This is a genomic window from Variovorax sp. VRV01 (assembly GCF_014852545.1).
Lineage (GTDB): Bacteria > Pseudomonadota > Gammaproteobacteria > Burkholderiales > Burkholderiaceae_C > Variovorax > Variovorax beijingensis_A.
Genome location: NZ_JACVBS010000008.1, coordinates 113,323 through 170,390, shown reverse-complemented (window position 1 = coordinate 170,390; position 57,068 = coordinate 113,323). Strand labels below are relative to the sequence as shown.

54 protein-coding genes (2 of these 54 only partly in view) are annotated in these 57,068 nt (G+C 66.6%); 32 read left to right on the top strand and 22 right to left on the bottom strand.

The window, feature by feature from the left end; all coding sequences use genetic code 11:
• The 7 genes from IB278_RS16230 to IB278_RS16200 all read left to right on the top strand — a co-directional run.
• On the top strand, positions 1-392 hold the 3' portion of the coding sequence (locus IB278_RS16230; RefSeq protein WP_192324158.1) for an aldehyde dehydrogenase. The gene continues 1,060 nt to the left of window position 1, outside the view; only the last 392 of its 1,452 coding nucleotides appear in the window; its start codon lies beyond the left edge, outside the window; the stop codon is at positions 390-392.
• A gap of 20 nt (positions 393-412) precedes the next feature.
• Positions 413-1,378, top strand: coding sequence for a Bug family tripartite tricarboxylate transporter substrate binding protein (locus IB278_RS16225; RefSeq protein ID WP_192324156.1), 966 nt, complete (start codon positions 413-415; stop codon positions 1,376-1,378).
• A gap of 23 nt (positions 1,379-1,401) precedes the next feature.
• Positions 1,402-3,087: an FAD-dependent oxidoreductase gene (locus tag IB278_RS16220; protein WP_192324154.1), complete on the top strand. Its 1,686-nt coding sequence runs from the start codon at positions 1,402-1,404 to the stop codon at positions 3,085-3,087.
• Positions 3,088-3,157: 70 nt separating this feature from the next.
• Complete coding sequence (locus IB278_RS16215; RefSeq protein WP_192324152.1) at positions 3,158-4,123, top strand: Bug family tripartite tricarboxylate transporter substrate binding protein; 966 nt, start codon at positions 3,158-3,160, stop codon at positions 4,121-4,123.
• A gap of 10 nt (positions 4,124-4,133) precedes the next feature.
• Entirely contained in the window at positions 4,134-5,000 is an 867-nt protein-coding gene (locus IB278_RS16210; RefSeq protein WP_192324150.1) for an intradiol ring-cleavage dioxygenase, read from the top strand.
• 20 nt (positions 5,001-5,020) lie between these two features.
• Positions 5,021-5,329 (top strand): Dabb family protein, encoded by a 309-nt coding sequence (locus IB278_RS16205; RefSeq protein ID WP_192324148.1) that lies wholly within the window; start codon positions 5,021-5,023, stop codon positions 5,327-5,329.
• A gap of 21 nt (positions 5,330-5,350) precedes the next feature.
• Positions 5,351-6,427 carry a maleylacetate reductase gene (locus tag IB278_RS16200; protein ID WP_192324146.1) on the top strand — a complete coding sequence of 359 codons (1,077 nt, stop codon included), beginning with the start codon at positions 5,351-5,353 and terminating at the stop codon, positions 6,425-6,427.
• A gap of 173 nt (positions 6,428-6,600) precedes the next feature.
• Here IB278_RS16200 and IB278_RS16195 read toward each other — a convergent pair whose 3' ends face one another.
• From IB278_RS16195 to IB278_RS16175, 5 genes are all read right to left on the bottom strand, one after another.
• A complete protein-coding gene (locus tag IB278_RS16195; protein ID WP_192324144.1) occupies positions 6,601-7,272 on the bottom strand; it encodes a glutathione S-transferase family protein in 672 nt (223 codons plus the stop codon).
• Between the two features lie 4 nt (positions 7,273-7,276).
• On the bottom strand, positions 7,277-8,395 hold the full coding sequence (gene leuB / locus IB278_RS16190; protein WP_192324142.1) for a 3-isopropylmalate dehydrogenase: 1,119 nt from the start codon (positions 8,393-8,395) through the stop codon (positions 7,277-7,279).
• Positions 8,396-8,399: 4 nt separating this feature from the next.
• The gene (locus IB278_RS16185) at positions 8,400-9,383 is read right to left on the bottom strand and encodes a Bug family tripartite tricarboxylate transporter substrate binding protein (protein WP_225612944.1); all 984 of its coding nucleotides are present in this window, start codon (positions 9,381-9,383) and stop codon (positions 8,400-8,402) included.
• Positions 9,384-9,411: 28 nt separating this feature from the next.
• Positions 9,412-11,406 (bottom strand): aconitase family protein, encoded by a 1,995-nt coding sequence (locus IB278_RS16180; RefSeq protein ID WP_412556328.1) that lies wholly within the window; start codon positions 11,404-11,406, stop codon positions 9,412-9,414.
• Between the two features lie 80 nt (positions 11,407-11,486).
• Positions 11,487-12,383, bottom strand: a complete 897-nt coding sequence (locus IB278_RS16175; protein ID WP_192324140.1) for a LysR substrate-binding domain-containing protein — start codon at positions 12,381-12,383, stop codon at positions 11,487-11,489.
• Positions 12,384-12,735: 352 nt separating this feature from the next.
• On the opposite strand from IB278_RS16175, the gene IB278_RS16170 reads away from it, so the two are divergent.
• Positions 12,736-13,020, top strand: coding sequence for a hypothetical protein (locus IB278_RS16170; protein WP_192324138.1), 285 nt, complete (start codon positions 12,736-12,738; stop codon positions 13,018-13,020).
• Between the two features lie 101 nt (positions 13,021-13,121).
• Here IB278_RS16170 and IB278_RS16165 read toward each other — a convergent pair whose 3' ends face one another.
• Positions 13,122-14,507, bottom strand: coding sequence for an ATP-binding protein (locus IB278_RS16165; protein ID WP_192324136.1), 1,386 nt, complete (start codon positions 14,505-14,507; stop codon positions 13,122-13,124).
• Between the two features lie 51 nt (positions 14,508-14,558).
• Complete coding sequence (locus tag IB278_RS16160) at positions 14,559-15,182, bottom strand: TetR/AcrR family transcriptional regulator (protein ID WP_192324135.1); 624 nt, start codon at positions 15,180-15,182, stop codon at positions 14,559-14,561.
• Positions 15,183-15,325: 143 nt separating this feature from the next.
• Between IB278_RS16160 and IB278_RS16155 the strand changes: the two genes are divergently transcribed.
• The 10 genes from IB278_RS16155 to IB278_RS16110 all read left to right on the top strand — a co-directional run bounded on the left by IB278_RS16155 (position 15,326) and on the right by IB278_RS16110 (position 28,703).
• The gene (locus IB278_RS16155) at positions 15,326-16,537 is read left to right on the top strand and encodes an efflux RND transporter periplasmic adaptor subunit (protein WP_192324133.1); all 1,212 of its coding nucleotides are present in this window, start codon (positions 15,326-15,328) and stop codon (positions 16,535-16,537) included.
• Between the two features lie 15 nt (positions 16,538-16,552).
• The gene (locus IB278_RS16150) at positions 16,553-19,714 is read left to right on the top strand and encodes an efflux RND transporter permease subunit (protein ID WP_192324131.1); all 3,162 of its coding nucleotides are present in this window, start codon (positions 16,553-16,555) and stop codon (positions 19,712-19,714) included.
• Between the two features lie 10 nt (positions 19,715-19,724).
• Positions 19,725-21,191: an AdeC/AdeK/OprM family multidrug efflux complex outer membrane factor gene (gene adeC, locus IB278_RS16145; RefSeq protein WP_192324129.1), complete on the top strand. Its 1,467-nt coding sequence runs from the start codon at positions 19,725-19,727 to the stop codon at positions 21,189-21,191.
• Entirely contained in the window at positions 21,188-21,817 is a 630-nt protein-coding gene (locus tag IB278_RS16140; protein ID WP_192324127.1) for a TetR family transcriptional regulator, read from the top strand. The genes adeC and IB278_RS16140 overlap by 4 nt, the downstream gene beginning before the upstream one ends.
• Positions 21,818-21,903: 86 nt before the next feature.
• On the top strand, positions 21,904-22,527 hold the full coding sequence (locus IB278_RS16135) for a TetR/AcrR family transcriptional regulator (protein WP_192324125.1): 624 nt from the start codon (positions 21,904-21,906) through the stop codon (positions 22,525-22,527).
• Positions 22,524-23,825, top strand: a complete 1,302-nt coding sequence (locus IB278_RS16130; RefSeq protein WP_192324123.1) for an NAD(P)/FAD-dependent oxidoreductase — start codon at positions 22,524-22,526, stop codon at positions 23,823-23,825. The genes IB278_RS16135 and IB278_RS16130 overlap by 4 nt, the downstream gene beginning before the upstream one ends.
• 389 nt (positions 23,826-24,214) lie before the next feature.
• A complete protein-coding gene (locus tag IB278_RS16125) occupies positions 24,215-25,039 on the top strand; it encodes an IclR family transcriptional regulator (protein WP_192324121.1) in 825 nt (274 codons plus the stop codon).
• A 257-nt stretch (positions 25,040-25,296) separates the two neighbouring features.
• Positions 25,297-26,838 carry an AMP-binding protein gene (locus IB278_RS16120; RefSeq protein ID WP_192324119.1) on the top strand — a complete coding sequence of 514 codons (1,542 nt, stop codon included), beginning with the start codon at positions 25,297-25,299 and terminating at the stop codon, positions 26,836-26,838.
• 59 nt (positions 26,839-26,897) lie between these two features.
• Positions 26,898-27,881, top strand: a complete 984-nt coding sequence (locus IB278_RS16115; protein ID WP_192324117.1) for a Bug family tripartite tricarboxylate transporter substrate binding protein — start codon at positions 26,898-26,900, stop codon at positions 27,879-27,881.
• Positions 27,882-27,908: 27 nt separating this feature from the next.
• On the top strand, positions 27,909-28,703 hold the full coding sequence (locus IB278_RS16110) for an enoyl-CoA hydratase/isomerase family protein (protein ID WP_192324115.1): 795 nt from the start codon (positions 27,909-27,911) through the stop codon (positions 28,701-28,703).
• A gap of 276 nt (positions 28,704-28,979) precedes the next feature.
• On the opposite strand, the gene IB278_RS16105 is transcribed toward IB278_RS16110, so the two are convergent.
• From IB278_RS16105 to IB278_RS16065, 9 genes are all read right to left on the bottom strand, one after another.
• Positions 28,980-29,921 (bottom strand): NAD-dependent epimerase/dehydratase family protein, encoded by a 942-nt coding sequence (locus IB278_RS16105; RefSeq protein WP_192324113.1) that lies wholly within the window; start codon positions 29,919-29,921, stop codon positions 28,980-28,982.
• 8 nt (positions 29,922-29,929) lie between these two features.
• Complete coding sequence (locus IB278_RS16100; protein ID WP_192324111.1) at positions 29,930-30,919, bottom strand: fumarylacetoacetate hydrolase family protein; 990 nt, start codon at positions 30,917-30,919, stop codon at positions 29,930-29,932.
• Between the two features lie 34 nt (positions 30,920-30,953).
• Positions 30,954-31,535 carry a cupin domain-containing protein gene (locus IB278_RS16095; RefSeq protein ID WP_192324109.1) on the bottom strand — a complete coding sequence of 194 codons (582 nt, stop codon included), beginning with the start codon at positions 31,533-31,535 and terminating at the stop codon, positions 30,954-30,956.
• 11 nt (positions 31,536-31,546) lie between these two features.
• Complete coding sequence (locus IB278_RS16090; RefSeq protein ID WP_192324107.1) at positions 31,547-32,461, bottom strand: Bug family tripartite tricarboxylate transporter substrate binding protein; 915 nt, start codon at positions 32,459-32,461, stop codon at positions 31,547-31,549.
• Positions 32,462-32,543: 82 nt separating this feature from the next.
• Positions 32,544-34,019, bottom strand: a complete 1,476-nt coding sequence (locus IB278_RS16085) for an NAD-dependent succinate-semialdehyde dehydrogenase (protein WP_192324105.1) — start codon at positions 34,017-34,019, stop codon at positions 32,544-32,546.
• An 11-nt stretch (positions 34,020-34,030) separates the two neighbouring features.
• Entirely contained in the window at positions 34,031-35,050 is a 1,020-nt protein-coding gene (locus tag IB278_RS16080; RefSeq protein WP_192324103.1) for a dihydrodipicolinate synthase family protein, read from the bottom strand.
• Between the two features lie 20 nt (positions 35,051-35,070).
• Positions 35,071-36,087, bottom strand: coding sequence for an ornithine cyclodeaminase family protein (locus IB278_RS16075; RefSeq protein WP_192324101.1), 1,017 nt, complete (start codon positions 36,085-36,087; stop codon positions 35,071-35,073).
• A 98-nt stretch (positions 36,088-36,185) separates the two neighbouring features.
• On the bottom strand, positions 36,186-37,115 hold the full coding sequence (locus tag IB278_RS16070) for a LysR family transcriptional regulator (protein ID WP_192324099.1): 930 nt from the start codon (positions 37,113-37,115) through the stop codon (positions 36,186-36,188).
• 183 nt (positions 37,116-37,298) lie between these two features.
• A complete protein-coding gene (locus IB278_RS16065; RefSeq protein WP_192324097.1) occupies positions 37,299-38,894 on the bottom strand; it encodes an IclR family transcriptional regulator C-terminal domain-containing protein in 1,596 nt (531 codons plus the stop codon).
• A gap of 174 nt (positions 38,895-39,068) precedes the next feature.
• Here IB278_RS16065 and IB278_RS16060 point away from each other — a divergent pair, with 174 nt between their 5' ends.
• From IB278_RS16060 to IB278_RS16040, 5 genes are read left to right on the top strand one after another with little or no spacing between them, the layout of a single operon-like run.
• Positions 39,069-39,878, top strand: coding sequence for a ribonuclease activity regulator RraA (locus IB278_RS16060; protein WP_192324095.1), 810 nt, complete (start codon positions 39,069-39,071; stop codon positions 39,876-39,878).
• Between the two features lie 13 nt (positions 39,879-39,891).
• Positions 39,892-40,347, top strand: a complete 456-nt coding sequence (locus IB278_RS16055) for a nuclear transport factor 2 family protein (protein ID WP_192324093.1) — start codon at positions 39,892-39,894, stop codon at positions 40,345-40,347.
• The gene (locus IB278_RS16050; RefSeq protein WP_192324092.1) at positions 40,344-40,637 is read left to right on the top strand and encodes a Dabb family protein; all 294 of its coding nucleotides are present in this window, start codon (positions 40,344-40,346) and stop codon (positions 40,635-40,637) included. Before IB278_RS16055 ends, IB278_RS16050 begins: the two co-directional genes overlap by 4 nt.
• Before the next feature lies 1 nt (position 40,638).
• The gene (locus IB278_RS16045; RefSeq protein ID WP_225612943.1) at positions 40,639-42,234 is read left to right on the top strand and encodes an aldehyde dehydrogenase (NADP(+)); all 1,596 of its coding nucleotides are present in this window, start codon (positions 40,639-40,641) and stop codon (positions 42,232-42,234) included.
• 13 nt (positions 42,235-42,247) lie between these two features.
• A complete protein-coding gene (locus IB278_RS16040) occupies positions 42,248-43,141 on the top strand; it encodes a hypothetical protein (protein ID WP_192324091.1) in 894 nt (297 codons plus the stop codon).
• A gap of 19 nt (positions 43,142-43,160) precedes the next feature.
• Here IB278_RS16040 and IB278_RS16035 read toward each other — a convergent pair whose 3' ends face one another.
• The gene (locus IB278_RS16035) at positions 43,161-44,132 is read right to left on the bottom strand and encodes a LysR substrate-binding domain-containing protein (protein ID WP_192324090.1); all 972 of its coding nucleotides are present in this window, start codon (positions 44,130-44,132) and stop codon (positions 43,161-43,163) included.
• A 93-nt stretch (positions 44,133-44,225) separates the two neighbouring features.
• Here IB278_RS16035 and IB278_RS16030 point away from each other — a divergent pair, with 93 nt between their 5' ends.
• The 8 genes from IB278_RS16030 (at position 44,226) to IB278_RS15995 (ending at position 51,169) form a co-directional block, all read left to right on the top strand.
• Positions 44,226-45,254: an NAD-dependent epimerase/dehydratase family protein gene (locus tag IB278_RS16030; protein ID WP_192324089.1), complete on the top strand. Its 1,029-nt coding sequence runs from the start codon at positions 44,226-44,228 to the stop codon at positions 45,252-45,254.
• Positions 45,251-46,330: an Ldh family oxidoreductase gene (locus tag IB278_RS16025; protein WP_192324088.1), complete on the top strand. Its 1,080-nt coding sequence runs from the start codon at positions 45,251-45,253 to the stop codon at positions 46,328-46,330. Before IB278_RS16030 ends, IB278_RS16025 begins: the two co-directional genes overlap by 4 nt.
• Positions 46,331-46,372: 42 nt before the next feature.
• Positions 46,373-47,197 (top strand): transporter substrate-binding domain-containing protein, encoded by an 825-nt coding sequence (locus tag IB278_RS16020; RefSeq protein ID WP_192324087.1) that lies wholly within the window; start codon positions 46,373-46,375, stop codon positions 47,195-47,197.
• A 33-nt stretch (positions 47,198-47,230) separates the two neighbouring features.
• Entirely contained in the window at positions 47,231-48,043 is an 813-nt protein-coding gene (locus tag IB278_RS16015; protein ID WP_225612942.1) for a transporter substrate-binding domain-containing protein, read from the top strand.
• A 236-nt stretch (positions 48,044-48,279) separates the two neighbouring features.
• Entirely contained in the window at positions 48,280-48,963 is a 684-nt protein-coding gene (locus tag IB278_RS16010) for an amino acid ABC transporter permease (protein WP_192324086.1), read from the top strand.
• A gap of 13 nt (positions 48,964-48,976) precedes the next feature.
• Positions 48,977-49,624 (top strand): amino acid ABC transporter permease, encoded by a 648-nt coding sequence (locus IB278_RS16005; protein WP_192324085.1) that lies wholly within the window; start codon positions 48,977-48,979, stop codon positions 49,622-49,624.
• Complete coding sequence (locus tag IB278_RS16000) at positions 49,608-50,336, top strand: amino acid ABC transporter ATP-binding protein (protein ID WP_192324084.1); 729 nt, start codon at positions 49,608-49,610, stop codon at positions 50,334-50,336. Before IB278_RS16005 ends, IB278_RS16000 begins: the two co-directional genes overlap by 17 nt.
• Before the next feature lie 20 nt (positions 50,337-50,356).
• A complete protein-coding gene (locus IB278_RS15995; RefSeq protein WP_192324083.1) occupies positions 50,357-51,169 on the top strand; it encodes a transporter substrate-binding domain-containing protein in 813 nt (270 codons plus the stop codon).
• 47 nt (positions 51,170-51,216) lie between these two features.
• Here the strand turns inward: IB278_RS15995 and IB278_RS15990 are convergent, their stop codons facing one another.
• From IB278_RS15990 to IB278_RS15970, 5 genes are all read right to left on the bottom strand, one after another.
• Positions 51,217-52,308: a mandelate racemase/muconate lactonizing enzyme family protein gene (locus tag IB278_RS15990; protein WP_192324082.1), complete on the bottom strand. Its 1,092-nt coding sequence runs from the start codon at positions 52,306-52,308 to the stop codon at positions 51,217-51,219.
• Positions 52,305-53,159 (bottom strand): NAD-dependent epimerase/dehydratase family protein, encoded by an 855-nt coding sequence (locus tag IB278_RS15985; RefSeq protein ID WP_192324081.1) that lies wholly within the window; start codon positions 53,157-53,159, stop codon positions 52,305-52,307. Before IB278_RS15985 ends, IB278_RS15990 begins: the two co-directional genes overlap by 4 nt.
• Positions 53,160-53,293: 134 nt before the next feature.
• The gene (locus tag IB278_RS15980) at positions 53,294-54,106 is read right to left on the bottom strand and encodes a transporter substrate-binding domain-containing protein (RefSeq protein WP_192324080.1); all 813 of its coding nucleotides are present in this window, start codon (positions 54,104-54,106) and stop codon (positions 53,294-53,296) included.
• Between the two features lie 150 nt (positions 54,107-54,256).
• Positions 54,257-55,453: an L-talarate/galactarate dehydratase gene (locus IB278_RS15975; protein WP_192324079.1), complete on the bottom strand. Its 1,197-nt coding sequence runs from the start codon at positions 55,451-55,453 to the stop codon at positions 54,257-54,259.
• 51 nt (positions 55,454-55,504) lie between these two features.
• Positions 55,505-56,473, bottom strand: a complete 969-nt coding sequence (locus IB278_RS15970; RefSeq protein WP_192324078.1) for a Bug family tripartite tricarboxylate transporter substrate binding protein — start codon at positions 56,471-56,473, stop codon at positions 55,505-55,507.
• A gap of 213 nt (positions 56,474-56,686) precedes the next feature.
• Here IB278_RS15970 and IB278_RS15965 point away from each other — a divergent pair, with 213 nt between their 5' ends.
• Positions 56,687-57,068, top strand: partial view of a LacI family DNA-binding transcriptional regulator gene (locus IB278_RS15965; protein ID WP_192324077.1) — the 5' portion only. Its footprint extends 662 nt past the window's final position; only the first 382 of its 1,044 coding nucleotides appear in the window; the start codon lies at positions 56,687-56,689; its stop codon lies off the right edge, out of view.

Here is a 57,068-nt window from a genome sequence, read left to right as displayed (position 1 = left end):
GCAAGGCCGAGAACACGCTGTTCCCGGCGACGCTGCTCGACCACGTGACGCCGCAGATGCGCATCTACCACGAGGAGAGCTTCGGTCCCGTGAAACCGGTGGTGCGCGTCGACGGCGTCGACGAAGCGGTGCGCGTGGCCAACGACAACCCCTACGGCCTGTCCGCCGCCGTGTTCGGGCGCGACATCGCCCGTGCGTGGGAGGTCGCCAACCGCATCGACTCCGGCATCTGCCACGTGAACGGCCCGACCGTGCACGACGAGGCGCAAATGCCCTTCGGCGGCGTGAAGGATTCGGGCTACGGCCGCTTCGGCGGAAAGGCCGGCATCGATGCCTTCACCGAACTGCGGTGGCTCACGATACAGACCACCGAGCGCCACTACCCGTTCTGACAACAAGAAGGAGACAGTTCATGAAATTCCTGCTGGCAACAGCCGTGCTTGCGCTCGGCCTCGGACCGTGCGGCATCGCCCAGGCCCAGGACTGGCCGAAGCAGCCCATCAAGATCGTCGCCAATTTCGCGCCCGGCGGCGCGGCCGACCAACTAGCCCGCGTGATCGGCGCGCCGCTGCAGGAAGCGCTCGGGCAGCCGGTGCTCGTCGAGAACAAGGGCGGCGCCGGGGGCAACCTCGGCGGCGATTTCGTCGCCAAGTCGCCACCCGATGGCTATACGTTCTTGATGAGTTCCGGTGGCATGGTGTCGATCAACCCGCACATCTACGCGAAGATGCCCTTCGATCCGGCGAAGGACCTCGTCCCGGTGGCATCCGTTGCACGGGTTCCGTTCTACCTGGTGGTCCGCGCCGACAGCACGGTCAAGGACTTCAAGGGCCTCCTCGCCGACCTGAAGGCGAACCCCGGCAAGCGATCCTTCGGTTCGCCCGGCAATGGGAGCTCGCCCCACCTCGCGGCGGAAATGATGACGGGCCGGACAGGGACCACGGCCATCCACGTGCCCTACCGTGGCGCGGCTCCCGCGCTGACGGACCTGCTGGGCGGCCAGATCGATTTCCTGTTCGACCCGGGAATCAGCATCCAGCACGTCAAGACCGGGAAGCTGCGCATGCTGGCCGTGGCCAGCCTCAAGCGGGCACCCCAGATGCCGGAGGTACCCACGCTCGACGAACTCGGGCTGAAGGGCTTTGACGCCGATGCGGTGTTCGGCCTCTACGCCCCGGCTGGCACGCGGCCCGCCGTGATCCAGCGGATCAATGCCGAAGTCAACCGCGCGCTGGCACTGCCGGCCGTCCGGGCAACCATCGAAACCCTCGGCAACGTCCCGGAGCCGCTGACCCCCGCAGCCTTTGGCGACAAGGGCGCGGCCGACTTCAAGCGGCTGGGCGCCGTGATCCGGGAGCGCGGGATCCGCGCCGACTGATGCCGAAAGAAGAAAGACAACCGATGATCGCCGCCTCCCCGCCTGCCGACCGCAAGCTCCCCGTCATCGAAACGGACGTCCTGATCGCCGGCGGCGGTCCCTGCGGCCTGATGCTCGCCAACGAGCTCGGCCGCCGTGGCATCCGCTGCCTGGTGGTCGACGCCAAGCCGAGCACGGCCTTCAACCCGCAGGCCAACGCGACGCAGGCCCGCACGATGGAGCATTTCCGCCGGTTGGGCTTCGCGCACGAGATCCGTGCGTTGGGACTGCCCGCCGACCACCCGACGGACATCGCCTACTTCACGCGGTTTGCCGGGCACGAGCTGGCACGCATCAGCCTGCCGACCGCTGCCGAGGCCACCGTGAAGATCAAGACGATGACGGGCTCCTGGAGCGCCGCCGAGCTGCCGCATCGCGTGTCGCAGAAGTTCGTGGAGGAAGCCCTGCGCCGCCATGCGCAAGCCTGGCCGTCCATCGATGTGCGCTATGGCTGGCGGCTGGAGCGATTCAGCGATGAGGCTTCTTCGATAAGCGCCACGGTGCGGCCAAGCGAAGGCGGTCCGGCGCAGGAGGTGGTCGCGAAATTCCTCGTCGGCGCCGACGGCGCGCGCAGCTTCGTCAGGCAACAATTGGGCATCGAGTGGGGTGGTGTCACCGGCATCCAGCGGGAGTTCATGGGCGGCAAGATGTTCGCCATCTACCTGCGCGCGCCCCGGTTCCTCTCCGTGCTGCGTCATTCCAAGGCCTGGATGTACGTGGCGGTCAACCATGAGAGGCGCGCCTTCATGGCCTCGGTGGACGGCATGGCCGAGTACGCCTTCCACGCGGCGTTGCGGCCCGGCGAAGACGCCGACGGCTGGACCGAGGCCGATGCGCGCCGCGTCTTTGCCGAGGCGGTGGGCGCCGACGTGCCGATGGAGATCCTGTCGATGGGCACCTGGCTCGCGGGGCACGCGCTGGTGGCCCGGCGCTTCCAGCAGGGCCGCGTCTTCATCGCAGGCGACGCCGCCCACCTGTTCACGCCCACCGGCGGCCTGGGCTACAACACGGCGGTCGAGGATGCGGTCAATCTGGGCTGGAAGCTGGCGAGCGTGATTCGCGGCCAGGCGCCGCTGGCGCTGCTCGACAGCTATGAGGCCGAGCGCCGGCCGCTGGCCGAGCGCAACACGGGCTATGCGCGCAAGTTCGCCGACTCGGTCGGACTCTTCGCGGCGAAGCCCGAGCTGGAGGAGGCCTCGGAACAGGGCGACGCAGAACGCCAGCTCGCGGCCCGTCACTTCAACGAGCACGCCCGTCTCGAATTCAATATTCCGGGCGTGACCTTTGGCGGCCGCTACGACGGTTCACCGGTCATCGCTGGTGATGGCGCCGCGCTGCCGCCTGATGAGCCGAATGTCTACACACCCACGGCCAGTCCTGGCGGTCGTCCGCCGCACGCCTGGCTGGACGACGGGCGTTCGCTGTTCGATCTGTTCCACACCGAATGGACCCTGCTCGCGCTGGGGCCCAACCCGCCTTCCACCGAGGCCTTCGAGGCCGCGGCCCGGGCACTGGCGATCGACCTGCGTGTCGTGCGGCTGCCGCAGCCGTCGCTGCATGAGCTCTACGAGGCGCCGCTGGCACTCATTCGCCCCGACCAGATCGTCGCATGGCGCGGCGCGGCTGCGAACGATGCGGTGAGCGTGCTGTCCCGCGTGACGGCCAGGTAGAGGCCATCGGCTCCGTACCCCGCTTCGACAACATCAACTACTTACGGCGATCCACCTGAGGACACCCTGCATGAAAGTCATCACTGCCCTGCTTCTTCGCCTCCCGGCCATCGCGATGGCCTTGGCCATCGTTCCGCCGGCCTACGCACAGGCCTGGCCGACCAAGCCGGTCCGCCTGGTCGCGGCCTTTCCGCCAGGCACACCCGGCGACGTGATCGCCAGGTTGATCCAGCCGGCATTGCAGGCCTCGTGGGGCCAGCCTGTCGTGGTCGAGAACAAGCCGGGTGCGGGCGGCAATCTGGCCGCTGGAGAGGTCGCACAGGCTAGGGACGGCCACACCCTGCTCGTCGGGCCCGACACGATCCTCACCATCAATCCCCACCTGTACAAGAAGCTGAGCTTCGATCTGCGGGCCTCGCTCAAGCCCGTCACCTACTTCGCCAGCTTCAACCAGATGCTGGTGTGCAATCCGGCCACCGGCATCACGTCATTCAAGGCCTTCAGCCGGCTGCCCCCTTCGAGGCCGTATGCCTCCGGCGGGACGGGAACCCCGAGCCACATGACCATGGAGATGCTGCTTGCGACCACCGGCAGCAAGCTCACCCATGTGCCGTACAAGGGCCCGGGCCCCGCTGCACAGGACGTGCTGGCGGGCCATGTCGACTGCGGTTTCATCGTCTCTTCCGTGGTCCTGCCCCATGTCCAGGGCGGGCGTTTGCAGGCCATCGCCGTCTCCGGAAAGGAGCGATCGGTTCTGCTGCCCAGGATTCCGACCGTGGCCGAGAGCGGACACCCCGGCTTCGATGCGACCTTCTTCGAAACGCTGCTGGCACCCTCGAGCCTGCCAACCGCTACGGTCGAGAAGATCCAGCACGACGTACGCGCCGCGCTGGACGCGCCGGCCATCAAGGCTCGGCTGGCAGAGATGGATCTGCGGTTGGAAGGCAACACCGCGCAGGAAGCCCAGCGGCGCAGCCAGGAGGATTTCGCCAAGTGGGGCGCTGTTGCGCAGCGAGCCAAGCTGCAACTGGATTGAGGAGAACGACATGCGCAATCTGAATCAGCACACCATCACCAAAGCCGTGCTCGCGCGGCAGGCGCAGACGGCGGATCCGCGGCTCAAGCGCATCATGGACAGTCTGGTCAAGCATCTGCACGCCTTTGCACGAGAGGTGGAACTGACCGAGGAGGAATGGTTCAGGGGCATCGAATTCCTGACGCGCTGCGGCCATATCACCGACGACAAGCGTCAGGAGTTCATCCTGCTGTCGGATGTGCTCGGCCTGTCGATGTTGACGGTGGCACAGAACAACGACAAGCCAGCCGGATGCACCGAGGCGACCGTCTTCGGCCCCTTCCATGTGGAAGGGGCTCCACACTACGAACCGGGTGCGGACATCTCCAACGGCGCGCGCGGCATTCCGTGCCTCGTCCGCGGCGCAGTGCGCGGCATCGGCGGCGAACCGATCGCCAATGCGCACATGGACGTGTGGCAATCGGACGAGGACGGCCTGTACGACGTGCAGCACCCGGAGATCGGCCATGCACAGGCGCGCGGCATCGTGCACTCCGACAGCAAGGGGCGCTACCAATTCCGCTCGATCCTGGCGGTTCCCTACGCCATTCCGCATGATGGCCCGGTGGGCGACCTGCTCGAGGCCACCGGGCGCCATCCCTGGCGCCCCGCGCACCTGCACTTCCTGATCAAGGCGGACGGCTACGAGACGCTGATCACGCATGTGTTCCGCAGCGATGATCGGTACCTGGATTCGGACGCCGTGTTCGGTGTGCGCCAGTCGCTGATCGCCGACTGGAGGCCGCAATCCGATGGCAGCTATCTGGTCGAGTACGACTTCGTGCTCAACCCCGTCACGCAGGGCGTGGCGGTTGCGCGGCATCCTGCACCTCGCTGATAAACCGCAGAGGATGCACCATGATCCGACACATCGTGATGTGGAACCTGAACGGCGCCACGGCCGAGGAGAAGCAGGAGAACATCGAGCGGTTGAGAAGATGCTTCCATGGCCTGCGTGGTCGTATTCCCGGGCTGCTTCACCTGGAGGTCGGCGTGGATGGAAGCCGAATCGACTATGCCTGCGACGTTGTGTTGTACAGCGAGTTCGAATCCTGGAAGGCGCTGGATGCCTATGCAAAGCATCCGGAGCACCTGCAGGTGCGAGATGAGCTTGCCGGCATCCGTATCGCCAGGCACCAGGTGGACTACGAAGTCCACGCCGATTGAGCTCGCTACAGTGGAAATCGCATGAAGGAATTCATCTACCACGGCCAGCCTTCCAGGGTGGTGTTCGGCCCCGGTGCCCTGGCGCATCTGGAGCGCGAGATCGATCTGCTCGGTGCGCATCGTGCGCTGGTCCTGTCGACGCCCGAGCAGCAGCAGCAGGCGCACATGGTGGCCGAGCGCCTTGGAGTCCGTGCGACAGGCGTCTTTGCGCGTGCCGCCATGCACGTGCCCATCGAGACGGCGCGCGAAGCCCGCGACGAGGCACGCCGGCTGGGTGCGGATTGCGCCATTGCCATCGGAGGCGGCTCGACCACCGGCCTGGGCAAGGCGATCGCGCTCGACTCCGGCTTGCCGATTCTGGCGATCCCCACGACTTATGCGGGAAGCGAGATGACGCCGATCTACGGCATCACCGAGGGCGGACTGAAGAAGACCGGCAAGGACTTTCGTGTGCTGCCGCGCACCGTGATCTACGACCCCGAGCTGACGCTGACGCTGCCGGTTCCCCTGAGCGTGACGAGCGCGATGAACGCGATCGCGCATGCGGCCGAAGGCCTGTACGCGCGCGACGGCAACCCGGTGATGGACCTGATGGCCGAGGAAGGCATCCGGGCGTTGGCCAGTGCGCTGCCGGCCATCCGCCGACGCAGCGACGACATCGACGCGCGCGGAGATGCGCTGTACGGTGCCTGGCTGTGCGGCGCGGTGCTTGGCAACGTGGGCATGGCGTTGCACCACAAGCTGTGCCACACCCTGGGCGGCAGCTTCAACCTGCCTCATGCTGAGGTGCACACGGTCGTACTGCCCCAGGCCATCGCCTTCAACGCGCCTGCGGTGCCGCAAGCCATGTCCCGTATCCAGCGCGCACTCGGTATGGCAGCGCAAGGCAGCGCCGCGGCGGGCCTGTTCGACCTGGCACAAGACAACGGGGCGCCGGTGGCGCTGCGCGACATCGGCATGAAGGAGGACGATCTCGACCGTGCGGCAGATATCGTCGTGAGCAATCCGTACTGGAACCCGCGAGAGGCAGGCCCGGCACAGCGCGGCGAAGTCAGGCGGCTGCTGCAGAACGCCTTCGATGGCATCCGGCCTGAGTAGGATTTCCGACGCGGTGGAACCAACCATCGCAATCTTCCGTGGAGGTCGACGTCGTCGCCGGAAAAGACCGGCTTGTTGATCGGGAAAGCCTGAACTTCTGCCAATCCTCCCATGCCGGCTTCAGCATCATCTTGGCGCCGTTCACGCCCGGCTGAAACCGACATTCAACCCTGCTATTCAGCCCTGATATCGGGTGACGGAATTGTGGGCACCCCTTGCGAGATGGCTGCGCAGTTCTGGGCCGCCATGGCGCTCTGGTAAGCAGTTCGCGCCTGCAGGCGCTCCCAGTAGGCGCGAATCGACGGCGTGAACTGCTGTTCAAGTCCGAGATGCTGCGCCAGCAGCAGCGCGTAGCCGATCGAAACATCGGCGGCGGTGAAGCGGTTCGCACAAAGGAACGCCTGCTCCGACAAGAGCGGCTCCAGCGTCCGCAACCTCGCGAGGAACCACTTGCCGTAGTCTTGGGCCACCTGGGGCTGGCGCCGTTCGCCCGTTTCGAAGTGCAGGTACCGCAACACCAGTGTCTGCGGGAACGTCAGGGTCGCTTCCCCGAAATGCAGGTAGTTCAGGTAGGCGCCGAAGGCCGGCTCATCGATGCCCACATCGAGATTTCCCGGGGAAAAGCGTGCCGCCAAATACTGGCAGATGGCAGACGACTCCGTCATGCGAACCGTGCCGTCGAACATGGCCGGCACGGTTCCCAGGGGATTGATCTCCAGGTACGACCGAGCCAGTGCGCGAGGCGGGAACGGCATCATCTTCAGGTCGTACGGAATCCCGAGTTCCTCCAGCATCCACAAGGGACGAAACGAACGTGCGCTCACGCAATGGTGCAGGGTGATCATGGCTTCAGTGTTCGGTGATGGTGGACCTTGACCCGCTTCCTACAGCGTCGGCGATGAGGTCGCCCATGCGCTCCGTTCCAACCAGCCGGGTGCTGCTGCATCGGATATCCGCGGTACGGTAGCCCTGGCGGAGCACCGAGCGTATCGCAGCCTCGACCACCGCACATAGGTCTGGCCGGCGCGCGGCGTGGCGCAGCATAAGCCCTAAGGCGCGGATGCAGGCGATCGGATTCGCGACATCCTGCCCGGCGATGTCGAGCGCAGTACCATGCCCTGCCTCGAACATGCCCTTGGCGCCTTCTCCCAGCATCGCCGATGCCGGCAGCCCGATCGACCCGGTCAGCGCCGACGCCGCGTCACTCAGGAGATCGCCGAAGAGGTTGCCCGCCAGGACGACGTCGAAGGATGCGGGACGCCCGATGAGCTGCATCAGCGCGTTGTCGGCGTACAGATGCGTGAGTTCCACGTCGGGGTACTGCGCTGCCAGCTCGCTCACCACCGAACGCCAGAGGCCGGACGTTTCCAGCACATTGGCCTTGTCCACGCTCGCGAGTTTTCCGCGTCTTGAGCGCGCCATGTCGAAGGCGATGCGCGCGATGCGGCGCACCTCTTCTTCCGCATACCGCATCGTGTCGAACCCTTCCCGCTGCCCCTCGAAAGCCCCGTCCGGCGCGCATCGCTGGCCGCGCGGCAACCCGGTGTAGACGTCTCCGTTCAGCTCGCGCACCACCAGCAGGTCGGTGCCCGCGACGCACTCGCTGCGCAAGGGTGAGAGCCGCGCCAGATCCGGCGGAACGACGACCTCCTTGAGGCAGGCAAAGAGCCCGAGTTCGCGCCGCAGGCCAAGCAATGCGCGTTCCGGCCGCAACGCACGCTCCAGGTGATCGAACCGTGGATCGCCCACAGTACCGAACAGGACTGCGTCGGCGCGTTGCACCAAGGAAAGCGTCTCGTCCGGCAAAGGACTGCCATGCGATTCGAACGCGACACCGCCCACGGCGCCTTCTTCCACGTCCGCGTGAAACCCGAGAGGCTTCAGGACCTCCAGCACCTTTCGCGCCTGCGCAATGATTTCCGGTCCAACGCCCTCGCCTGGCAGCATCGCGATCCTGAACGCGGGCATGGCCTCAATCCAGGGTGGCGCCGGACTGCTTCACCAGCTTCTGGTGCTTCGCCAACTCGGACTGGAAGAAGGCTGGCGCCAGGTCTGGCCCCGTGTTCAGGACCGTGAGCCCCTGGCCGGCGATGACGGTTCTTGCTTCCGGCGATACCAAGGCCTCTTGCACCGCCGCGGCATAGCTGTCGACCACGGGTTTGGGCAAACCGGCCGGACCGATCAAGGCGATCCAGGCGTCGAAGCTGTACTTGGGCACGCCCGACTCGATCATCGTCGGCACCTCGGGCAAGGCCGCGGAGCGCGCCGGCGTCGATACCGCCAATGCGCGCAGCGCCCCGGCCTTGATCTGCGGCGCCACCTGCGAGATTGAAATGAAAGCAAGTTGCACCTGCCCGCCCATCAGATCGGTGATGAGCGGCGCGGTGCCGCGATAGGGCACGTGCTTCATGTCGATGCCGGTCTCGCTCACCATCAGTTCCCCCGCCAGGTGGAGCACGCTCCCGTTGCCGGCGGATCCGTAATTGAGCTTGCCGGGATTGGCCTTCGCATAGGCCAGCAGTTCCTTCACGCTCTTGACCGGAAGCTCGTTGTTCACGACCAGCACGACGGGCACCGTGGCCAGTACCGCGATGGGCGTGATGTCCTTCATGCTGTCGTAGGGAATCGTCTTGTAGATGCCCGGATTGATGACATGGTTGGACGACACCATGCCGAGCGTGAGCCCATCCTTGGGCGCCTTCACGATCTGGGCGGTGCCCGGAATTCCCCCGGCGCCGACGACGTTCTCCACCACGATCGGGTGGCCGGTCGCGCGTCCGAAGGCCGGCGCGACTGCGCGGGCGACCGCATCGACCGTTGAACCGGCGGCCAGTGGCACGACGATCCGGATCGGCCGGTCGGCGTTCGGGGATTGCGCCGCGGCGAACCATGGCGTTGCAAGCAACGCAGCCGCCAAAGAAACGGAAATGGCTTTCCGGAGGGAATGTGCACGCATGGGTTTGTCTCTCTCGCGTTGTTGAAATTCATGGATGGCGCGCCTGCAGCTCGGCAAACGAAACGAGTTCGCCCGCAATCGCGCTGGCCGCCACCGTGGGCGGGCTGGCGAGCCAGACTTTCCCGGGTCCGCCCCGGCCGGGGAAGTTGCGGTTGATGGCGCTCACGGTGACCTGGTCGGCCCGCTCCGAACCACCGGGTCCGCAGTTGCCGCAAGCGCCGCAGGAGGGCTGAAGAATGCGGGCGCCCACGCGTTCGAACGCGTCCATGTACCCGGCCGCAATGCAGTGATCGCGCACCGCGGCGGTCCCGAACTGGAGATACAGGTCCACACCTGGCGCAACCTTGAGCCCGCGGTCCGCCGCCCACCTCAGCACCGCGTGGTAGTGATCGAAATCTTCGCGCTTGCCTGCGGTGCACGAGCCGCCGTAGGCGATGTCGATGCGCACCCGTCCATCGATTGCCGCAAGCGGCCGCCCGTTGCCCGGATCGCCCGGTGCCGCGACCATGGGAGGAATCCGCGTGCAGTCGACGTGCAGCGTCTTGGCGTAGACCGCCCCGTCGTCGCTGCGCATCCACGGCTCGACTTCGAAATCGACGCCGCGGCGCTCGCGCAGGAAGCGCACGGTCTCGGCATCGGGAGCGACCAGGCCGGTGAAGCCGCCGAGTTCCGCCGTCATGTTGGTGAGCGTGGCGCGCTCGTCGGTGGTCATGCGCAGCACCACCTCGCCCGTGAACTCGAACACCTTGCCCACCCCGCCGCCGTCGCGCACAAAGGGCAGCGCGAGCAGATGCAGCACGACGTCCTTGGCGGTCACGCCAGGGGCCAGCAAGCCGTCGAGCGCGATCTTCAGGGACTGCGGCACCGTCAGCCGCACCGCGCCCGTCACGAAGGCATTCGCCATGTCCGTGGTTCCGACGCCGAAGGCCACGCAACCCAGCGCGCCGCTGTGCGGCGTGTGTGAATCCGTGCCCACCACCAGTTGGCCCGGCAGCGCGTAGTGTTCCGCCACCATGGCGTGCGAGATGCCGGCCACATTGGTGCCGTCGTCCTTCGCGGCCTGTTCCTCCGTCAGCGTGCGGTGCGAGCGCAAGCCGTAGGCGGCCGCGAATTCGCGCTGCGCCTCGACCATGCGATGCACATTCGGCACCAGGCCGCCACGTACGTGCGCGGGACTCTCCTCGACATAGGACGTGTGGTCTTCGAAGACGACGATGGAATCGGCGTCGTGCAGCACCAGCGGCCGGCCGAAGGTGGGGTGCAGCATGTGCGCGGCCATGCCTGTGTAGTACTCGTGGATGAAGCGAAGGTCGGCGCGCACGAAGGCGCCGTCGCCCGGTGCGGGATGTGCCTGCGTCAGCTCGGTGGCGAGCGCGTGGCGGGCCACGATCTTCTCGAACAGCGTGCGCGGGCGCGCGTCCTGCACGTCGGGCGGCACCGTGATGTCGCGCATGAATCGCTGGCCGAACCGCAGCAGCCCGCCGCTCCTGAGGATCGCCGCGGCCAGCCCGTCGCGGCCGGCCACCAGGTCTTCGACCGGAATCGCCTCGCCCGCGCGGATGCGCGCGACCAGGCCGAAGTCGGTCGAGGTGAACAGGCCGATGTTGTCGGCGTTCTGCCGGTACAGGCGCTCGAAGCTTTCGGCGATGACCAGCCGCACGCCGGCCGCCTTCTCGGCGGTCGGGCTGTGCTCGCGCGACGAGCCCTTGCCATAGCGCCTGCCCGCGACCACGACCTCGACGCCCGACGCGCGGACGGCATCGGTGCCGATGGGAAATGCCTCGCCCGCCTTGAAGCCGGTGTAGGGGTAGCGCCCCAGCTTGTCGTCGTAGTGCGTGAGGATCGGAAGCGGCGTGATCTCGTCCGTCGAAACATCGTCACGCAATGGCGACGCGTCGGCGAGTTCGAGGCGCTCGCCCTTCAAGCTCAGCTCGACCATGCGTGCGGAACGGCTCAGGAAGAGGACGCGCGGGTCGAACCGGATGCATTCGGCGCTGGCGGCGGCTGGCGTGGAGGCTGTCATGCCCCGATGTTCACGGGCAGTGGCAGCGCCATAAAGCGCTCGCTCGGCACAGGGGATCTCGCCATCCGCGAGATCGGTGATTACCCTTGCAGGCTCTCGATCAGCGCCGCCACTGCGCGAGGCTGCGGCGTCCTGCGCAGGGCGTAGATGTTCAGGACGCGGTCGGCCCACGCTTCCGCCAGCGGGCGCCTGGCAAAGCGGTCGGTCCCCGCGTAAGCCGTCACGGCACTCCGGGGCACCACGGCGATGCCGAGGCCGGCCTCCACCATGCGGCAGACGGCGTCGAAGCTGCTGACGGTGACCTTCGGGTTGAAACGCCTGCCCAATGCCGTGGCGCGTTCGTTCAGGGACCGGTCCATGGCACCGCCCTGATGGATTCCGACCAAGGGATAGTCGAGCGCACGCGCGAACGTGATGGCTTGTAGGTCCGCCAGTTCATGTCCCGAGGGAAGCACCACGAGCAAGGGGTCGGAGGCAAAGCGCCATGCCTCCATGCCCGCAGGCACCGCGACATCGACGCCCACGCCGACGTCCGCGCGATCGTCCAGGCAAGCGCGCAGCACGTCGCGCGTGTCTTCCTCGCGCAGGGCGACCTCCACGCCGGGGTATGTCTCCATGAAACGGTGCAGGCGCTCTGGCAGGAAGCCAATCACGGAGGACATGTTGGCATGAAGGCGCACCGTGCCCCGCACTTCGCCGCCTTCGCTCTGCACTTCGCGCAACAAGGCTTGCAGTTCGTCGTCGAGGCGTTCGCCTCGCGCCAGCACCAGCCTGCCGGCATCTGTGAGTGCAATGCCGCGCGGCGAGCGCACGAGCAGCGGCGTCTCGAAGGCATGTTCCAGGTCCGCGATCCTCCGGCTCAAGGCCGAAGGTGCGATGTTCTCCGCGGCAGCGGCACGCACGATGGAGCCGGCGCGGGCCGCTGCTACGAACAACCTGATGCTGTAGGAATCGATTCGACGGGTCACGGGCTTCATTCGCTTGGTGGGTTGCCTAGTCTGGCACACGGATTCGCATCATGTTGCACCCAGCGAGCGCGAGTTCTTCGATCGCCATCATTTCAACCACCGCAACGTTCGTGTGCAGCGGCGGCGCCCAAATGTGCTTCAGATTTCCCTGAGGAGCACAGACGAAAGCAGAAGACCGACGGAAATTCCAAAATGCATCATTCGCTCACCCGCTGACACCTCGTACTCCGCAGATTCGGCAAACTCCCGCTGGAAATGACGCAAGAACCCCGAGCGCAACTCGTGCCGTCGTCCCCGTCCCAACTCTGCACTATGGTTGCGCCCTTGAAGTAGAAGCTATCGCGTTAACCTGACTGGAACAATGCTGCACACCCATCGTCCTTATGCGGCAACCGACTGCCATGGATTCGAACCTGGACAAAAGCCAGCGCTTGAAAAGCTGAACCTTAGGCAGGTCGGATCGCTCGGGGCAGCTGAGAACGCGGTAGCCCGCTGGCGAGAAGCATCGGAACTCGAATGGGGCAACCAGGCGCCCGTTCGCCAGATCCTCTTCGACCAATACAGACCGGGCGATGCCTATCCCAAGAACCGAGCCGGTGGCAATGGTGTCCTCGGCCTGAACGTGTTCGGCATTGGTCAGAACTAGCTGTAGCGCGAAATTGCTTGCGCGAACAGCTGTTTCGTCTGCACTCTCTCAGCGCATTTTTTTTCTTGCTGATCAGCACCTTTCCTTGTGACCGGTCCCGCTCATACCGGAATCAGCGGTAGCTCGATCGCAATGCGAAGTCCGCCCAACTGCGATGCCGAGGCCGTGATGTGCCCTTCATGGGCCTCGACGATATTGCGGCAGATCGCCAGTCCCAACCCACTGCCGCCCGTCGCCCGATTGCGTGAAGCCTCGACGCGATAGAAGCGTTCGAATAGCTTCTCCATCTTGTCATCGGGAACACCGGGCGCACTGTCCTCGAGGACAACGAGTGCATTCGTGCTGCGCTGGATGCAACGCACTTGAACGACGCCGCCACCGTCCGTGTAGCGCAGCGAGTTCTCGAGCAGATTGCCGAACAGCTGGTGCAGGCGCGGTTCGTCGCCGCTGATCATCAGCGGCGCTTGCGTGGTCTCCAGTACCAGATGCAGTGACACCTCTTCAAGCCGCTCCTGCATGCTGCTGGCCGCCGCTTGCAATACGGTTGCCACGTCGATGGGGACCCGGCGGTACGCCATCGCACCGACATCGCTCAGCGACAGATCGTGCAGGTCATTCACCAGCCTGCCCAGGCGATTGACCTGCAGGTGCATGGCGTTGGTCGATTGGGCCGTTGGCGAGCGGATCCCGTCCTGGATGGCTTCGAGTTGCACGCGCAACACTGCGAGCGGCGTGCGCAGTTCATGAGAGATGTCCGCCATGAAGCCACGCCGTGCGCGCTCGGTATGTTCCAGCGTCTGCGCCATGCGGTTGAAATCCCTCGCCAGCGCGCCGAGTTCGTCGTTGGCGCCAACCGCGATGCGGGAGGCGTAGTCCCCCGCCGCGACCTGTTGTGTGGCCCGGGCCATCTCGCGAACGCGCCGCAGCAGCGCGCGGGCCAGGACGAGTGTCAGCATGGCGGCCACCAGGAGCGAGCCGAGCCCGACCAGCGTCAAGGCGGTGAATTGATGTTCGAGAAAGCGCTTGTCATTCTTCGGAATCACGGCGTCGAACGGCACCGTCGCAACCCAGCCCACAATTCGTCCGCCGACGATGATGGGAACGCGGATCGAATCCGCGTTGACGTCTGAATTGCCGACCACGCGGTGCATCTGCGCATCCAGCAGGCCCACGCGTGCAAGGGCGCCAGCCTGATCGGGAGCCACCAACCGGGACGCCGCATCACCCCCAGTTTCTTGGAGAAAGGGCAGCACCAGGTTCATCCACTCCCGGAGGTCGGAGCGCAGGAAGTCCCAGCTGCCGCGAGTGGCGTAGGCCTGCTCCAGGCGAGGAACGATCTCTTCCATCCGCGTCCTGCTCTGCTGGTTGAGGTAGCCCAGGAAGCCACGCTCCATCACGAGCCGCATGGCGATGGCCTGCACCACGACCACGGCAGCGCAGGCCAGCAGAACGAACAGGAAGAGCTTGGCTCGGACGCCGACTTTCATGGGAGCAGGCCTGCTGATCGAGGTGCGCGCACGAGGGGCTTTGACCCATCGTCATCCTGCCGTCGTGCTGGCCGGTGCGTAGCCACCCAGGAACACCTGCACCGCGCGGCGCGTCGCCTCCCGCAATTCCTTCCGGGTCAGCGGCCCCTGCATGCCGAGAAGACTCGGCCTGACGGTTTCCGAGTCCAGCAGCGCCGTCAGATGGGCGGCCGCCACGTGCGGGTCGGCCTTGCGCAGCCGGCCCTTGCGCATCTGCTGTTCCAGAAATCCCGCCAGTTCGGCGAGGCCCTTCTTGGGACCGCCCTCGTAGAAGAGCCGCCCGATGTCGCTGCGGCCGGATTCGGCGATCACCGCCCTGTGCGCCTGGATCACCTCCTGCGAGCACACCACGGCCAGGACCTTCTCGCCGAAACGCTGCAGCACGCGCTCGAGCTCGTCATCGCCCTCCTCGGCCAGCGCCGTGAAGATCGGGTCGAAGTGGCTTTTCGCCGAGGCGTGGATCACGGCGACGAACAGTTCCTCCTTGGAGCTGAAGTACCCATAGAGCGTTGCCCTCGAACCGCCCACGCGTGCGGCGATCTCCACCATCGAGGCCCCCTCGAACCCCAATTCCCTGAAGACCTCCGAGGCCACCTGGACGATGGCCTCGCGCTTGGCTTCGGTCTTGACCCGCATCTCGCGTCTCCTCATTTCTGTACACAGGTGACCATTATTGATTGACAGACGCTGAAAGTCAAAATACATTTCAGTACAGCACTGTCTAGTTAATCAGCACCCGGGTACCTATGGCCCGGGCGCCCTTCCCCAGGAGAATCGCCATGCGCCCCCCTCTCGCCTACGGGCTGACCTTTGCCGCGGCCTTCGCGTCCACCTGCCTGCTCGTCGCCTGCGGCAAGCCGCCCGGCGGTCCGCCGCCAGCGCCCGGCACGCCCGAAGTCGGCATCGTCACGGTCCAGCCTCAGCGCGTGGCCATCACAACCGAGTTGCCTGGGCGCACCGTGCCCTTCCTCATTGCCGACGTGCGACCGCAGGTCGGCGGCATCGTGAAAGCCCGCAAGTTCCGCGAGGGCAGCGACGTGAAGGCCGGAGAGGCGCTCTACCAGATCGACCCCGCCACGTACAAGGCCACCTACGACAGCAACGTCGCCGCGCTCGCCAAGGCGCAGGCCAGCCTTCGCACCACGCGGCTCAAGGCCGAGCGCTACAAGGAGCTGGTGGCCATCAAGGCAGTGAGCCAGCAGGACTACGACGACGCCGCGGCCTTGCTGCAGCAAGGCGAAGCGGACGTTGCCTCCGCGAAGGCGAATGTCGAGACGAGCCGCATCAATCTCGCCTATGCGCGCATCGACGCGCCGATCTCGGGCCGCATCGGCAAATCGACGGTCACACCCGGTGCGTTGGTCACGGCCAGCCAGTCGACCGCGCTCGCAACCATCCAGCAGCTCGATCCGATCTATGTCGACGTGACGCAACCCAGCGCCGCCGTGCTCCAGCTCAAGCAGGCGATGGGGCGCGGCGATCTTCAGAAAAGCGGCGCCAATGCGGCCAAGGTGCAGTTGATGCTGGAGGACGGCAGCGCGTATCCGCTCGAAGGCAAGCTCGAGTTCTCGGACGTCACCGTGGACCAGAACACCGGCGCCATCACCCTGCGTGCGGTGTTCCCCAATCCCAAGGCGGACCTGCTGCCCGGCATGTACGTGCGCGCCGTGCTGCAGGAAGGTGTGAAGGAGCAGGCGCTCATGGTGCCGCAGCAGGCGGTGTCGCGCGACAGCACCGGCAAGCCGATGGCCTATGTGGTGGATGCCCAGCACAAGCTGCAGCGGCGCGTGCTCGAGACGGAACGCGCCGTCGGCGACCAGTGGCTGGTGCGCAGCGGCCTGCGGGCCGGCGACAAGCTCGTGGTGGATGGCCAGCAGCGTGCGGCGCCGGGCGTCGAGGTGAAAACGGTGCAATGGAATCCCAAGCCCAAAACCACCGGTACTGAAACAGCCAAGGCTGCTCTTTCCCAGCCCGCCGGCGCTGCGAACTGATCGCGAGAGACCGCCATGGCACGTTTCTTCATCGACCGCCCCATCTTCGCGTGGGTCCTCGCCATCATCGTGATGCTGGGCGGCGTCATGTCCATCGCCATGCTGCCGATCGCGCAGTACCCGAGCATCGCGCCGCCTGCCGTCGCCATCACCGCCAACTACCCCGGCGCTTCCGCCAAGACGCTGGAAGACACCGTCACCCAGGTCATCGAGCAGAAGATGAAGGGTCTGGACCGGCTGAGCTACATGGCCTCGACCAGCGAGTCGTCGGGCTCGGTCACCATCACGCTCACCTTCGAGAACGGCACCGATCCCGACACCGCCCAGGTGCAGGTGCAAAACAAGCTCTCGCTGGCCACGCCGCTCCTGCCGCAAGAGGTGCAACAGCAAGGCGTCACCGTCACGAAGTCGGCCACCAACTTCCTCAATGTGCTGGCCTTCACCTCCGAGGACGGCAGCATGAACGGCTCCGACCTGTCGGACTACGTGGCCGCGAACGTGCAGGACGCCATCAGCCGCGTCGAAGGCGTAGGCGACACCACCCTCTTCGGTTCGCAGTACGCCATGCGCGTGTGGCTCGACCCGAACAAGCTTGCCAACTTCAGCCTCACGCCGCTGGATGTGAAGAACGCGATCCAGGCGCAGAACGCCCAGGTCTCGGCCGGCCAGCTCGGGGGCATGCCCGCGGCCGGCAACCAGCAGCTCAACGCGACCATCACTTCGCAGACGCGCCTGAAGACCGCGCAGGAGTTCGAAGACATCCTGCTGCGCACGCAGACCAACGGCGCCCAGGTGCGCCTGCGCGACGTGGCCCGCATCGAACTCGGCAGCGAGTCGTACAACACGGTCGGGCGCTACAACGGCAAGCCGGCCGCCGGCCTGGCCATCAAGCTGGCCACAGGCGCCAATGCGCTGGACACGGTGAAGGCGGTCGACGCCCGGGTTGCCGAACTCGAGAAGTTCTTTCCGCAGGGCATGAAGGTGCAGAAGCCCTACGACACGACACCCTTCGTGCGCATCTCCATCGAGGAGGTGGTGCGCACGCTGATCGAGGCCGTGGTGCTGGTGTTCCTGGTGATGTACCTCTTCCTGCAGAACTTCCGCGCCACGCTGATCCCGACCATCGCCGTGCCGGTGGTGCTGCTCGGCACCTTCGGCGTGCTCGCGGCCTTCGGCTTCACCATCAATACGCTGACCATGTTTGCGATGGTGCTGGCCATCGGCCTGCTGGTCGATGACGCGATCGTGGTGGTCGAGAACGTCGAGCGGGTGATGACGGAGGAAGGCCTCTCGCCGAAGGAGGCGACACGCAAGTCGATGGGCCAGATCACCGGTGCGCTGGTCGGCGTGGCCTTGGTGCTGGCCGCGGTGTTCGTGCCGATGGCCTTCTTCAGTGGTTCCACCGGCGTGATCTACCGGCAGTTTTCCATCACCATCGTCTCGGCCATGACGCTCTCGGTGCTGGTGGCGCTGGTGCTCACGCCGGCCCTGTGCGCAACGCTTCTCAAGCCGGTGCCCAAGGGACACGCAATGGCGAGCACCGGCTTCTTCGGCTGGTTCAACCGCAGCTTCGACCGCGGCAACCACCGCTACCAGGGCATCGTGCGGCACATGGTGGGCAAGGGCTGGCGCTACATGGTCCTGTATGCGGTGCTGCTGGCCGCGGTGGTGTTCGGCTTCATGAAGCTGCCGGTGGGCTTCCTGCCGGACGAGGACCAGGGCACGATGTTCGCGCTGGTGCAGCTGCCGCCGGGCGCGACGAACGCGCGCACGCAAGAAGTGATCCATCAGGTCGAGCATCACTTCCTCGTCGACCAGAAGGACGCGGTCTCGGGCATCTTCACTGTGGCGGGCTTCAGTTTCGCGGGCAGCGGACAGAACACCGGTTTCGCCTTCATCAAGCTCAAGCCCTGGGACGAGCGCAAGGGCGAAGCACTGAGCGTGACGGGCGTGGCGGCGAAGGCCGGCGCCTTCTTCAACACCATCCGCGACGCGAAGGTGTTTGCCTTCGCGCCGCCGGCCGTGGCGGAGCTCGGCAACGCGACCGGCTTCGACCTGATGCTGCAGGACCGTGCCAACCTCGGCCACGAAGCCCTGATGCAGGCGCGCAATCAGCTGCTGGGCGAACTGTCGAAGGACAAGCGACTGGTGGCCGTGCGTCCCAACGGGATGGAGGACACGCCCGAATTCAGGCTCGAGATCGATCCGCACAAGGCACAGGCCCAGGGCCTTTCGATGGCCGACATCAACGACACCTTCTCGGCTGCCTGGGGCAGCAGCTACGTCAACGACTTCATCGACAAGGGCCGCGTGAAGAAGGTGATGCTGCAGGCCGATGCGCAGTACCGCATGCTGCCCGAGGACATCGATCGCTGGTACGTGCGCAACAGCGCTGGATCCATGGTGCCCTTCACCTCATTCGCCAAGGCGGGCTGGAGTTCGGGCTCGCCGCGGCTGGAACGCTACAACGGGGTTCCTTCCGTGGAGATCCTGGGCATGGCGATGCCGGGCGCCGCCTCCAGCGGCGAGGCGCTGGCCATCGTGGAAGCGGCGGTCGCAAAGCTGCCCGCGGGGATCGGCTACGAGTGGACCGGCCTCTCGCGCCAGGAAAAGGCATCGAGCGGCCAGACCGGCCTGCTGTATGGCCTGTCGATCCTGATCGTGTTTCTCTGCCTTGCCGCGCTCTACGAGAGCTGGGCCATCCCGTTCTCGGTGATCATGGTGGTGCCGCTGGGTGTGCTGGGCGCGCTGGTCGGCGCGATTCTGACGTGGAAGATGAACGACGTGTACTTCCAGGTCGGCCTGCTCACGACCATCGGCCTGGCGTCGAAGAACGCCATCCTGATCGTCGAGTTCGCCAAAGACCTGCACGCGCAGGGCAAGGGGCTGGTCGAATCCGCGCTGGAGGCGGCGCGACTGCGCCTGCGCCCCATCCTCATGACCTCGCTGGCCTTCATCCTCGGCGTGCTGCCGCTGGTCCTTGGCAGCGGTGCCGGGGCCGGCGCACAGCATGCGCTGGGCACGGCCGTGATCGGCGGCATGCTGTCGGGCACCGTCCTCGCGATCTTCTTCGTGCCTCTTTTCTTCGTGCTGGTGCGCGGGCTCTTCAAGGGCAAGGACCAAGGCGATTTCGCCGCGCCGGCCTCGCATGCACAACCGGCCGCGGCCGCATCCTGAGATGTCTGTCATGAACCTCTTCCGCTTCACACCGCTCGCGCTCGCCGCCCTGATGGCCGGCTGCAGCCTGATGCCCACCTACCAGCAGCCCGCAGCGCCCGTGCCCGGCAAGTTCGCCGGGGACACGAGCGGCGACCCGGCATCCACACCGGTCGCCGATCTCGGCTGGCGCGACGTGTTCACCGATCCCTCGCTGCAGCGCGTGATAGAGATGAGCCTTGCCAACAACCGCGACCTGCGCGTGGCGGTGCTCAACATCGAGAAGGCCCGTGCCCAGTACCGGGTGCAGGACGCGGCGCTTTTTCCCACCGTCAACGCCAGCGCCGGCGGCAGCGGCAGCCGAACCCCGGCCGACCTGTCGTCCACGGGCGAGGCGCTCACGGCTCGCCAGTACAGCGCATCGCTCGGATTCAGCGCCTACGAGCTCGACCTGTTCGGCCGCGTGCGAAGCCTGAGCGCGCAGGCGCTGCAGCAGTTCCTCTCCACGACCGAGGCGCGGCGCAGCACACAGATCACGCTCGTGGCCGAGGTGGCGACCAGCTACCTCACGCTCGCCGCCGACCAGGACCGGCTGAAGCTCGCGCGCGACACATTGCAGAGCCAGAGCGACTCCTACCGCCTCAACCAGCGCAGCTTCGAGCTGGGCGCGGCTTCGGCGCTTACGCTGAGCCAGGCACAGACCAGCGTCGATGCCGCGCGCGTCGACGTCGAGCGCTACTCTTCGCAGGTGGCGCAGGACCGGAATGCGCTGGTGCTGCTCGTGGGCGCCGACGTGCCGGACGAACTGCTGCCCCAGGCCTTGCCAGACGGCACGGCCGCGTCCACGAGCCCCCTGGCCGCCATACCACCCGGCTTGCCTTCGGAGCTGCTGCAGCGCCGCCCGGACATCCTGCAGGCCGAGCGCGAACTCAAGGCGGCCAATGCCTACATCGGCGCGGCGCGTGCGGCCTTCTACCCACGCATCAGCCTCACCGCGTCGGCCGGCACGTCGAGCAGCGAACTCTCGGGCCTGTTCAAGGGCGGCTCGGGCAGCTGGAGCTTCGCGCCGCAGATCTCGCTGCCAATCTTCGACGGCGGCGCCAACCGCGCCAACCTGAAGATCGCCACCGTGAGCCGCGACATCTCGGTGGCGCAGTACGAGAAGGCCATCCAGACGGCGTTCCGCGAGGTTTCGGATGCCCTGGCGCAACGCAGCACGCTCGGGCGCCAGCTCGATGCGCAGCAGTCGCTGGTGGACGCAACGGCGGACAGCTACCGACTTTCGCAGGCGCGCTTCCAGCGCGGTGTCGACAGTTACCTGAGCGTGCTCGACTCGCAGCGCTCGTTCTACACCGCCCAGCAGGACTTGATCGGCACGCGCCTGTCGCGTTTCACCAATCTGGCGACCTTCTACAAGACGCTTGGCGGCGGTTGGGTCGAGACTTCGACAACCCCGATGACAGGGGCACTCGCACGCACCGCGGAACCGGCGTCATGAGGCGCAGTCGCGCTGCGACCGAAGTCACCCGCGCCCGGGTGCTCCGGGCCGCCCTGGAAACTTTTGCGGCCAGCGGTGTGCGCGCGACCACGCTGGAAGACGTGGCGTCGCTTGCAGGAGTGACGCGCGGCGCGGTGTATTGGCATTTCGAGAACAAGGCCGCACTGGTGGCCGCGATCGTCGATCAGCTTCAATGGCCGATGGACATCGGGCCGGACATCGCCGCCTATCGCGCACACGCGAAGCCGCTCCAACTCTTGCGCGAGCACATGTGGCGACGGATGACTCGCTGCATGGAGGATCCAGATCAATGGCTTGCCGCGCAACTGGTGCTTCTGCCCCAGGAGCGGGCCGAGCTGCCTGTGGGCGTGGCGACTCGGCTGGTGCGCACGATGGGTGACACGGTGGAGCGACTGAGCCAAGTGATGACCTTGGCCTGCGAGCGCCGCCAGCTGCGCGAGGGACTGCGTCCGGCATGCGTGGCGCGCTGCCTGCATTCAGTGGGTATCGCCGTTCTTGCCGAGCATGCCAATCAACAGGAAGACTGCACACGACGTGCATCGCCGTTGTGCATCGACCTGTTCATGGCCGGCGCCTGCAGCGACCTTGCTGCGGTGCTGTCATGAGCCGTGCTCAATTGCGTTCCCGAAACAGATTGAGTACCCAAAAAATCTTGATCGTACGCACTTCATCACACACGTGAGATCACGAAATGAGCTCTCAGACAGATCCCAATCTCGATTCAGGCAACGATGAGTTGCGCCGGAACCAAGTGCTGGATGCCGCGACGGAATGCTTCCGTCGGGAAGGCATTCATGGCAGCAGCGCCGCCACCATCTGCCAGGTTGCTGGTATCAGCCCGGCCGGCCTCTATCGCTACTTCGCCAGCAAAGAAGCGATGGTCGAAGCCATTGCCGAACGCGAAGAAAGCGACATGGCTGAACTCGTGCGCCGCATGGAACAGGACTTGGGCGGTGGAAACCTTGCGACCCGGTTGATTCGCCGAACTCACGAGATGGTCGAGCGCAACAGCGATCCGGCTTCTGTCGGGTTGATGCTTGAGCTGGCAGCCGAAGCGGCGCGCAACCCCGCTGTCGCAAAGATCTTGCAGAGGACCGATCGTGCGGTCAAGAAGCGCTTTCTGGACATGACCCGCCGCGTCGGTCTGCCCGAAGGGCTGGACGAAGCCACGCTCATGAAGCGCATGGATATGGTCGCGGCGCTGTTCAGCGGCTTGGCGTTTCGCAGCTCTATCGTCGACCGGCAGCGAGATCGCGCCACCGTCGTGGACATGACCAACGAGCAAGTACGGCTCCTGATGGGGACAGCGCGATGAGCGCGCTTCACCGGCATCCGCGACGCATCGTGGTGGTGGGAGGTGGTGTCGCGGGCTTGATCCTGGCGACTCGTTTGGGGCGTGCACTCGGCGCTACAGGGCATGCCGCGATCACCCTTGTCGACCGAAGCCCCACGCATGTTTGGAAACCGATGCTGCACACCATCGCCGCAGGGACCTGGAACATCTATCAACAGCAGGTTCAGTATCTGACACACGCCCGGGCTCATGACTTCAGCTATGTGCCCGGCGAGCTCGACGGCATTGACCGCGCCGCCCGACGTATCCATTTGGCGCCGATCCGACTGGAAGGAGAGACGGTGGCCGAAGCTCGCGAACTGGCATACGACACACTCGTGCTGGCATTGGGCAGCAGCGCGAATGACTTCGGCACTCCGGGAGTCAATGAGCATTGCCATTGGATAGACAGTCAGGCACAGGCAGATGCCTTCAACAGACGCTTGCGTGCACACGTGGCGCGCAGCTTCGTGAACGGGAACTATATCGATGTCGCGATCGTGGGCGGCGGCGCGACAGGCGTGGAACTGGCCGCGGAGATGAGCCGCATGGTCGAGCTTGCCGCCAGCTATGGAACCGAGACCAGCATTCGTCAGCGCCTGCGCCTGACATTGCTGGAAGGCGCGCCGCGAATACTCAACGCTTTTCCGGAAGCGGTTTCTATTTCGGCGTCGGCCCAGTTGCGCGGGCTGGGTATCGATGTTCGCACCAAGGTGAGAGTCATGGCAGCCGACGCCAAGGGATTCGTGCTTGAAAGCGGCGAACGAATCGACGCCGCTCTCAAGGTGTGGGCCGCCGGCATCCGTGCGGCCAACGGCATCGCGGACTGCGGACTCGAACTGAACAAACTCGGGCAAGTGGTAGTGACGCCGAGCCTGCTGGTCAGCGGCGAAGACTGCATCTTTGCCGTTGGCGATTGCGCCAGCCTGATTCCGCATGGTGCCGAGCGCCCGCTTCCATCGACAGCCCAGGTCGCCAACCAGCAAGCGCTGCATCTGGCAAGACATCTTCCGGCATGGTTGTCCGGCAAACAGGTGCCGCCATTCAGCTTTCGCGATCTTGGCGCTCTCGTTTCACTCAGTGACTACAACGCCTTTGGAACACTGGGGCGCTTCGGCTTCTTCCGGGGCGGCTTTATCAAGGGCCGCTTCGCACAGTTGAGCCATGCGCTGCTCTATCGCAGCCATCAGCTTTCGTTGCACGGTCCCAGCCGCGCAGCGCTGCTGTGGTTGGCCGAGCGGATCAACGCGTTGGTCAATCCAAAGATCCGAATCAGTTGAAGCGTAGCAATGATCTGGCGGACAAAGGCTGAGGTACGGCTCAAGGACACATGATGAACACTCGGACGCGTAAACCACCCAAGCCATGCGGCCCACCGAGATGGTGGGAGACCATGGCAGGCGCACCTTTGGCATATTTCATGGTGCTGGGCGTCTTGTTTGGGGCACTGTTTCTTTTAAAGAGGCTGCTCGTGACTTAGGAAGCCCTTTTGCCTCGTCCCGAAGCGAAAGTCGATCCGCACATTCCACACTCGGCGCCTTTCGACCGCTCGCCGTGATGATGCGGCGAGTGCGCTACACTGTTTTCGGCCCCTCGCTGCATCCGGCCTGCTCTTCCAAGGAGGATTGCCGCTCGATACGTATTCACACTATCGACAGTCACGCTCCTCGTGGACACGTTTCAAAAGCGCTCGAAGCGCCGCTCCTCCGCTCAGGCCGATTCGCCCGATGATCAAGGCGATGTCGATGAGCGCCTGTTCGTCGGTTCGATGGAGAAGGGGATGCGCGTCCTCGAGCTGTTCAACGAACACCCCTCCACCCTTTCGATCGGCGACATTGCGCAACACACAGGCATGGGCCGCAGCGCGGCACAGCGCTTCGTCTATACGCTTCACCGGCTTGGCTACCTCAGCAAGGACAGCGAGTCGAAAAAGTACCTGCCCTCCCTGAAGCTGCTGGGCCTGGTGCGTGGCATCCATCGCCATCATCCGCAACGGGAACTGGCGTATCCATTGCTCGAGAAGCTCGCCAGGGAGACGCGCGAGACGGTGTCGTGGGTCGAACTGGACGGAGACGAGGTGGTCGTGCTGCTGAACATCCCCGGATCGCACATCACGGCCATCAATCTTCCGGCCGGAAGCCGCTTTCCTGCGCTCACCTCTTCTTCCGGCCAGGTGCTTCTCTCGCAGGCTCCGCAGGCACAGCTGTTGAAGATGCTTGACGCCCTGCCTCCCGAGATGCGGGCCCGCTTCGGCAGCCGCAGCCGCTCCGAGGTGCTCTCCATTTTCCGCAAGGCGGCGGAAGACGGGCATTCATTCACCGAGAAGAATTTCGGCGACGACGGCGTGTCCGTGTCCGTACCGGTGACGGATTTCTCGGGGCGCCCGATCGCCGCCCTCAACGTATCGACCGTACGGTCGCGCTACAGCATCGCGCAGGCGCGCGAACTGATACTCCCCCGGCTCGAACGGGCGGCACGCGAAGCCTCCATCTGAGCGCGGGGCTCGCCCCGCGCCCCGCTGCCCCATCCCCCTCTCTTCTTCTGACTGCCAGACGTGCCGACGGCTGGCTCGACCTTCGCATTCGGGTGGTGCGCGTATCCACGTACTTGACGCGGTGAGGCATACCACCGAAGATTAAATTGAATTGCAAACTTGATAATTGTATTTCAATTATTTAAGTCTTTCGATTTTTGTCTTCTCCAATAGGGAACGAGATGTCGCAAGGAACCCTTTTGCCCGGATCGGTCGCCATGGCTTCGCTCAGCGAGGAAACCATCGGCGAGCTGCTCGCTCGCCGCGCCCGCTCCAATCCGGGAGACGTCTACTGCACCTTCAGGGGCGAGCGCATCAGCCTCGGGATGCTCGACCGGCGCGTGAATCAGGTGGCCACCCTGTTGAAGTCGCAAGGTCTGCGAAAAGGCGACCGGGTCGGCGTCATGCTGCCCAGCCATCCCGATCACCTCTACCTGATCTTTGCGCTGGCGCGGCTGGGTATGGTTCGCGTACCGATCAACGTGCACCTGCTGGGCGCGCCGCTGGCCCACCTGCTCGGCGAGCTCGCGCCGCAGGCCATCGTCGCCGACGATGCCTACCGCGTTGCGCTCGAGGAACTCGCAAGCGACCTGCCCCGGGTGATCTGGCGCAACGGCATCGACGGCGAGTTCGACCGCTTCGCCGCCTGCAACGAAGACGATGCCGCGCCAGCCGTGAAGACCGACGAGATCATCGCGCTCAGCCCGAGTTCGGGCACCACCGGCGCACCCAAGGGCGTGCTGAAGTCCGATCGCCACCTGCGCGCAGGACCGATGGCCATCCTTCGCCTGACAGAGGCCGGACCGGGTGACGTCTTTCTGTTCTGGGAGGCGCTGCACCACGGCTCCGGCGTGGCCGTCGCGATTGCCGCACTGATGGGAGGCTTCCAGTTGGTCATGCTGGAACGCTTCAGCGCCTCGGGATTCTGGGACGACGTTCGCCGGCATCGGGCTACGCACATCCACTACCTGGGCAGCGTGCTGCCGATGCTGCTGAAGCAGCCGGAGCGCGCGAACGACCGCGAGCACGGCGTGCGCATCGCCTGGGGAGGCGGCTGTCCCGCCGATGTGTGGCACGCATTCGCCGAACGTTTTGGCGTGTCGATGCGCGAGGGCTACGGTCTCTCCGAGCTGATCACTTTCGTGACCGCGAACATCGATGGCACGCCGGGCTCCATCGGCAAGCCGCTGTCGTACTACGAGATTTCGCTTCTCGCGGACGACGGGTCGCCGGTCGAGCCGGGCGCCAAGGGCGAGATCGCCATTCGGGCGCTCGATTCGCGCCTGGGCTTCCTGGGCTACTTCAGAAATCCGCAGGCCGATGCCGCCGCGCGCCGCGGCGAGCTGTTCCTGAGCGGCGATCTTGCGCACCGCGATGCGAACGGCAATCTCTTCTACGCGGGGCGCAAGAAGGACATGCTGAGACGCCGCGGCATCAACATTGCGGCCTGGGATGTGGAGAGCGTTTTCGCGCAGCACGACGCGGTGGCCGAAGTGGCGCTGGTCGGCGTACCCAGCGAGCTTGGCGAAGACGAACTCAAGCTGTTCGTGCGCCTGCGCGAGGGCGCAAGCATCGCCCCGCTCGAACTGATCCGCTGGTGCAGCGGCAAGCTGCCGTACTTCCAGATTCCACGCTACGTCGAGTTCATCGATGCCTTCCCCAAGACACCGACGCAGCGGATCCAGAAGAAGGAGCTGTCTCGCACCGTCACGGGTGTATGGGACGCCGACGCCGCCGGCTTTCGCGCGGTCAAGCACTGACTCCTGGCCGATTCAAGTTCTCCATCGATTTCCGGATTGCTCAACTGAAAGGAAAAGTCATGATCCGAGTTCGCTTGAATCGCTGGCGGCAGGCGGTGGTGATGGTCTCCAGCCTTGCCTTCTGCGCATGGGCCCAGGCGGGCCTCGCCGACAAGCCCATCACCTTGGTCGTGGCCTTCCCGGCCGGCGGCGGCGTCGACGTGGTCGGACGCATCCTTGCCCAAGGCATGGCACAGAAGCTGAAGGTGTCGGTGGTGGTAGACAACAAGGCAGGCGCTTCAGGTGCGATCGGCGCGCAGTTCGTCAAGCGCGCGGCGCCGGACGGCCACACGCTTCTCATGGCACCGACCACCTCGTATGTCATGTCGGAAAAGATGTCCAGCAGCGAGGCCGTCGGCTACGAAATCGCCAAGGACTTCAGGCCTGTGGCCACGGTCGGCGAGCTGCCCCTGGTCATGCTCGCGTCGAAGGCAAGCGGCATCACCTCGTATGCGGACCTGGCCACCAAGGCCAGGCAGCAGCCGGGCAAGCTCGCCTACGGCTCGTCGGGCAACGGCTCGACCGAACACATCGTCACCGAGTGGTTCCGCCAGCAGGCGGCCATTGAACTGCTGCACGTGCCCTATCGCGGTTCCGCGCCGGCGATGGCCGACCTGTTTGCGGGCGAGATCCAGTTCATGGTGACCACCTCGCCCACTGCGCTCACCAACCTGGCCTCGGGAAAGGTGGTGGCCGTAGGCGTGGCGAGCCCGCAGCGGCTGGACATCTTCCCGGGACTGCCAACCTTTGCGGAACAGGGCCTGCCGCAGTTCGTTGCCGCCTCGGTGTATGCGGTGCTGGCGCCCAAGGGGACACCCGACGACGTGGTCGCCACGCTGAATGCGGCGCTCAACGAGACCCTGGACGACGAGGCGGTCAAGCGCCGCTTCGCGCAGCTCGGGGTCGAGGCCGTTCGCAGCACGCCCGCCCAGGCGCGCGACCGGCTGCAGAACGAATCGAACAAATGGGAGCAGGTGGTGCAGCGAATCAAGGTTGCCCGCTAGGCCCTATATACATCCTGGAATCGACCAATGACTGAAACGCCATCCTCCACGCGACCTTGCCTCACTCTTGCCGTCGACAACGGCGTCGCCCTGATCACGATGGATCGCCCGCACGCCATGAACGCGTTCGACCGCACGCAGCGCGAACTCTTCCGTTCGGCCCTTCTGTCTGCCGATGCCGACGCGAAGGTGCGCGCGATCGTGATCACCGGCGCGGGCAAGGCCTTTTGCGCAGGCCAGGACCAGCACGAGAGCGCCGCCATGGACGCGGCCGGGTCGGCCGCGCGGATCGACAGCTACATGGCCCTGTACGAGGTGTTCCGTGCGCTCGGCAAACCGGTCATCGCACGGATCAACGGCGTGGCGGCCGGTGCAGGTCTGCAGATCGCACTCATGTCGGACCTTCGCATCGCCTCTACCCAGGCGCGTTTCGGCATGACCGAATTCAAGGTGGGCTCTGCGGCCATCTTCGGCAGCACATTGCTCAACTCGATCATCGGCGAGGCCGCGATGAAGCGGCTCGTGCTGCTTGCCGAGATCGTGCCGGCCGCGCAGTCCCTCGCGCTCGGGCTGGTCCATGAAGTCGTGGACGACGATCGCCTGAATTCACGCGTCGCGGAGATCTGCACGCAGGTGTCGCAGTGGTCGCCGACCTCCGTGGCCATCACGAAATCGTGGTGGAAGGAGATGGACGATGAGATGTTCGCCAAGGCCGCGGCCGCGGCCCGCCGTGGCCATGCCATCAATTTCGCGTCCGGCGCCTACTCCCTCGGCGCAAGGAAATTCACCGAACGCAAGCAGACGAAGCCTGCTGGGATGTAGCGCACACGCGACGCAGCCTTCTGTGGATCCAGTGCACCACCCATGGATCGATCCCCTCGCCTTGCCAGGGCTTCGGCGACAACCTGCCCAAGACCCGCAGCGGCAAGATCATGCGCCGGCTGCTGCGGTCCGTCGCCAAGGGCGAGGCCATCACGCAGGACACCTCGACGCTGGAGAACCCGGCCATCCTGGAACAATTGTCGGAGCGGAACTGACGGGAAGCTCCTTGTTCGGGATCAGGTCGAGCTTTCGGCTTGCTCCAAACCAGGCTTGAGATCAGTTGATTTCACCGAGTGCCCGGCGCACCAGCTCGTCCGCCGACCCGTCGTCGCGCAGTCCGAGCGCACGGGCCGATGCATCGTCGAGGCGCGGATAGCGCCCGAACACCGCCTCCACACCGGGACGAGGCTGGAATGACACCAATCCGCGACGGGACTCGCCGTAGCGTGTCGAGCACGTGTCGATGATGTCCCCGATCGAGAGGCACAGCACGGGCAGCGGCCAAGCCCGCCCCGGGTCGGCGCGCGAGACATCCATCACCGCCGCATGGGCGATGTTCTCGGCGCAGCGCCGGGCCGACATCCACCACGCAGTCGCTTCGGGACCGACGGGGCAGACGAAGGCCTCGCCGGCCTTGAGCGCGTGCAGGATGTCGCTCATGAACGCGGAGGTGAGCCCCGCACCGCTCCTTTCGCGGGCGACGATGCCGGGGAGCCGGACCGATCGGCCGTCCAGGCGCCCGCGACGCGTGAAGTCGGCCAGCAGGATCTCGCACACGCGCTTGTGGGCACCGTAGGTGAGCGGCGGCCGCAGCGGCATCGTCGGTGTAACGAGGTCCGGAAGATGCGTGCCGTACACCGCGATGCTGCTGGCATAGACGACTGTCGGCCTCGCGCCGCTCCCGGCCAGCGCCTCGAACAGCGCCAGCGATGCGTCGAGGTTGACCCGCCGGCCGAGCGCGTAGTCTTGCTCGGATGTACCGCCCGGGACGGCCGCGAGGTGAAAGACCACGTCCGGCCCGAACGCCGCGACCTGGGCCATCACGCCGGGGTCCGCGAGATCGCCGCGAATCGCGATCTCTTCCGTCGTGTCCGGCAAGCTTTGGTCGGCGAGCGCCAGTGCTCCGATGCGCCGGCCGCCGATTTCGCCCCGCTCGCGCAGCAGCTCGGCAAGGTGTGCGCCGATGAAGCCGGCTGCGCCGGTGATGAGGACTCGCATGGCTTCGCTCACGCCAGCGGCGGCATGGGGGCGCGGACGATGCGCTGGTCGATGGCACCGAAGACGCAGTGACCGTCCTGGCGCACATCCATCCGGACGCGGTCGCCGAAGCGCATGAACAGCGTCCGGGGTGCGCCGTGCTCGATGGTCTCGATGGCGCGGCGCTCCGCGATGCAGGCCGAGCCCTTCCGCCCACCGGCGTTCGAGACCGTGCCGCTGCCGATGATCGTGCCGGCGGACAGGCGGCGCGTCGCGGCCGCATGCGCGATCAGCTCGTCGAAGCCGAAGTTCATCTCACCGCCGTTGGGGTTGCCGAACCATGCGCCGTTGTATTCGACGTGGAGGTCCATGTGCACGCGGGTGTTCCGCCAATGGTCACCGAGCTCGTCCGGCGTCACCGCCACCGGCGCAAAGCTGGAGGACGGCTTGGCCTGGAAGAATCCAAAGCCGGTCTTCATCTCGCGCGGGCCGAATGCACGCAGGCTCACGTCGTTGATCTGCACCAGCAGCGCGATGCGGCTGCGCGCAAGTTGCGCCGAAGTGCCAAGCGGCACCTCGTGCAGGATCGCGCCGTACTCGCCCTCGAAATCGATGCCATGCGCCTCGTCCGGCAGCGGCACGTCGTCGGTGGCTCCCAGGAAGTCGTCGGAACCGCCCTGGTACATCAACGGAATCGTTTCGATATCCGGAATGGGCGCGAGGTTGAATGCCGTCTCCATCAGGCGGCCGTGGTTCAGGAAGGCGGAGCCGTCGCACCACTGCGGCGCTCGAGGCAGCGGTGTGGCCGCCTGGCGCGGGTCGAACGCGAATGCGCCGTCCGTCTGCCCCGCGTTGAGCCGTGCATAGAGTTGCTGCAATCGGGGCTCGCACTCGGTCCAACGCTCCAGTGCGTCGAGCAGGGTCGGCGCAATCGCCTCTGCGCCCGCGGCCCGCAGCAGGTCGCGCGACACGACGACGAGGCGGCCGTCCTTGCCGCCTTTCAGGGATGCCAGTTTCATGCTTTTTCAGTTCGAAGAGCAGTGCACCTTCGCCTCAACCCCGGCCGGCCAGCGCGTGGCCGATAGCGGGGTCGTACTCGCCGTCGATCAGGACGAAGAGCATCCGGCATGGCTTGCCGGAGCGGTTGGCCCACGCATGATTGGTACCGCGCTGCACGACGACGCTGCCGGCACCAAGCTGCACCTCGCCCTGGTCCACGACCAGCGTGATCTCGCCCTCCATCACGACACCGTAGTCGACGCTCTGCGTCCGGTGCATCAGCGGATGCGGCGCACCCCGGTCCGCTGTGGAGGCCGCCATGTCCCCGATCTCGCTGAACCCCGCGCGCAGCTGGTCAGCGCTGCGGCTGAACAGTTCCTCGCTATCCGGCGGAATGTCGACGAACCGGAAGCGCGTTCCGCGCGTCGGCGGCGGCAGCGTCAGCGGTCCGGTGGTCGGGTCCGGCCCGTTGTCCACACGCACCGGCGTACCCGTCGTGGCCCATACCTCGTGAAAGACCGTGCCTGGAATGGCCTTGATTTCCGCCACGACGGGCAGCGGCCCATTGCTGGTGATCACGGCGTTGCCGTGCGCGTCGTGGCCGGTGACCACGCGATGGATGACTGGAAGATTCATGATGTCGGGACCTATTCGAATTGGAGCTTGGACTCTTTGGCGATCCCGCGATAGAGCACGAGGTCGTCGCGGATCGCATCGGCAAAGCGGGCGGCGGTTCCGCCCTCGGGCCGCAGCCCGAGTTCCGCGAACCGTTTCTGCACCGCAGGGTCGGCCAGCGCCGCACCCGCCGCCTTGTTCAGCTTCTCGAGCAACGGCTGCGGGGTCTTTGCCGGAGCCAGCACGCCCACCCATGACTCGAGCACGAAGGGCTTCACGCCGGCCTCGGACGCCGTCTGCGTGCCGGGGAAGCGCGGATCCCGCTGCCGGCTGGTGACCGCCAGCAACTTGAGATGCCCCGCATCGATCAGCGGCTTGGCCGAGGCATCGAACGCCACGTCCAACTGGCCGCCTGCGACATCGTTCAATGCACCGGCCGTGGAACGGTAAGGAATGTGCACGAGGAATGTTCCGGTCAGCGACTTGAAGTACTCGCCGGCAAAATGCGCGCCGCTGCCCATGCCGGCGCTGCCATAACTGAGCTTGCCGGGATTCTTTTTGGCGTAGGCGATGAACTCGGTCAGCGTGCTCGCGGGAATGTCTTTCTTCGTGACGATCTGCAGGCCATAGGTAGCAGTTATGCTGACAGGCGCCAACGCCGTCGCAGGATCGAAGGAAATCTTCGGATCGACCACCGGGAGCATGCTGTAGCTCGAATTGGTGAACAGCAGCGTCGCGCCGTCGCCGGGCGCCTTGATGACGGCCTCCACGCCCAGCCGGCTGCCTGCGCCGGGCCTGTTGTCGATGATGATGATCTGGCCGAGCTGCCGGCCCATATGCTCCGCCATGATGCGGGCCACCTGGTCCGTGACGCCGCCCGGCGGAAAGGGCACGACCATCTTGGTCACGTTCGGCTGTGCGTGGGCCGTGCCGGCCGCGGCAATCATGGCGATAGCGGCAAAAAGCGGGGAAAGCCACGCGGGACAACGCTGTCGCTTCATTTCTGTCTCCTGATTTTTCTGAAAGGCGTCAACCGAAGGCAGGCGCCAGCCCGTCCCAGCACAGGTACTTGATCTCGAGGAATTCCTCGATGCCATGGTGCGAGCCTTCGCGGCCGAGGCCGCTCTGCTTCACGCCGCCGAAGGGCGCCACCTCATTCGAGATCAGGCCGCAGTTGATACCGATCATCCCCGACTCGATCGAGGAAGACGCGCGCCAGATGCGGGCTGCGTCGCGGCTGTACAAATAGGCGGCCAAGCCGAATTCCGTGGCGTTCGCAAGCTCGAAAGCTTCCTCGTCGTTTTCAAAACGGAACAGCGGCGCGACGGGGCCAAAGGTTTCCTCGCGAGCCACGGCCATCCCTGACCGAGCCCCCACGATGATCGTCGGCTCATGGAAGCGGCCGCCCAGCGCGTGGCGCTTTCCGCCGTGCAGCACGGTGGCGCCGCCGGCGATCGCATCCGCGATGTGCTCCTCGACCTTCGCCACGGCGGCGTCGTCGATCAACGGTCCCAGCTGCACGCCCGCTTCCAGGCCGTTTCCCACACGCAGCCTGGCCACCCGCTCCACGAGCTTGGCCGCGAAGGCGTCGTACACGCCCGCCTGGACCAGCACCCGGTTGGCGCTGATGCAGGCCTGGCCCGTGTTGCGGAATTTGGCGGCGACGACGCCGTCCGCGGCCGCATCGAGATCCGCATCGTCGAAGACGATGAACGGCGCATTGCCGCCCAGCTCCATCGAGCACTTCTTGACCGTTGCCGCAGCCTGCGCGAGCAGCAGGCGGCCGACCTCAGTCGAACCGGTGAACGTGATCTTGCGCACGAGTGGATGGCTGGTCAGCGCGTGGCCGATGGCACGCGTGTCATTGCCGGTGACCACGTTGAACACGCCGGGCGGCACGCCGGCGCGCTGCGCCAGTTCGGCGAGCGCCAGCGCCGTGAGCGGCGTCTGGCTGGCCGGTTTCACGACCATGCTACAGCCGGCCGCCAGCGCCGGGCCGGCCTTGCGGGTGATCATCGCAGCCGGAAAGTTCCAGGGCGTGATCGCCGCACACACGCCGATCGGCTCCTTCAGCACCAGAACGCGCTGCGTGTCCTTCGGCGCGGGAATCACATCGCCGCGGATGCGCTTGGCTTCTTCAGAAAACCACTGCAGGAAAGAAGCCGCGTAGTCGATCTCCACCTTCGCTTCGGCAAGCGGCTTGCCTTCTTCCAGCGTGATCAGCGTTGCAAGATCGTCACGGTGCCGGATCATCAGTTCGTACCAGCGGCGCAGCACTTCCGAACGTTGCCTGGCCGTGGTCCTGCGCCAGGACAGGAAAGCCGCGTGGGCCGCCTCGATGGCGTTGCCGGTCTCCGCTTCCTTGAAGCGCGGGAGCTCGGCCAGCACGGCGTCGTCGGCCGGATTGCGCAGCGCGTATGTGCCGTGCGGCGTGGCGCCGATCCACTCGCCGCCCACGTAGGCGGCGGTACGAAAGAGCGTCGGGTCCTCGAGAAGGTGGCGCATGGTGCCTTCCTTCAGCACGGGTTGCGCCCGACCATGTAGGCGCTGTCCGGGTCCTGGGTGACCGGCAGCCCGGAGGCTACCAGCCCTTGGCGCAGCATCTTCATGAGGCGGTCCGGGACGCGCATCGCCGGCGCGCGCAGGGGCCCGCCGTTGAAACCCGCCAGCCAGTCCTGGTACTTCCACATCGCGCGGTTCAGCACGCCGGTGCCGCCAGCGTAGCTCTGCGCGGCGGCACCGTTGGCGCTGCGCGCCGGGTTCACCTTCCAGTACATCTCCATTGCGGACTTCCACTCGCCGTTTTTTGCCAAGTCGAAGGCGCGCGGGTAGTAGGTGCTCATCCATTGCGTGTTGCTGGTCCCGGAGAACTGCAGCTTCATCACGCTCATGAGCGGAATGGCATCGCCCTCGATGGGGCAGCTGATCACCACCTCGTCGCGGAAATGGTGGTACATCTCGCACAGGCCTGCAGGCAGCGGGAAGCCCTGCTCCGACTTGATCGCCACGATGTTGGGGCAATCCTTCAGCAGGCGGCGCACCAGTTCGACCGACATGCCCGCCGGATGCACACGCTCGAAGCCCCACAGCGGAATCGGGAACAGCATCACGGCCAGTTCGGTCGCATCGCAGAACTGCTTGGTGTAGTCGTAGATCTCCTGCTCGGTCGTGGGCCAGAACTGCGGGGGATAGGACAGCAGCACGATGTCAGCGCCGGCCTTCTCCGCGAGTTTCACGGCCTGGATGTTTTCCGCCAGCGTGCCGAAAGCCGCGTGGAAGAAGAGACCCAGGCCACTGCCCGCCGTGTCGCGCGCCCATGCCGTGAACCGCGCATTCTCTTCGGGCGTGATCGCCACTTCGGCGCAAAGAAGCGTGTAGGCATAGCCGAGTTCCTTGGCAAGCGCGATGTCGTGGCGGATGCCCTTCTCGTTCAGCCGGCTCAGGTCCGCGGAGTAGCTGGGAATGGTGACGGCAGAGCAGCCGACGAGGTATTCGCGCGCCCAGGCGCGGGCGTCCTTGCGTTGATAGTTGGGCATGGTTCTTCCTTGGGTTTGAATTACTTGGCGACCGGCACGATGCTGTGGGCGAGTTCGGTACCGACTCCCATGGCGCGCGCGCGCGCCAGCAGCATCTCGGCGGTGATGACGTCCTGCAACGCGGAGCCGACGGACTTGTAGAGAACGATGTCGCGGGGCTTTCGCGCGACCTTGCCCCCAACCAGGTCGGCGAGCGAGACCAGTCTGCCGGCGAACTCCACACCCGCGCGGGTCGCTGCCAGCATGTCGCCGGTGTCGTGGGCGACCTCTTCGGGCATGTCGGCGACGATCAGCGACGCACGGGCAATGGTCTCCTCATCGACCTCGCGCTGCTCGGGCAGCGTCGAGCCGATCGACACCACGGTCATGCCAGGGGCCAGCCATTCGCCGTGGATCACGGGCGATTCATCGCGGCTGCGGGCCGCGCAGAGCACAACGTCCGCCCCGTCGATCGCTCCAAGTGCCGAAGCGGCGGCCTCGATGTCGAAGCCGTGCGCCTCACGAATGGTCGACGCAAACTTCTCCCGGTTCGCCGGCGTCGGGCTGAAGACACGAACGCGCGCGATGTCTCGCACGGCGGCCAGGGCTGCGAGGAGCCCCTTTGCTTCGAAGCCGGAACCGACCACGGCGACGCTCAGCGGCTTGCGCGGCGCCGCTGCATCGACCGCGACCGCGGCCGTGACCGCGGTGCGGATGCCGGTGATGCGGTTGCCGTCGATGAGCGCGGCCAGGCCCATCGTCTCCTGGTCGAAGAGCGAGACGAGATAGCTGGCACGGCGCGCCTTCATGCTGGCCGAGATCAGCTTGCAGCCCATGTGCCTGCCGCTTGGCGACACGGCCGTGAGCCCGCGCAGCCAGGTGCCGTCGCCGCGGGCCATGGAGCGCGGCGGCACCATGGCCGCGGCGATCGTGCCGGCGTATGCGGTGCGAAGGGCGTCGAAGGCGGCCCGCCAGTCCGTCAGCCGGGCGACGTCAGCATCCGTGAGAAAGAGAGTCGGCGGCACCTGGACGGTATCCGCGAGTAAGGGGGTGCCCAAGGCGATGTCTCCTGTGATGGGACACGATCGTAGGCAGCCGCCCTCCCCCTGGCGACCCAGCAGAGGCCAAACCAGATTTCCCGATTTGGGATAGCTCGCTAGCTCTGCCTTGCCGACTTGAGCATGGCGGGCGCCATGGTCTTCAGCAGGCGCATGACTTCCCAGGTCGCCTTGGTGTGGGCACGGTGTTGAGTGATTCCGAGCACGATAGCCCTTGACAGCACGGGGCGGACGATGCGGACGGCCGCGAGCCGGCGCGCCTCATTGGCCGTCAGCGTGCCGGCCGTGATCGCGTATCCGCCGCCACTGGCCGTGATCTCGTGCTGCAGCCGGATCGAGTCGGCCTCCAGCACTTGCGTGAGGGTCAGGCCTTTCTGCCGCGCGAGCTTCGCCAGCCGTGCGCGCAGCGGGTGCGGCTCGCTCGGCAACACCAGCGGCAGTCCCGCCACGTCCTCGAAGTCGATCGTCTTCCGCGCCGCCAATGCGTCCTTGGCCGGCACTACCAGATAGAGCGGCAGGCGCGTGAGCACGGTTTCCTCCGGCGCGGCGGTGTCTTCTTCCCGCAGCAGCAAGGCAAGGTCGAGCCGCCCCTGGCCCAGCCACTCCTCCAATTGGGCACTCGAGCCTTCGGTGAGATGCAACCGGACTTGAGGCCACGACTTGCGGACGGTGGAGAACAAGGGACCGGCCAGCATGCCGACCGTGGAAGGCAGCAGCCCGACGCGCACGTCGCCGACGGGTGTTCCGCTGCTCGTGCGCATGTCGTCGGCCAGTTGCTCCGCATCGCGGATCAACGCCATCACGCGTGGGTAGACCTGTTGCCCGAACTCCGTCAGCACGACGCCGCGGCCGGTCCGGCGGAACAGGCGCGTACCCGACTCCTGCTCCAGCCGCGTGATGTGCCGGCTCACCACCGACTGCTGCATGTCGAGCGCGACCGCGGCACCCGAGACGCTACCGGCGTCCGCCACCTTCACGAACAATTGCCACTTGGGGTCGAGGATGTTCTGCACGCGCGCATTGTGCATGGGGCGGTTATGCCGACGCGCGTGGTGGAAGGCAGGCATCGTGGACACACGGCTCGCATTGCGGTGCGGAACACGGCGCGAACACCGCGCCGATCAACACCGCCGAGGCACAACCTCCCATCGAGGTGGCTGCAAGATCGAAGCGCCCTCACAACATGGATTCACGCGTGCTCCGGAGACCGCTCATATAACAAGCGCAAACAACCGCCCAGACAACGGGGCGCTTGTCAGTGTGTCGAGCGGCACGCTGTGCCGCGCGGTCGTGATGACTATCCTCTCGCCCTCCTCGCCTTGGGCAGCCGGTGCAAACGCCAGGTCGGTCGCGCACGGCACCGGCAGGCCGATCACCCGGTCGAGCTGCCCGTCGGCGGTGAAACGCACGACCGACCAGCCGTCGCACAGCGCGGTCCAGATTCCCCCCTGGGCATCGAACGCCAACCCGCTCACGCGTCCCGACCCCTTGGGAACGGTCGCCAGACGGCGCATCGCGCCCTGCCCCGGCTGAAGCCGAAGGATCGTGCCAGAGCCCGGCGCCGTGGCGTAAAGGGTCTGCTCCTGCGCGTGCCAGCCGAGGGCCTGCACGGTCTCGCCCATGCGCCACTGCACGTCGAGCGTGCCGTCGCCGCGCAGGCGGCCAATGGCGGAGCCGGCCTCGGGCAGGGCCAGTGCAGCCCAGACCGTGTCGCGCTCGCCGTTGCAGGCCGCGAGCACCTGTCCCGCAAGCCATGGCTCGAAAGGCGATGACTGCCCGTCGGCCGAGATGCGCTGCGCGCCGCGCTCGTGCACGGCGATCACGCCATTCTCATGGTGCAGCAGCGCGACGACGGGCGCCTCGACCGTCGCCACCTCGTGGTCTTGCCCATTCGCATGCAGGTGCACCGACGGCGCAAGCGCATCGGCCCACCAGAAGCGGCTGCCATCGGCCGACCACAGCGGATGCGCGCCGTGAAACGCCCAGTGTCCCGGCAGTACCGTCAAGGCCGCTTCGGTGCTCGGCGTCGGATCGGTGCCAGCTGGCTGCAGCTGCGCACCGACGCGGCGCGCGGCATCCGCCACCTCCGGTCCCAGTAATTCGAGCCGGGCGCGCGTGAGCCGGTAGGCCGGCCCCGCCACGCTGATGGCGCCACGCACCTGCCCCGAAGCGTCGACCACCGGCGCGCCCACACAGCGCACGCCTAGCACGATCTCCTCGTCGTCGATGGCGTAGCCGCGCGCCTTGGTGATGCGCAGCTCGGCCTGCAGGCGGCGCCGGTCGGTGATGGTGAGCGGCGTGAACGGCTTCAGCACCGCATCGCGCACGATGGCATCGCGCGCCTCGTCGGGCATGGCCGAGAGAATGGCCTTGCCCTGGCTCGTGCAGTGCACCGGCTTGCGCTGCCCGAGTACGGCCGCCGAACGCTGGCTGTGCGCGCCGTCGCAACGCTCCAGCGAAATGACTTCGCGCCCATCGAGCGCGGCCAGGTAGCTCGTCTCCCCCGTGAGGTCGCGCAGCGCGCGCAGTTCGAACGCGGCGGCCGCCACGAGGTCGGGCATGGCGTAGGCCTGGCGTGCCATCTCGAAGCAGCGGAAACCCAGGCAGTAGACCTTGCGCAGCGGATCACGCCGCACGAGCCCGCGCGCGACCAATGTGGCGAGCAGGCGGTAGACGGTGGTGCGCGGCAGGTCGAGTTGTTCGGCCAGCTCGCTCTGGCCCAGCCCTTCGGCCGAGGAACCGATGGCGTCGAGCACGTCGAGTGCCTTTTCGAGGGCACCGGTGCCCTCGCCGGGAGTGGTGGCCATAGTGGAGAAGCCCTTGTTTGCCTGTTTGTCTCAGATAGCGGTACTGCGTGTGTCGTGCAGGGCAGCAACGCAGCTGCAACCCATTCTATTTTTGGACCTGTCTCCTTACAGTGAGTGTTCCGCCCCCGCGATGACCTGTGGTCTCGTCCGATCCCACCATTTGAGACAGCTTCCATGACGACGTCCCTGCCCAAGCCGCTGGCCAGCATCCCCCAGCGCGCCCCCACTCCCTTCGTGCCCGATGCGGTGCTCGACCGCCTCGCCAAGGCCACGAGCGGCTCGCTGACCACGCAGCTCTACATCAAGGGCTTTCGCCAGCCGGTGCTGCACGGCTTGACGCCGTTGAACAAGAAGATCAAACCATTCGCAGGCCGGGCCTACACGATGCGTTTCATTCCCGCGCGGGAAGACGTCGACGTGTACGGCAACCTCACGACCGAGCCCAGCGCCGACAACCTGCAGTGGGTGGGCGTGGAGCAGATTGAACCCGGCCACGTGCTGGTGATCGACAGCAACAGGGATGGCCGCGCAGCATCGATGGGCAACATGCTCATCACCCGCATGATGATGCGCGGCGCGCGCGGCGTGGTCACCGATGGCAGCTTTCGCGACGGCACCGAACTGAAGGAAATGGACTTTCCGATCTGGTGCACCGGCGTGACCGCGACCACGCGGCTGTCCTACCACCACGTGGCCGACCTGCAGGTGCCGATCGGCTGTGCCGGCGTGGCCGTGTACCCCGGCGACGTGATCCACGGAGACGGCGACAACATCACCGTGATCCCCGCGCATCTGGCCGAGGAGATGGCAGACCTGTGCGAGAAGCGCGACGACATCGAGGCCTACCTGGCCCTGCGCGTGCAGGCCGGCGAGGCGCTGTGGGGCCTGTACCCGCCGAGCGACGCGACGCGCCGCCAGCACAAGGAATGGGTGGCCGCCGGCCGCCCCGAGATCAAGCCCGCGCAGCCCGCCGGCGCACGCTGAACCGGAAAGAGACATGACCTACTACGCCCCCGACTACTACGACGGCCTGATCCGCCGCTACTTCGACGCCTGCAATGCGGCCGACTACCAGGCGCTGATCGACTGCTTCACGCCCGATGCGGTGCACTACTTCCCGGCCGGCCTGCCGGAGGTGCCCTGGCGCACGGCCGACACCATCGCGAAGAAGTGGATCTGGTGCGTGGAGACGCTGGGCTCGCAATGGACCATCGAGCGCATCCTGATCAGCCACGACAAACCCGAGGCCATGATCGAGTGGACGCACTGGAAGAACAAGAGCGGCACGGCGCTGCGCGGCGCCGAATGGTACGACTTCGAGAACGGCAAGATCAAGGAGATTCGCGCCTACTACGCCTCGCCGGCCGACAAGGGCACGCCCATCAACGAGCTGGTCGACTTCGACTACGCCGGGCGTGGCTACGCGCTCAAGAGCGAAGGGACTGCCAGGTGATCCGCCACGTCGTGCTCTTTCGCCGAAAGACGGACGTCGAGAAGGACCTGGCGCGCGAAGCCGCGCTGGCCGAGCGCATGACGGCCCTGGGCGCGCAGATTCCGGCGATCCGCCACTGGCGCGTGGCCGCGAACGAGCTCGTGCGGCCGATCAGTTGGGACTACGTGCTGGAGTCCGAGGTCGAGAGCGCCGCAGCGCTCGATGCGTACCTGTTCCATCCCCTGCACCAAGCCTTGGTCGCAGATCTCAAGCCCTACTTCGACTGGGCCGCCGTCGACTACACCGTTTGACATGACCACCATCACCCTCACCGGCGACATGCTCATCGGCGCCAGCGCCGTGCGCGGCAGCGCAGGCACCCAGCGCGCCTTCAACCCCTCCACCAACGCCGAGATCGCCGAGCCCAGCTTCGGCCTGGGAGACGCGGCCGACGTGGACCGTGCGGCCACGCTGGCCGCCGCGGCGTTCGACACCTATCGGAGTTTGCCGCTGGCCACGCGCGCGGCGTTCCTGGAGACAATCGCCGAGAACATCCTGGCGCTCGGCGACACGTTGATCACGCGTGCGCACGAAGAATGCGGCCTGCCCATCGCGCGCCTGCAGGGTGAGCGTGGCCGCACGGTGAGCCAGTTGCGCCTGTTCGCCAAGGTCGTGCGCGACGGCCATTTCCTCAAGGCCACGATCGATCCGGCCCAGTCCACGCGCCAGCCGCTGCCGCGCGCCGACCTGCGCTTGGCCAAGCTGCCGCTGGGCCCGGTGGCGGTGTTCGGCGCCAGCAACTTCCCGCTGGCCTTTTCGGTGGCCGGCGGCGACACGGCCGCCGCGCTGGCCGCGGGCGCGCCCGTGATCGTGAAGGCGCACAGCGCGCACCTGGGCACGTCCGAACTGGTGGGCCGCGCGCTGCAGCAGGCGGTGCAGGCCCACGGCCTGCCCGAGGGCGTGTTCTCGCTGCTGATCGGCGCCGGCCGCCAGATCGGCGAGGCGCTGGTGGCCCACCCGGCGATCCAGGCCGTCGGCTTCACCGGCTCGCGCCAGGGCGGCTTGGCGCTGCAGAAAATCGCCAACGCACGGCACCAGCCCATCCCGGTCTATGCCGAAATGAGCAGCATCAACCCCGTGTTCCTGCTGCCGGCGGCGCTGGCTGAGCGGGCCGAATCCATCGGCAAGGGCTTTGCCGCCTCGCTCGCCCTGGGCGCGGGCCAGTTCTGCACGAACCCCGGTCTTGTGCTGGCCTGCGACGGCCCCGGCTTTGCCGGCTTTCTGCAGGCCACGCACGATGCGTTGACCGCCACGCCGGCGCAGACCATGCTCACGCCCGGCATCCACGCGGCCTACCAGACCAGCTCGCAGAAAGTCGGTGCCACGCCCGGCGTGGAAACCGCGGTGTTGGGGGGCGGGGCGGGCGATCGGCCCAACGCCGCGCAGGCTGCGCTGTATGTGACCGATGCCGCACGGTTCCTGGCCACGCCCACGCTCCGCGAAGAAATGTTCGGCCCCGCCGCCATCGTCGTTCGCACACGCGACATGCAGGAGATGCTGCAGGTGGCGGAGCAACTGGAAGGCCAGCTGACCGCGACCTTGCAGCTGGACACCGCCGACCATGCGGACGCGCGCCGCCTGCTGCCTGTGCTCGAACGCAAGGCTGGCCGCATCCTGGTCAACGGCTTCCCGACGGGCGTAGAGGTCTGCCACGCGATGGTGCACGGCGGCCCATTCCCGTCCACCTCGAACGCGATGTTCACCTCGGTCGGCGCCGAGTCCATCGAGCGCTTCCTGCGCCCCGTGTGCTACCAGGACCTGCCGGACGCGCTGCTGCCCGCCGCGTTGCAGCAGGCCAATCCGCTGGGCCTGTGGCGCATGGTCGATGGCGCTGTGCGCCAGCCCTGAGCGCGGCTTGGCCATGAACCCCGTCAGGCTGCGCGCCGGCCGGTCCGAGTTGCGCCTGCTGCCTGCCGCCGGCGGACGCATCATCGCCTGCACGCTGGCCGCGCCGGACGGCACGCTGCAGCAGATACTGCAGCCCTACCCCGAGCAGCACGCCGACCTTGACCGATGGGCCAAGGGAGGCATCTACCCGCTCGTGCCCTACAACGGGCGCATCCGCGATGCCCGGTTGCGGCACGCCGATCGCGACTGGGCGCTGACACCGCACGCGGGCAGCCCCCACACACTGCACGGCATCGCCCAGCGCCGGCCCTGGCAACTGCTGGCGTGCGATGCGAGCCGGGCGAGCCTGGTCTACATGCACGCCGCCGACACGCACTGGCCGTGGGCATTCGAGGCGACCATGGACGTCGCGCTGGACCCGGGCCGCGTGCGCATCGCGCTCACACTGCGCAACACCGGCAACGCGGACATGCCGGGCGGCGTGGGCCTGCACCCGTACTTCGTGCACCGGGCCGACAATCAGGTGCGGTTCGATGCCGGCCCCGATTGGCCGTTCGACGCCGACTACCTGCCGCGAGAGCCCGCGGCCGATGGCAGACATCGCCGCCCCTGGACGGTGGGCGCAGCGGACTTCGCGGCTGGCGAGGTCACGCACTTCATTGCGGACTGGTCCGGCACGCTCGATATCCGTTCTGCGCAGGCCAGACCCGTCCGGCTGCTCGCCAGCGGCGCGATGGACCAGCTCGTCATCCACCGGCCCGCGAACGCACCACACGTCTGCATCGAGCCGGTCAGCCATCTGCCCGATGGCTTCAACCTGCACGCACGCGGCGCGACGGGCACAGGCACCCGCATCCTGGCGCCCGGCGCGCAGCTGCAGGGGCAGCTCGACATCGTGCTGGAGTGAACCGGCGCGCGTCGCGCCATTACCCGCGGCGTGGCCTCTTGCGCGCCAGGCGCTGCAGGATGGCCATCATGTCCTGCGCAGTCGAGGTCAGTTCCATGCCACGCCGCGTGACGATGCCGTAGGGCGACAGCGCGCTTTTCAGCCGCACCGGCAAGACGCGAAAGCGCTCGCCTTCGTTGTCGACCATGGCGCGCGGCAGCACGCCGACCATGCCCGCCTTCTCGACCATGTTGAGCATGGTGTAGACCGACGATACGCGCACCAGGTCGGCCGGCAATCCCAGGCCTTCGCCGCCGAACTCAGCTTCCAGCAAGCGCCGCGTCGGCGTGGGCGAATCCTGGATCACCCAGGACAGGCCATGCAGGTCGGCCAGGCTGCGCGAGCGCTGCGAGACCGGGCCATCACGCCCCGTGAAGATGCACAGCGGCTCGTCATTGAGCGGCAGCAGTTCGAATTGCAAACTGTCCTGCGGACGCACGAAGCGCGCGAGCACGAAGTCGAACTCGTTCTTCGCCAGGTCCGCCAGCAGCCGGTCGCTGGAGGACTCAACGATGCGCACCGAGACCGCGGGCCGTGTCTTCTTGAGCTCCAGCACCGCCGCCGGCAGCAGACCGGCCGCCGTCACCATGATGGCGCCGATGGTCAGCGTGCCGTGGCCGCTGCGCACCAGCGTGTCCAGGTCGGCACCGAAGCGCTGCGTCTCGCCGAGCACGCGGCGCGCATACACGGCGACGAAGCGGCCAAAGTCGTTGATCTCGATCGCGCGCGCGCGCCGCGTGAACAGCTGCACGCCCAGCACATCCTCCAGGTCCTGCAGGATCTTGGTGGCCGCCGGCTGCGTGAGGCTCATAGCAACTGCCGCCTGCCGCAGGCTGCTGGTGCGCGCCAGCGCGTCGATAAGGCGCAGATGCTTGAGCCGCAAGCGGCCCACCAGGCGATGCCGCGCGCGCTCCGCGGCCTGCTCTTGCGCGTCGTCTCTGCTGATAACCATTGCGTATCAAATCCGGAAATTTCTTCAATATTAATTGGATGGCATCCCTTCTACAGTGCGGGCCGGTTCAACACACTCGAAGGAAGACATCCCATGCAGGTTTTCGTATCAGGCGCCACGGGGCGCGTCGGTGGCACGCTCGCGCGCGCCTTGCTGGAACGGGGCTGGCGCGTGCGCACGCTGGCGCTGCCGCAGGACCGCAACCTGGCGGCCACGCGCGACGCCGGCATCGACTGCGTGGTGGGCGACCTGGCCGACCTCCCCGTCGTACGCCAGGCCATGGAGGGCGCCGATGCGGTGTTCCACATGGCGGCTGCCATCTCGTTCCAGCCGCAGGCGCGCGACCTGATCTGGAGCGCCAACGTCGTGGGCACCTACAACGTGCTGCGCGCCGCTGCGGAGCAGTCCGCCAGGCGGCCGGTGCGCCTGGTGTTCGCGTCGAGCGATCAGGTCTACCCCACGCGCTTCGCGCGCTACCGGCCGACCGACGAACTGCACCCGCGCGAGCCCTACACCTTCTATGGGCTGAGCAAGCTGCTGGGCGAGGACATGGCCGCGTTCTACGCCCGTTCCGAGCCCAACCTGAAGATCAGCACGGCGGTGTTCTCGCACATCGAGGCTGCGCACGAGCTGCTGGACCCGAACGGCGAATATTCCAGCGCGGCGTTTTACGTGAACGGCCGCGTGCGCAGCCTGAAGGCCAGCAGCACGCACCATGCGGGCGCCACCAGCCAGGCCGAACTGCGCAGCATCCTGGACGTGCTGGAGCCGCTGGTCGCGCCCGACGAGCCGCTGCTACTGGCACGCGACGCCGACGGCAAGCCGCACACGCAGGAGCTGGTCGACGTGCGCGACATCGTGCAGGGCCTGCTGCTGATCCACGACAAGCCCGAGGCCATCGGCGAGACCTTCAACCTGGCGCCCGCCACGCCGGTCAGCCTGGCGGAGTTCATTCCCTATCTGGCCGAGGCCACCGGCCGGCGCTACGTCGAGGCGCGCATCCCCGTGGAGCTGGGCCGCACGCACGGCAGTGCGGCCAAGGCGCGCGCGCTGCTGGGCTATGCGCCGAAGTATTCGCTGTTCGACATGGTCGACGAAGCCGCCGGCAGGGGCGCTCTGTGAGCGACAGCCTGCGTTACGACGTCGCCGCTGTCCGCGCGTTCGCGCGCCAACTGTTCGAGGCGGCCGGTCTCGCGCCCGACAAGATCGACAGCGTGGTGCGCTCGCTGGTCACGGCCGACATGATGGGCCACACGACTCACGGGCTGGCCATCGCCCCCTGGTACCTGCAGGAGGCACACAGCGGCGCCATGGCGTTGCACGGCGAGCCCGAGGTGCTGTCCGACCGCGGCGCCTGTGTGGCCTGGAACGGCCGGCGCCTGCCGGGCGCCTGGCTCATCGACCGCGCGATCGACGTGGCGCTGGAGCGCATCGAGGCGCACGGCGTCGTCACCTGCACCATCGCGAACGGCTATCACACCGGTGCGCTGGCAACATACCTGCCGCGCCTGACCGAGCGCGGGCTGATGGTGGTTCTGGCCTGCTCGGGCCCAGCGCACAGCGGCGTTGCTCCTTTTGGCGGCACGCGCGGTTTGTTCACCCCCAACCCGCTGGCCGCCGGCATGCCCAGCGGCGGCGACCCTGTGCTGCTGGACATCAGCTGCTCCATCACCACCATCAAGCGTTCGACGCAGGTGGCCAAGGCCGGCGGCCGGCTCCCGGGCCAGTGGGTGATGGACGCACACGGCGAGCCCACGGACGACCCTGCCGTGCTGCTGCAAGGCGACGGCAGCCTGCTGCCCGTCGGCGGCCTGGACCATGGCCACAAGGGCTACGCCATGGCCTTGCTCGTCGAGTCGCTGACGCAGGGCCTGTCGGGCTACGGCCGCCGCGACGGCCCCACCGGCACTGTGATGAACACCTTCCTGCAGGTGCTGGATCCGGCGGCCTTCGGTGGCCGCTGCGCATTCACCGACGAGACCGACTGGCTGATCGAAGCCTGCCACGCCAATCCACCGCGCTCCGGCCTCGACCGCGTGCGCGTGCCCGGCGATCGGGCCATGGCGCGCCAGCGCAGGGCACTGGCCGAAGGTGTGGCGCTGGACCAGGCCATCCTCGACGGCTTGGCGCCATACGCCTCGGCCTGTGGCCTGCCGCTGCCGCAAGCCCTGAACCAGCGCGACACCCAGGCGGCCTGAATCCATTTCCCTTTCACCGACAACACGACCAGGAGACAAGACATGCACCACAGTCCCATACCCAACCTGCGCCGCACCTGGCTACAGGCCGCCCTCGCCTGCACGCTCGCCGGCGTCGCCTGGGCGCCAGCCCATGCCGACGCGCTGGACAGCATCGCCAAGAGCGGCGTGCTGCGCATCTCGATCGACCCGGCCGCGCCGCCCTACTCCGCCAAGGACGCCAAGCTCGCGTTCGCGGGATCGGAGGTCGAGGTCGCCGAACTTCTGGCCAAGGACCTGGGCTTCAAGCTGGAGATCGTGCCGACCAATCCGGCGAGCCGCATCCCGTACGTGCTGACCGACAAGACCGATCTGGTGATCTCCACGCTGTCGATCACGCCGGAACGCGAGAAGGTGATCGATTTCTCGGTGCCGTATTCCGGCATCCAGGTCATCGTGGGCGCACCGCGTGCCACGCCGCTGGCTCGCATGGACGACCTGGTGGGCCGCAAGGTGGCCGTGGTGCGCGGCAGCACCAACGACGCCGAGCTGACCAAGGCCGCCAAGCCCGGCACCGAGGTCGTGCGCTTCGACGACGATGCGACCGCCATCACCGCGGTGCTCAGCGGCCAGGCCGAGTTCTATTGCACGGCGCCCGCCCTGCTGGCCCCGGTCAACCAGCGCAGGCCGGAGCTGGCCATGGAGCCCAAGCTGGTGGTCAAGACCAACCTCACCGGCATCGGCATCCGCAAGAACGAGACACGCCTGAAGGCCCGCGTGGACGACTGGGTGCGCGAGAACCTGCGCAACGGCAAGCTCAATGCCATCTACCGCAAGCACCACAACGCCGACCTGTCGCCCGACGTCGCGCGCGCCGCAGGCGCCTGACACCCAACCCGAACCGACATCAAGGACACTGCCATGACCATGCGCCATTCCGGCCGCCTCCTCGGCGCCCTGTGCGCCGCCGCGTGCACCCTGTGGGCGCCTGCCGCCCTGGCCCAATCCGATACGCTCGCCAGAGTGCAGGAGAGCCGCAAGATCCGCATCGCGATCGACCTCAACGTACCACCCTGGTCGTACAAGAACGACAAGCTGGAGGTGACCGGCTCGGAAGCCGAGACCGCCCAGTTGCTGGCCAAGGACCTGGGCGCGGAGCTGGAGATCGTGACCACCAACGGCGCGAACCGTATTCCGCTGCTGATCACCAACCGCGCCGACATCGTGATCTCGGCCATGACCATCACGCCCGAGCGCCTGAAGACGATCGACTTCTCCATTCCGTACTCCGGCATCTCCACGTTCGTCGCCGCACCGAAGTCCATGGTCATCCGTACGCCGGCGGACCTGGCCGGCAAGCGCATCGCCGTCACGCGCGGCACCACCAACGACACCGACGTGACAAAGCTCGCGCCGCCCGGCGCCGAGATCGTGCGCTTCGAGGACGAGGCCACCACCATGACCGCCGTGGTCAGCGGCCAGATGGACGTGATCGCGCAGGCCACCACGCTGATCGCGCTGATCAACCAGAAGGCGCCCGCGCGCCAGCTGGAGCCCAAGCTGCCCTTGCAGGAATCCCTGTTCGGCGTCGGTCTCCGCAAAGGCGACACACGCATGAAGGAGTGGATCGACCGCTGGATCCAGGCGCAGCTCAAGAATGGCAAGCTGCAGGCGATCTACCGCAAGCACCAAGGCGCGGATCTGCCAGCGGCGGTGCTCAAGTCCGCTTCCTGAGCGCTGCCCCGCACGCCAGCGCAAGGGGTTTCGTCCCACCCAACGGGACGATCCAGGGCGACTCGGGTTAACCCTGAACGCCCTGAACACCGGGGTGCTCTTTAGCATTCCCGGCACGCGTCGTCCACCGCCTGTCCGGATGGTGGGACGCCCTCCCCTCGCACCATGAGCACTGCCTTCCTTCTTCTCCGCTGCCGGCCCCGCGCCACGCAGCGGCCTCACCCGAGGTCCACCCCTTGAACTACGAATTCGATTTCGGCGCTGTGCTGGCGTTCTGGCCGCTGTTCGCCGAAGGCGCCTGGGTCACGCTGCGGCTGGCCTTCTTTGCCACCGTCATCGGCTTTCTGTTCGGCACGCTGTGCGCGATCGCGCGCACGAGCGGGCCGACCTGGCTGCAACGCATCGTGGCCGGTTATGTGGAAGCCATCCGCAACACCCCGCTGCTGATCCAGAGCTACTTCCTGATCTTCGGCATGGCCAGCATCGGCCTGCGGCTGCCGATCCTGGTGGGCGCCACGATCGCCCTGGTGGTCAACATCGGCGCCTACACCACCGAGATCATGCGCGCGGGCATCGACTCGATCCAGCCGGGCCAGCTGGAGGCGGCGGAATGTCTGGGCTTGTCGCGCACGCAGGTCTACCTGCATGTGGTGCTGCGCCCGGCCATGGAGCGCGTGTACCCGTCGCTGGCCAGCCAGTACGTGCTGCTGATGCTGGCCTCCAGCATCCTGTCGTCGGTCGGGGTCGAGGAACTGTTCGGCATCTCCAACCGCGTGCAGAGCGACACCTTCCGCAACTTCGAGGTGTTCGTCGTGCTTGGCGTTGTGTACCTGGCGCTGTCGATGCTGCTGCGCGCGACCTTCTGGCTGCTGAACCTGGCGCTGTTCACGCGCCGGCGCAAGCTCGGCACGCCGATCTGAAGGAGCCCGCACCATGAACATGCAATACATCGGCTCGCTGCTGCAGGGCCTGTGGGGCACAGTGCTGCTGAGCCTGCTGACCTTCCTGTTCGGTGGCCTGTTTGGCCTGGTCATCGCGCTGGCGCGCATCTCGCCGCTGCGTGTGGTCGCCCGCGCCACGCAGGCCTACATCCAGTTCATGCAGGGCCTGCCGCTGCTGGTGCTGATGGGCCTGTGCTTCTACGGCCCCAGCCTGCTGGGCATGCAATCGGTCAATCCGCTGTTCGCGGCCACGCTGGCCATGACCTTCTACGCCGGCGCCTACCTGGGCGAGATCTGGCGCGGCTGCCTGGAGGCCGTGCCCAAGTCGCAGTGGGAGGCCGCCGAATGCCTGGGCCTGTCGCGCGGGCAGCGCATGCGGCTGGTGGTGCTGCCCCAGGGCCTGCGCCTGGCGACGCCGCCCACCGTGGGCTTCATGGTGCAGATCGTGAAGAACACGTCGGTCGCTTCGCTGGTGGTCGGCTTCACCGAGCTCTCCTACAACGCCAAGGTCCTCAACAACACCACGTTCCAGCCATTCCTGTACTTCGGGCTGGCCGGTCTTCTGTATTTCGCGGTCTGCTATCCCTTGTCCCGGCAGGCCCGCAAGCTCGAAAGGAAGCTCAATGTCAGCCGTCGTTGAACTCAAGGATATTCACAAGACCTTCGGAACCAACCATGTGCTGCGCGGGGTCAGCTTCGAGGTGGAGCGCGGCCAGGTCGCGGCCATCATCGGCCAGAGCGGCTCGGGCAAGAGCACGGCGCTGCGCTGCATGGACCGGCTGGAGACGATCGACGAGGGCGAACTGACGGTCTGCGGCCATGCGCTGCACGACCCGCGCCTGGACGTGAAGAGGCTGCGCCGCGACGTGGGCATCGTGTTCCAGAGCTACAACCTGTTCCCGCACCTGACGGTGGAGCAGAACGTGACGCTGGCGCCGCGCACGGTCAAGGGCATCAAGGCATCCGAGGCCCGCGAGATCGCCGCCGCGGTGCTGGCCAAGGTCGGCCTGCAGGAAAAGATGTCGGCCTACCCCGAGCAGCTCTCGGGCGGCCAGCAGCAGCGCGTGGCGATCGCCCGCAGCCTCGCGATGGAACCCAAGCTGATGCTGTTCGACGAGGTGACCTCCGCGCTCGATCCGCAGCTCACCGGCGAGGTGCTGCGCGTCATGGAGCAGTTGGCCAAGGATGGCATGACCATGGTGCTGGTCACGCACGAGATGGCCTTTGCGCGCAACGTGGCCCACAAGGTGATCTACATGCGCGACGGCAAGGTGCACGAGAGCGGCACCGCCGACATCCTGCGCAAGCCCTCCACGCCCGAGCTGGCGCAGTTCGTCAGCGCCGACGCCTGATTTCTACACAAGGAGCAACCGTGATTTCTCGGCGACACATTTTTCCCCTGGCGGCCCTCGGCGCGGCTTGCCTGCTGGCCGGTGCCCGGCCCGCCCACGCGCAGCAGGACACCCTCGCGGCTATCCGCCAAGCCAAGACCCTCAAGGTGGCCCTGGAGTTCGGCCGCCCGCCATGGGGATACAAGGACGACAAGCTCAAGATGACCGGCTCGGACATGGAGGCCGCCGAATTGCTGGCCACCGACCTGGGCGTGAAGCTGGAGATCGTCGAGGTGACGGGTCCCAACCGCATCCCCTTCCTGCAGACGCGCAAGGCCGACGTGGTGCTGTCGACCTTCTCGATCACGCCCGAGCGGCTCAAGGTGATCGATTTTTCGCAACCCTACGCCAGCGCTGTGCAGATCGTCGGCGCCCCGAGGAACGTGGTGCTCAAGAGCGAGGCCGACCTCAAGGGCAAGCGGGTGGGCGTCACACGCGCCACCACCGGCGACGTGGAACTGACCAAGAAGGCCAAGGACCTCGGCGTGGAGGTGCTGCGCTTCGACGACGAGTCGACCAACATGACGGCGCTGGCCAGCGGCCAGGTCGACATCGTGGTGCAGGAGCCGGCGACGCTGACGGCCGTGGCCGCGCGCAACCCGGCCCGCCAGATCGAGCCCAAGTTCATCTTCGCGCAGTTCCCGGTGGGCATCGGCCTGCGCAAGAACGACACGGAACTGAAGGCCTATCTCGACCGATGGGTCAAGGGCCACATGGCCGACGGCAAGCTGAACGCGATCTACCGCAAGTTCCACGGCACGGACCTGCCGACCGAACTCCTGAAAGGCGGCTGAAGCCGCCCGGCCGCTCCCTGTGTGCGGGAGCGGCCATGCTCACAGGGTCAGACGCGGTAGCGCGCCAGCACTTGCGCGTCGGGCACGAAGCCGTGGCCCGGCACCTGCGGAATGCGCACCGTGCCGCGCACCGGCAGCGGCGTGCCGCCCTCGGCCAGGTCGGCTCCAGGCTTCACGTACAGGTGCTCGAACAGCGGCTCGCCCGCCAGGCCCGCGCCGAGCTGCAGAGTGGCGAAGTAGCCGGGGCCGAAATACGGCGAATGCGGCATCACCGTCACACCCTGCGCCTCGGCCAGGGCCGCAACGGCCACGAACTCGGTGATGCCGCCGACCTTGATCACCGAGGGTTGGGCAAAGCGCACGGCGCCTGCTTCCAGCATGCGGGCGAACTCGTGGCGCGTGCAGGCGTTCTCGCCGGCGCCGAGCGGGAACGCACTGTTCAATTGCGCCTGGGTGCGGATGTCCTCCGGCGGAAACACCGGCTCCTCGACCCACATCGCATCCACCTCGCGCAGCACGGCGATACGCTCCCGGGCCTGCTCGGTCGACCAGGCGCAGTTGACGTCCACCGACAGGCCGATGCCCGGCCCGCTGGCGGCGCGGCCGGCACGGAGGATGTCGGGCTCGATCTCGTGCAGCTTGATGTAGCGGTAGCCCTGGGCAACGGCTTCGCGGCAGTACTTCTGCACCAGCTCGGCGTCGCCATAGCGCACCAGGCTCGCATAGGCCGGGATCTCGCTGCGCCGCGCGCCGCCCAGCAGGGCATGCAGCGGCTTGTCCTGCGCCTTGGCGGCGATGTCCCACAGCGCGATGTCGAAGCCGGAAATGGCGAACATCGTGATGCCGTAGCGGCCGAACAGGTGCAGCCGGCGCTGCAGCTCCAGCGTCAGCGCCTCGGGCGTGGCCGGCAGCTCGCGTCCCTGCAGCAAGGGCGCGACCATGCTGCGCGCGGCCGCCGCCACCGCGGCGCGGCAGGAATACGCAAAGCACTCGCCCCAGCCGACAAGGCCGGTGTCCGTCTCGACGCGCACCAGCACGAACTCGAGCGAGTCCCAGCGGCCCGGCGTGATGCCCAGGCCGCTGCCGCCGTCGTCGAACGGAATGACCGCCTCGATGACTTCGATGTGCGCGATCTTCATGCGGCGCTCCTCGTGCGCGGCAGCAGCCGATCGGTGTCGCCTTCGTATTCGGATTGCGAAAACTGGCCGCCCAGCGTCAGCTCGGCCGCGGCGAGCGCCGCGGCGCTGCCGGGCGTGGGCAGCGGATCGTCACGCAGCACCTGTTCGTCCCAGCCCTCGGAGCTGTCCTGCGGCACATAGCCCAGTGCGTAGGCCGTGGCGTTGTCGTAGTGGCGGCCCTCGGCGTCGGAAATGCCGTAGACGATGTCGAAGCCGATGTCCGGATGCTCGATGCCGATGGCCACCAGCTGGCCCAGGTCGCGCCAGCTGAGCCAGCTGCCCAGGCGGCGCCGGTCGATCGGCCGCGTGTTGACATTGCCGATGCGCACTGCCAGCACCTGCATGCCGTACTTGTAGGCGTACAGCGCGCCGAGGGACTCGCCGAAGGCCTTGCCCACGGCGTAGCGGCTGTCGGGCCGCAGGATGGCGGTGTCCCCCATGCGCGGTCCGTGCGGCGCGCGCGGGTGCAGGCCCACCACGTGGTGTGAGCTGGCGTAGACGACGCGGCGCACGCCGGCATCGCGCGCGGCATCGAACACGCTGATGCAACCCTCGACGCTGAGCTTGACCTGCTCGGGCCAGGGGGCGTCGGTGGTGCAGGCCGCCAAGTGCACGACGGCGTCGCAGCCGCGCAGCTGCTGTGTCATGGCCGCCTGGTCGGTGATGTCGACGACGGCAGCTTCCTCATGGGCCGCGATGTCCTGGATCGGCTTGATGTCCAGCGACAGCACGCGGTAGCCGCGCTTGAGCAGTTGCGCGCGCAGGCCGGTTCCGACCAGTCCTGCGGCGCCCGTGATGGCAATACGTTTCATACTTGAAAAGGTCTCGGTTGAGCCCGCGTCGCGGGGTGTCGCAATTGTCGAACGCAGCTGTCCATGCCGGAGAGCGCCGCGCACTCGGCTCCGCCAGCTGTACCAGATGGCGGGACGCACACGCCACCGTCCGCCTAACGCGCAGCTTGTGCTACCGCAGCGGGCAGGTCGATGCCTTGATTCTTCTTGAACACTGCAGCCAGTTTGCCATTGGCCATGTTGGTCCTCACCCATTGGTCGACCCATTCCTTGAGCCGCGCCTCGTTCTTGCGCATGCCGATGCCGTGCAGGTTGTTGCGCAGCACGATCTTGGTCTCCAGCGCCTTCGCCGGATTGCGCTTGTTGACGGTCTCGTTGAGGGTGACCGATTGCGCGACGATGTCCACCTGGCCGCTCAGCACCGCGGTCAGCGTGGTCGCCTCGTCCTCGAAACGCACGATCTCCACGTCCTTCGGAGCGGCGGCGGTCAAGTCGGTGTCCATCGAGGTACCGCGCGCGACGCCGACGCGTTTGCCGGAGAGATCGGCCATGGTCTTGATGGCCATGCCGCGCGGCGCAGAGACCGCGGTGGTCGTGCCCGAGTACGGCAGCGAGAAGTCGATGACCTTCTGCCGCTCGGCGGTAATCGTCATCGCAGCCACCACGATGTCCGCCTTGTCAGTGATCAGCTGCGGAATGCGGTTGGCGCCATTGGTCGACACAATCTCCAGCGTCACGCCGAGATCCTCAGCCAGCATCTTGGCAGTCTCGTATTCGGATCCGCTCATCTCGAGCTTGTCGTTCTTGAACGACCAGGGCGGAATGCTGGGGTCGAGCGCAATGCGGATCTTCTTGGCTTGCTGGATGCGTGCCAGTGTGTCGCTTTGCGCGTGGGCAGCTGTACTGCCAAATGCCAGCGTGCCTGCAAGGCAGGCGCTGACGATGGTGAAAGTGCGTCGGTCGATCATGGTGTCTCCTGTGGATGCGCGATCGGGGCGACTGACGACGCCCTGCGGCCCGCTGATGCTAGGAGGCCCGCGCGGCCGCGGCGTACGGCCCCGCGGGCGCAATGGCCGAAAATCCCCACCCGCTGGGACGCGGCGGCGGTGGCGGCAGACTCAGGGCTGCTTGCCGAACTCCTGCGTCTCGGTCGTCCACTTCAGTGCCTGCTCGCTCAGGCTGAAGCCCAGGCCCGGGCGGTCCGACAGGTGCATGCGCCCGTCCTTCAGGTGCATCTGCTCGTTGAACATCGGGCCCAGCCATTCGAAGTGTTCGAGCCAGGGCTCGATCGGGTAGGCTGCGGCCAGGTGCAGGTGGATTTCCATCGCGAAGTGTGGTGCCAGTTTGCGCCCCTTGAAAGCCGCCAGGTTCATGATCTGCAGGAAGGGCGTGATGCCGCCCACGCGCGGCGCGTCGGGCTGGATGAAGTCGCTGCCCTCGGCCATGATGAGCTGCGCGTGCTCGCCGAAACTGGTGAGCATCTCGCCGGTGGCGATGGCGGTGTCGAAATGCGCGGCGAGCTGGGCGTGACCCTCGAAGTCGTACGCGTCGAGCGGTTCCTCGATCCAAGTCAGGTCGAAGCCTTCGAACGCGCGGCAGGCACGCGTGGCCTTCTGCCGATCCCATTGCTGGTTGGCATCGACCATCAGCGGGAACGAATCGCCGAGCAGCTTGCGCACTTCGCCCACGCGCTGGATGTCGATGGCCAGGTCGGGCTGGCCCACCTTGAGCTTGATGCCGCCGATGCCGCTCTCGCGCGAGATGGCCACGTTCTTGAGCACCTGGTCGAGCGGCGTGTGCAGGTAGCCGCCCGAGGTGTTGTAGCACTGCACCGAGTCGCGCTCGGCGCCCAGCAGTTTGGCCAGCGGCAGTTTCGCGCGCTTGGCCTTCAAGTCCCACAGCGCGATGTCGAAGGGGGCGATGGCCTGCGTCGTGAGGCCGCTGCGGCCCATGCTGGCGCCGGCCCACAGCAGCTTGGTGAACAGGCGCGAGATGTCGTTCGGGTCTTCGCCGATCAGGTTCGACGCGAGCTCCTTGGCATGCGCGTACATGCCGGGGCCGCCCGCGCGCTTGGAGTAGCCGAAGCCGATGCCTTCATGGCCGTCGCGCGTGCGGATCTCGGCAAAGATGAAGGCGATTTCGGTCAGCGGCTTCTGGCGACCGGTGAGCACCTTGGCATCGCTCACCGGCGTGGCCAGCGGCAGGTAGGTCAGCGAGAGCTTGATCCAGTCGATGCGGTCGGCCGCATCGGCCGCGGTGCGCGCGCCTTCAGCCACCTTGGCATAGGAAACGATGTTGGATTCGACGGCTTTCATACGGTCACTTTCGGAAATGGGAACAAGGAAGAAAAGGGAAAGGCGCGAGGTTCATTCGAGCTTGATGCCGGCCTTCTGCACCACCTGCGTCCAGCGCGCGGTCTCGTCCTGCACGAAGCGTGTGTAGTCGACCGAGCGCGAGGCCACCACCACGAAGCCATTGGCTTCCAGCTTGGCACGCACGGCCGAGTCTGCAAAGCCCTTGACCATGGCGGCTTCGAGCTTGTCGACGACGGCCTTCGGCGTGCCCTTGGGCGCCGACAGGCCGGTCCACGACACGGCGCTGAAACCGGGGTAGCCCGACTCGGCCACCGTGGGCACGTCGGGGAACAGCGGGTTGCGCTGCGCGCTGGTGACGGCCAAGGCGCGCAGCTTGCCGGCCTTGATGTGCGGCAGCACCGAATCCTGGTTGGTGAACATGCCGGGGATCTGGTCGGCCAGCACGTCGTTGAGCGCGGGTGCGCTGCCCTTGTACGGAATGCCCACCATGTCGAGCCCCGCCACCTGCTTGAGGTACTCGGTGGTGACGTGGCCGGACGAGGCGTTGACCTGCCCGTAGCTGAACTTGCCCGGGTTGGCCTTGACCCATGCGATGAACTCCTTGAAGTTCTTCGCCGGGAACGATGGGTTCACCACCAGCACGTTGGGCCCGGCCGCAAGCTGCGACACGTGGACGAAGTCGCGGTTCGAGTCGTACGGCGGCCTGGGCGAGAAGCCGTGGATGATCGCGTTGCTGCCGATGCCCGACAGCAGCAGCGTGTAGCCGTCGCCCGGCGCCTTGGCCGCCTGCTCGGTGCCGATGGCGCCGCCCGCCCCGCCCTTGTTGTCGACGATGAACGGCTGCTTGAGCTGCCGCCCGAGCACCTCGGCAATCAGTCGGCCCATGATGTCGCTGGTGCCGCCCGCGGGGAACGGCACGATGAGCTTCACCGGGCGCGATGGGTAGTCATCCTGGGCGTGGGCTGCGCCGGCCAGCAGGCCGGCGACGGCCAGGGCGGCAAGAAGGGTTCTGCGGAACATGTGGGTTGTCTCCTGTGCGCTGGGTTCGCTTGTTGGATGCTTGTTTATGGAAGCGCTTTCATTTTGGCTTTCACAAGAGCTTTTACAACCCTTGTCGATCACCCCTCATTCAGAATAGTCCCACAGCATGGGACGCGGCGGACCGAGCTGATAGCGCTTTCATTTCAAGAAGTTTCTACTGCCTCACAAGGCTATGATCGACGGCGTTTCGCCATGCCCGTTCCCAAGACCCACATTTCCGAAGAGACCTCGCCACCTGGCACCGCCCGCATGAGCGACGTGGCGCGCGAAGCCGGCGTGTCGCTGGTCACCGTCTCGCGCGCCATCAACACCCCCGACAAGCTCGCACCCGACACGCTGGCCGCCGTGCGCGCGGCCATCGAGCGGCTGGGCTACGTGCCCAACCTCATGGCGGGAAGTCTGGCGTCAAACCGCTCTCGCATCGTGGCGGCGATCGTGCCGACCATTTCAAATCTCGTGTTCTCCGAGACCCTTGAGGCGCTCGCGCAGACGCTGGCCGACGGGGGTTACCAACTGCTGTTGGGCCAGAGTGCATACCGTCCCGGCGACGAAGCCGCGCTGGTCGACACCTTTC

Bases quoted from the DNA above. Each gene is read 5' to 3' on its own strand.
- IB278_RS16020 (WP_192324087.1), top strand. From the start codon at position 46,373: ATGCACCACAGTCCCATACCCAACCTGCGCCGCACCTGGCTACAGGCC.
- adeC (WP_192324129.1), top strand. From the start codon at position 19,725: ATGAACCTCTTCCGCTTCACACCGCTCGCGCTCGCCGCCCTGATGGCC.
- IB278_RS16000 (WP_192324084.1), top strand. From the start codon at position 49,608: ATGTCAGCCGTCGTTGAACTCAAGGATATTCACAAGACCTTCGGAACC.
- IB278_RS16215 (WP_192324152.1), top strand. From the start codon at position 3,158: ATGAAAGTCATCACTGCCCTGCTTCTTCGCCTCCCGGCCATCGCGATG.
- IB278_RS16100 (WP_192324111.1), bottom strand. From the start codon at position 30,919: ATGAAACTGGCATCCCTGAAAGGCGGCAAGGACGGCCGCCTCGTCGTC.
- IB278_RS16165 (WP_192324136.1), bottom strand. From the start codon at position 14,507: ATGAAAGTCGGCGTCCGAGCCAAGCTCTTCCTGTTCGTTCTGCTGGCC.
- IB278_RS15985 (WP_192324081.1), bottom strand. From the start codon at position 53,159: ATGAAACGTATTGCCATCACGGGCGCCGCAGGACTGGTCGGAACCGGC.
- IB278_RS16135 (WP_192324125.1), top strand. From the start codon at position 21,904: ATGAGCTCTCAGACAGATCCCAATCTCGATTCAGGCAACGATGAGTTG.
- IB278_RS16210 (WP_192324150.1), top strand. From the start codon at position 4,134: ATGCGCAATCTGAATCAGCACACCATCACCAAAGCCGTGCTCGCGCGG.
- IB278_RS16085 (WP_192324105.1), bottom strand. From the start codon at position 34,019: ATGCGCCACCTTCTCGAGGACCCGACGCTCTTTCGTACCGCCGCCTAC.
- IB278_RS16150 (WP_192324131.1), top strand. From the start codon at position 16,553: ATGGCACGTTTCTTCATCGACCGCCCCATCTTCGCGTGGGTCCTCGCC.
- IB278_RS16040 (WP_192324091.1), top strand. From the start codon at position 42,248: ATGAACCCCGTCAGGCTGCGCGCCGGCCGGTCCGAGTTGCGCCTGCTG.
- leuB (WP_192324142.1), bottom strand. From the start codon at position 8,395: ATGCCCGCGTTCAGGATCGCGATGCTGCCAGGCGAGGGCGTTGGACCG.
- IB278_RS16015 (WP_225612942.1), top strand. From the start codon at position 47,231: ATGACCATGCGCCATTCCGGCCGCCTCCTCGGCGCCCTGTGCGCCGCC.
- IB278_RS16095 (WP_192324109.1), bottom strand. From the start codon at position 31,535: ATGAATCTTCCAGTCATCCATCGCGTGGTCACCGGCCACGACGCGCAC.
- IB278_RS15970 (WP_192324078.1), bottom strand. From the start codon at position 56,473: ATGTTCCGCAGAACCCTTCTTGCCGCCCTGGCCGTCGCCGGCCTGCTG.
- IB278_RS16060 (WP_192324095.1), top strand. From the start codon at position 39,069: ATGACGACGTCCCTGCCCAAGCCGCTGGCCAGCATCCCCCAGCGCGCC.
- IB278_RS16055 (WP_192324093.1), top strand. From the start codon at position 39,892: ATGACCTACTACGCCCCCGACTACTACGACGGCCTGATCCGCCGCTAC.
- IB278_RS16175 (WP_192324140.1), bottom strand. From the start codon at position 12,383: ATGAAGCCCGTGACCCGTCGAATCGATTCCTACAGCATCAGGTTGTTC.
- IB278_RS16220 (WP_192324154.1), top strand. From the start codon at position 1,402: ATGATCGCCGCCTCCCCGCCTGCCGACCGCAAGCTCCCCGTCATCGAA.
- IB278_RS16205 (WP_192324148.1), top strand. From the start codon at position 5,021: ATGATCCGACACATCGTGATGTGGAACCTGAACGGCGCCACGGCCGAG.
- IB278_RS15980 (WP_192324080.1), bottom strand. From the start codon at position 54,106: ATGATCGACCGACGCACTTTCACCATCGTCAGCGCCTGCCTTGCAGGC.
- IB278_RS16155 (WP_192324133.1), top strand. From the start codon at position 15,326: ATGCGCCCCCCTCTCGCCTACGGGCTGACCTTTGCCGCGGCCTTCGCG.
- IB278_RS16090 (WP_192324107.1), bottom strand. From the start codon at position 32,461: ATGATTGCCGCGGCCGGCACGGCCCACGCACAGCCGAACGTGACCAAG.
- IB278_RS16195 (WP_192324144.1), bottom strand. From the start codon at position 7,272: ATGATCACCCTGCACCATTGCGTGAGCGCACGTTCGTTTCGTCCCTTG.
- IB278_RS16130 (WP_192324123.1), top strand. From the start codon at position 22,524: ATGAGCGCGCTTCACCGGCATCCGCGACGCATCGTGGTGGTGGGAGGT.
- IB278_RS16070 (WP_192324099.1), bottom strand. From the start codon at position 37,115: ATGCACAATGCGCGCGTGCAGAACATCCTCGACCCCAAGTGGCAATTG.
- IB278_RS16065 (WP_192324097.1), bottom strand. From the start codon at position 38,894: ATGGCCACCACTCCCGGCGAGGGCACCGGTGCCCTCGAAAAGGCACTC.
- IB278_RS16180 (WP_412556328.1), bottom strand. From the start codon at position 11,406: ATGACAGCCTCCACGCCAGCCGCCGCCAGCGCCGAATGCATCCGGTTC.
- IB278_RS16035 (WP_192324090.1), bottom strand. From the start codon at position 44,132: ATGGTTATCAGCAGAGACGACGCGCAAGAGCAGGCCGCGGAGCGCGCG.
- IB278_RS16160 (WP_192324135.1), bottom strand. From the start codon at position 15,182: ATGCGGGTCAAGACCGAAGCCAAGCGCGAGGCCATCGTCCAGGTGGCC.
- IB278_RS16120 (WP_192324119.1), top strand. From the start codon at position 25,297: ATGGCTTCGCTCAGCGAGGAAACCATCGGCGAGCTGCTCGCTCGCCGC.
- IB278_RS15975 (WP_192324079.1), bottom strand. From the start codon at position 55,453: ATGAAAGCCGTCGAATCCAACATCGTTTCCTATGCCAAGGTGGCTGAA.
- IB278_RS16200 (WP_192324146.1), top strand. From the start codon at position 5,351: ATGAAGGAATTCATCTACCACGGCCAGCCTTCCAGGGTGGTGTTCGGC.
- IB278_RS16225 (WP_192324156.1), top strand. From the start codon at position 413: ATGAAATTCCTGCTGGCAACAGCCGTGCTTGCGCTCGGCCTCGGACCG.
- IB278_RS16140 (WP_192324127.1), top strand. From the start codon at position 21,188: ATGAGGCGCAGTCGCGCTGCGACCGAAGTCACCCGCGCCCGGGTGCTC.
- IB278_RS15990 (WP_192324082.1), bottom strand. From the start codon at position 52,308: ATGAAGATCGCGCACATCGAAGTCATCGAGGCGGTCATTCCGTTCGAC.
- IB278_RS16045 (WP_225612943.1), top strand. From the start codon at position 40,639: ATGACCACCATCACCCTCACCGGCGACATGCTCATCGGCGCCAGCGCC.
- IB278_RS16115 (WP_192324117.1), top strand. From the start codon at position 26,898: ATGATCCGAGTTCGCTTGAATCGCTGGCGGCAGGCGGTGGTGATGGTC.
- IB278_RS16030 (WP_192324089.1), top strand. From the start codon at position 44,226: ATGCAGGTTTTCGTATCAGGCGCCACGGGGCGCGTCGGTGGCACGCTC.
- IB278_RS16005 (WP_192324085.1), top strand. From the start codon at position 48,977: ATGAACATGCAATACATCGGCTCGCTGCTGCAGGGCCTGTGGGGCACA.
- IB278_RS16080 (WP_192324103.1), bottom strand. From the start codon at position 35,050: ATGCCCAACTATCAACGCAAGGACGCCCGCGCCTGGGCGCGCGAATAC.
- IB278_RS16185 (WP_225612944.1), bottom strand. From the start codon at position 9,383: ATGCGTGCACATTCCCTCCGGAAAGCCATTTCCGTTTCTTTGGCGGCT.
- IB278_RS16170 (WP_192324138.1), top strand. From the start codon at position 12,736: ATGCTGCACACCCATCGTCCTTATGCGGCAACCGACTGCCATGGATTC.
- IB278_RS16110 (WP_192324115.1), top strand. From the start codon at position 27,909: ATGACTGAAACGCCATCCTCCACGCGACCTTGCCTCACTCTTGCCGTC.
- IB278_RS16105 (WP_192324113.1), bottom strand. From the start codon at position 29,921: ATGCGAGTCCTCATCACCGGCGCAGCCGGCTTCATCGGCGCACACCTT.